Genomic DNA, 55,413 nt, shown 5'->3' with positions numbered 1-55,413 from the left:
AAGAGTGTCGATAAAAAAGCGATACCTTGATAAAAAGCGACTTGTAAGACGTGGAGCGAGGGCGGATGATCTAAGTATAAAAATCTTTGCGATGCCAAAGGCGATAACCCCTTTTATGCTCGAGACTCACGCAAGACCAAAGGCAGGAGACTATGGCATACCAAAAGGCAAGCATTTTTATGTTAGAGGGCTTACCAGCACAAGACAGAACAAAGGCAATACAAGCGGCTTTTTAACTGGGCAAGCAGTAGCAAAAGATGGCCGCCGGTTTTTTTATCTGCGTAAGCTATCCGATCTTGACACAGAGGCGCTAAAAATAAGCGATGCCATACTAACAAAGGCGGAGTATATCTTTTCTCAGGAGTTAAAAAAATGAAAATTTATATTGCAAAAGATGATGAGAGTTTGGATATGATATGTTTTAAATTTTACGGCTCTTTGGATCAAAGCGTATATAGCGAGTTTTTAAGGGAAAACGAGCATTTACTGAGCAAAACAAAGCTAAAAAATGGCGATGAGGTTAATTTGCCTCAAATCGAGATAAAAACAAAGACAAAGGCAAAATATCTATGGGAGTAGCAGGATTTAGAGCGCCACAAATCAAAATTTTATATAACGGCGTTGATAAAACGGATTTGATACCTTGGATCGATATAAGCATAGACGACTACGAAAGCGACGAAAGCGACGTTTTAAATGTGCTTATGCACTGGAGCGCACCACTGCCACGCGAAGAAGACGAGATTAAAATTTACATAGACGGCGCTTTTTTGGGCGATTTTACGATCGCCACGATCAAATATAATTATAAACAAAGCTACGAGATTGAGGCAATATCGGCGAATTTTTTTAAAGCCTTTAGGGAGAAAAAGAACCGAACTTTTAAGCAACAAAGCTACGAGCAAATTTTAAGATCGATCGCAAAAGAAAATGGCTATAATATCAAGATCGACTTTGCGAGAATGGACGAAGTAGGCGACATCGAGCAATATGATCTAAGCGACTGCGCATTTTGTAAAAAGATCGCCGATGATCTTGAAATAACCTTTTGCGTGAAAAATAAAACACTCATTTTCATAGATAAAGACCACGACCACGACCGAGTAGAATACACGATCATAGAGGACGAGATCATCGACTTAAACTACCAAATCAATCATACGAAAAAATATAACGCTTGCGAGATAAAATGGTTTGATAGCGAGCAAAACAAATCAAGAGTTAGCAAGGTTGGAGTAGGCACGCCAGTTTTAAAATTTAGCGACTTTGCACGTGATGAAGCGGAGGCACTATCAAAAGCTCAAGCAAAGCTTAAAAGGCAGCAAAATAGTGTATTAGCTGGCACAGTCTCAATACATGGCCGCCCATTTTTTGCAGGCGGTTATATCAATATCAAGCTAAACGACGAGCCAAAGACACTAAGAGCAATAATCTCAAAAATATCGCATAAAATAAGCAATAACTGGCTTAGCACAATCGAATTTTTTTAAGCAAAATGTTACGATAGGAAACGAACCGAAAAAATAAAATTGCTTTACGGAGCAGTTACGGAGTTAAGCAAAGCTTAAAGTGTTAAGTGCTAAACTTTCGGCGTTTTTATGCAGTTTTGCGGTCTCTACACGGGGCACCATTTTCGGCCCATTCGTCTAGTGGTTAGGACACCAGCCTCTCACGTTGGTAACACGAGTTCGAGTCTCGTATGGGTCACCATTTTAATTTATAAAATATCAATCTCAATAATCTATATCAGCAAAAAATCGTTCGAAATTTTATATACTCCAGAGCAATCAAATCTTATGAAGCGATACTATCGTCGTCGTTTTGATGTTCGTATCTATGTCAGGCGATCCTAGAGTGAGTAAAATTCGCGAAGGGCCTTTTTAGGTGTTTAAGATAGAGTCAAATTTTATATTTAATAGGCTCTGTTTTAATAAATCATTGACACTCGCTTCGCAAACCTTGCTCGCTCCAGGAGCGACCTAGCACGGACGCGAACAGCGTTTGTGCGGGAGCGAGTAGCCGAACATATAGCACGATTTTTTCTGCTTCGTTGCACTCGCAACTGCGAGCAGACCGCGTTTAGCCTGTGGCTTCTCTGGAAATCGGCGGTGATAGCGTCGCTTCACAAGGTTTTTACTCGAATGCTGTTCGCATTCTCCTGCTTTGAAAGCTAAAAATCAATGAAATATTGTAGCAAAGCCATTTAATAATATAGTGATCAATGAAAGTAGATAGAGGGCAAAGTCGCCCTCGATGATTATTTTAGAGTTTGGATATACTCGGCTACTGCCTGAGCGTCCGCATCGTTTAGTGGAGTCGCGATAGGCTTCATCATAGCTCCCATGCCGTAGGAGTTTTTGCCTGTTTTATACTCTTTTAGAGCGGCAACGATAGTGGCTGTATCAAGAGATGAGAGCGCAGGGACTTTGTTGTTGAACATTTTCTCGGCTTTTTGCCCGTGACAGGCGATACATTTTTTGTATATAGTCGCGCCATCAGCCGCGAACATCGAGCTTGCGAGCATAGCTGCAATACCAGAAACGATCAGAATTTTTTTCATTTTTCATCCTTTTTAAAAAAATAGTTCAAATTATATTATAAAAACATAAATTTAAACTTGATTGCGAAGTTTATATCGGTAATAGTTTAAATAATTTTAGCTATAATCACGAGATGAGTAAAATTTTAGGCAATAAAGCGCTATTTCTAGATCGAGACGGCGTCATAAATGAAGATACCGGGTATGTTTGCGATATCGCAGATTTTAAATTTCGCGAGGGAATTTTCGATGTTTTGCGTAAATTTTGCGAGCTTGGTTACAAGCTCATCGTCGTGACGAACCAATCAGGCATAGGACGAGGCTACTACACGCAAAAGCAATTTGAAATTTTAAACGATCATATGCTGGGCGAGTTTAAAAAGCGCGGTGTAAATATCACAAAGGTATATTTTTGCCCGCATGCTCCCGAGGCTTCGTGCGAATGTCGCAAGCCAAAACCAAAAATGATCCTGGACGCCGCTTTGGAATTTGGCATAGACCTTGAGGGATCCGTCATGATAGGCGATAAGCCAAGCGATGTATTGGCCGGTCAAAATGCCGGCGTAGGGCAAAATTTCTTACTTGACGGGCAAAATTTCAAGAGTGTGAACGATGTTTATGAATATATGAAAAAGGAAAAATTATTATGAATTTAGACGGTAAAAACATAGTCGTAACTGGAGGCGCAGGCTTCATCGGCTCGGCCTTGGCGCATTATCTCGACGAAAATTTCAAAGACGCGCGCGTTTTGGTCGTGGATAAATTTAGAAGCAATGAGACCTTTAGTAACGGGAATTTAAAGAGCTTCGGGCATTTTAAAAATTTACTGGGCTTTAAAGGCGAAATTTTTGCAGGCGATATAAACTGCAAAGACACCTTGCAAAAGATAGCGGATTTTAGGCCGGACGTGATCTTTCACGAGGCGGCGATCTCGGATACTACGGTTCGCGAACAAGACGAGCTTGTAAAAACTAACGTAAACGCCTTTGTAAATTTGCTAGACATCTGCGAAAGCGGTGGTACAAAAATGGTTTATGCGAGCTCCGGCGCTACATACGGCAACGCAAAAAGCCCGCAAAAAGTCGGCGAATGCGAAGCCCCAAACAACGTATACGGCTTTAGCAAGCTCGCGATGGATAATATCGGCAAAATCTACGCCAAGCGCGGTGTAAGTGTAGTCGGACTGCGATATTTCAATGTTTACGGCAAGGGCGAGTTTTTCAAAAACAAGACCGCATCGATGATCTTGCAGTTTGGGCTTCAAATTTTAGCTGGCAAAGCGCCGCGATTATTTGAGGGAAGCGACAAGATAAAAAGAGATTTTGTATATATAAAAGATATCATAAATGCGAATTTAAAGGCCCTTGACGCGCCAAGCGGCGTTTATAACGCAGCGACGGGAAGGGCCAGAAGCTTTCAGGATATCGCCGATATATTGCAGCGTGAGATCGGCGTAAATTTGGGGAACGAATACATCAAAAACCCATACCTAGGCTCTTATCAGTTTCACACCCAAGCTGACATCGAGCCGACCAAAAAAGCCCTGGGATACGAAAGCCAGTGGAGTCTCGAAGAGGGCATAAAAGACTATTTGCCGGAGATAAAGAGGATCTTTAAGGAAGAGATAAATGACTAAGAAGGTTGAAATTTTAGTCGTCGGCGATCTTATGCTCGATCATTATATCTGGGGTAGCTGCGATCGTATCTCGCCAGAAGCTCCCGTGCAGGTCGTCAAGATAGCAAAGGAGACGCATCGCCTAGGCGGAGCGGGCAATGTCGTGCAAAATTTGCTCGCTCTTGGAGCGAAGGTCAGTGTCGCAAGTGTCGTCGGAGACGATGAAGTGGGGCTTCGCATAAAAAATATGCTTAGCGAGCTTGGTGCTGGTGGTGGGCTGATACTTAGCGAGAAGGGTCGCGAAAGCTCAATAAAAAGCCGCGTGATGGCTTCTCATCAGCAAGTCGTGAGGATAGATAAAGAAAGTGCCGTCAAAATAAATTTAGAGTCCGAGCTCGTGCAAAAAGTGACTGAAAATTTAAAGAATTTCAGCGTCGTTTTGCTTAGTGACTACGGCAAAGGCGTCCTTAGCGACAAGGTCTGTCAAGACATCATAAACGAGTGCGTGCGGCTTGGTATCCCGGTGCTGATAGACCCTAAAGGCAACGACTATTCAAAATACAAAAACGCAACGCTACTTACTCCAAATCGCAAAGAGGCGAGCGAGGCGACCGGCATCGCTATAAAAAATACCAGCGATCTAAGAGCCGCCATAATGAAGCTCAAAAACGAGCTTAACCTAAAATACTCCATCGTCACGCTCTCGGAGGAGGGCATCGCGCTTTTTGATAAGGAGCTTGAGATCTTCCCTGCCGAGGCTAAAGAGGTCTTTGACGTCACTGGTGCCGGAGATACGGTGCTCGCGACGCTTGGGTTTATGCTGGCTAGTAAAAAAGATATCAAAGAAGCTATCAAAATGGCAAATTTAGCCGCCGCCGTGGTAGTCGCAAAGATAGGAAGCGCGACGGCAAATTTTGGCGAGATAGAGGAGCTTTTACGAAGTAGGGCGAACGCGGAATTCGAGCATAAGATAAAAAGCGCTGAGCAGGTGGCTGAAATTTTATCTCAAAGAGGCGAGAAAAAGGCCGTTTTCACGAACGGCTGCTTTGATATCTTGCACGCAGGGCATACGAGGTATCTTGCTAAAGCGCGCGATTTTGGTGATATTTTGATCGTAGGGCTAAATTCCGACGCATCGGTGCGCAGGCTAAAAGGCGAAAGCCGCCCGATAAATTCGCAGCTTGATAGAGCTTGCGTGCTTAGCGGGCTTGGATTTGTCGATTATGTCGTGATATTTGACGAGGATACGCCCCTAGAGCTCATCAAAAAGCTAAGGCCGGACATCCTCGTAAAGGGTGCGGACTACGAGGGCAAAGAGATCGTTGGAAGCGATATCGTAAAAGACGTTAGGCTCGTTGAATTCGTAGATGGCAAGAGTACTAGCGCGATAGTAAAAAGGATAAAAGATGCTGATAAATGAGATGATAAAAAATGAATTTAATGCGCATTTGCAGACTTTAAACGAGACTGTAAAGATGAGCGAGCAGCTACAAAAAGCTTGCGAAATGGTCGTTCGCGCCCTAAAGAACGGCGGTAAAATTTTGATATGCGGAAACGGCGGGAGCGCGGCTGACGCGCAGCATTTTGCCGCCGAGCTTACGGGTAGATACAAAACCGAGCGCAAGCCACTTGCCGGCATCGCCCTCACTACGGATACTTCGGCGCTTACGGCTATCGGGAACGACTACGGATACGACACGGTGTTTTCTAGACAGCTTGAAGCGCTTGCGCGTGAGGGCGACTTGCTCGTGGCGATCTCGACTAGTGGAAATAGCAAAAACGTGCTAAACGCGCTTGAGGTCGCTAAACGCCTTGGCGTGGCTACGCTTGGCTTTAGCGGCAAAGGCGGCGGAGCTATGAACGAAAAATGCGATCTAAATTTGGTCGTCCCAGCCAGCGATACCGCGCGAATTCAAGAGATGCATATCTTTTTCGTGCATACGATCTGCCAAGCCGTAGATATGGCGTATTGATGCAGCGCGCGGTTGGTTTTACTCCGCACACTTTCCAAATTTACAAGCTCGCTTGAAAAGCGCTTTTGCCTTGGCTTCGTCATTGCTTAGCTTTGCTAGCAGGTAGCAAGCCTGTGCGTATTCGAGTTCGCAGCTTTTAGCGAGTAGAGAGAGGCTTTTTGCCGCGCTTTTATCCTTGTCGGTTTTGTTCGCGCTTGAGCCATATACTGCCAAAGCCTCGTTATAGCAGCCTACGCCGTCGCCATTTTGGCAGGCTAATTTATATAATTCAAGCGCCTTTTTAAGATCGATCTTCTCATCGACTAGCCCTTGCTCGTAAATTTGACCGAGATTTGAGCATGCAGTCGCTAATCCGTTGTCGCAGGCCTTTTCGTAAAATTTCTTAGCCTCGCTAAAATTTTTAAGCGTGCTGAAATTTACAGCCAGGTTGTTGCAAGATATCCCGTCGCCGCTTTCGCATTTTGCGCTCAAGGCCTCTTGCTCGGAGGCGGCTTTTTGCCGGGCGACCTCCTCGTCGCTTTGCCAAAAGCCAAAGCTCACGATCTTTTGCCATGACCAGCAGCCGCTAAAGCCAAACGCGACCGCCAGTACGATGGCGAAATTTAAAATTTTAGTTTTCACTGATCTGACCTAGCTTGACCCCGAGCCGTTTCATCTGCGGGCAAGCCTTATTTAGGCCGCGAAAGCACGCGACTTTGTAAATTTTATATGCGCGCATCTCGTCTTTGTTCACGCCAAGTCCGAGCTCATACATCGCGCCTATGTTTGCGCACGAAGGGATGTCGCCGGACTCGCAAGCGTTGGTATAAGCGCGCATAGCCAGGTAATAATCCTGCGCGACGATCTCGCCCTTACGATATGCGTTGCCTAGGTGGTAGCAAGACTGCATGCCGCCGTTGTTGCAGCTGGTTTTGTAAATTTCGATCGCACGTTTAGGATCTTTTTTCGTTCCCAGACCTTGCTCGTAAAGAAGCCCCAGGTTCGAGCAGCCAAGCTCTACGCCCTTATCGCAAGATTTTTTATAGTTTTCAAAAGCCTTGTCGTACTCTTTTAAAAACTCGTAGTTTGCGCCCAGATCGTTGCATGCGCCAGCATCGCCGTTAGCACATTGTGGCGTCAAAACGACGATAGCGTTTTGTGAAATTTGCTGTTTGTTTTGCAGCGTCGTTTGATTGTCGTTTTTTTGCCATTCGTCGGTGCTAGGCTGACCGACTTTGGCCGTTTGCAAACATCCCGTGAAAAAAAGTGCTATCAAAAACACTAAAATTGCTCTCATGATCGTCCTTTAAAACTGCCCAAACAAGTCGTTCAGAGCTTCGCTGATGCTTGGGTGTGTGAAGATTTGATTTTTAAAAAAGCCTGCGTTCGCCTTAAAATTCATCGCTATGGCGACCTCGTTGATGATCTCGTGCGCGTAGATGCAGTGAAACGCCGCTCCCAAAATTTCGCCGCTTTTGTTATCGACTATCGCTTTTAGCATGCCGATATCGTGATTTACGACCTTTGCGCCGGGGACTGCGCTCATGCTAAGCTTTAAAATTTTGATATCTTTGCCAAGTGCGGTCGCCTCCTTTTGGCTAAGACCGACTTTAGCCAGGGGCGTTTGCGTAAATAGCGTATTTGCGTGTATGGCGCGGTTTTTGGTGCTTCGCTCGCCTTTACCGAAAATTTTGTCAAACACTATGCGAAAGTCATCTAGGCTCGTGTATGTAAAGAGCTCGCCGCCTCGCACATCGCCCACGGCGTAGATGTTTGGCGTATCGGTTTGTAGAAATTCATTTACGACGATATTGCCTTTTTCGTCTATCTTGACACCGACTTTGTCTAAATTTAGCCCCTCGGTCACGGCTTTGCGTCCCATAGCGAGCAAAAATGCGTCGGCGATTATGCTTTTTGACATGCCGCCTTGACTGAAATTTAGGCCTCTGCCCATTAGGCTCGAGATGTTGCAATCCTCTAAAATTTCGATGCCCTGTGCGACTAGCGCCTCTTTTACGCTATTAGCGACGTCATCGTCCTCGTTTTTCATAAATTTGCCACGTCCTACGATCGTGACCTTCGAGCCAAAGCCTGCAAACATCGAGGCAAACTCCAGCCCGATAAAGCCGTTTCCTACGATTACCAGGTGCTTTGGCAGGGTTTTTAGATTTAAAATTTCAGAGCTTGTATAGGCGATATCCGACTTCACCTCAAACGGCGCGTCGGCCTCTTTGGAGCCCGTGTTTATGACGATGGTGTCACCGTCGATCAAGCATTTGCTGCCGTCTGCGGTCAAAATTTCGACTGAATTTTTATCGAGGAAATAGCCCACTCCATCGATGACGTCGATGTTCGGGTTATCTTTTAGCATGCCTAAATTTTTAGCTCTGAGCGCGGTTATGAGTTTATCTTTCGTCTGGATAGAAAGCGTGTAATAATCACCCTCGACGTTATTGTTTACAAATTGCGCCTCTTTTGCCGCGGTGACTAGACGCTTTGTGGGTATGCAGCCTATGTTGATGCACGTTCCGCCGTACATTTGCGGCGATCTTTCTATGAGGGCGACCTTTTTCCCTAGCGCTCCGGCCTTTGCGGCTAGCGTCTTGCCGGCCTTACCAAATCCTATGACTATGATATCGTATTTCATATTTTTCCTTAAAATTTACCTAGTATGTAGTATGTCGTATCGTTTATTTTTTTTAGTTTCATTTTATATTTTTTGGACCAATTGTCGATGATCTCGTCCACGCGCTGCTTGATCTCGCCAATGGTCGCGATATTTTTTATCTTTAGCCTATCCTCGCTGCCGCTCATCGCCACGAAGCAAAGATGCGGCTTTAGATGATCGTTTAAAACGACGACGCTTTGAGGCTCGAGCCCGTCGGTGTTGTTTAAAATCCTGCGCATCTGCTCACCCGTAGCGCTATCGACATTATAGCCCAGCTGCGTTAAAAGTGCGTTATGATCCATTTATCCGTCCTTTAAAAATGTAAAATTTTTATTAGGATTATAAGATTTTTTAGGATAAAATTGGCTAAATTTTGGGGGAGCGACGTGAGAAAATTTATATTGAGCGTTTTGGCGGTTTTGCTTTTTGTCGGGTGTGCGAGTGAGCAAGTAGATGAAATTTTAGGCCTTTCAAAGCCTAAGGACGATCCTGAAGTCGTCCAGATGATGGACGCGATATATCTTCACAATCAAAAAGAATATAAAAAGGCGTTTCGTCGCTTCGAGCGCTATGCAAAAGAGGGTAACGTGCTTGCGATGTATCAAGTGGGCTTGTGCTATCGCGACGGCCTTGGCGTGAGTAAAGATATGCTGCGAGCGTTGTTTTGGTTCAAGACTGCCGGCAGATACGGACACAAAGATGCACTGCGAAATGCAGGATACATCTACGAATACGGCCTTGGCGTGAACAAAAACGTCAAAAAGGCTATGGCGTATTATTATGAAGCGGTAAATTTAGGCTCAAACGAGGCTGCTTTCGAGCTTGGCTCGCTATATCTTTTGCAAAACGAATTCAAAGACGCGAGATATTTTTTAAACCTCTCTTGTGGCGGTGGCGTCAAAGAGGCCTGCGATAAGCTGGCAACGATGAAATTTTAAATTTGCCAAATTGTAAGCATTTTGCTTGCAAAATTTCGTTATCTAGCTTTGATCCGTGCTTTTTTGACTGATCAGCACGCCTTCGATCATCTTTTTTATATCGCCGTCAAGTATCGCATCGGTCTGGCTAAACGCCTGCCCGCTGCGGTTATCTTTGATTTGCTGATAAGGGAAAAGCACGTATGAGCGGATCTGATGACCCCAGCCGATCTCGCTTTTTTCCACGCTGTTGCTTGCCTCTTGTTGTTTCATGAGCTCCAGCTCGTAAAGGCGCGATTTTAGCATTTTCATCGCTGTGGCGCGATTTTTGTGCTGGCTACGATCGTTTTGACACTGCACGACGATGCCTGTTGGCATGTGAGTGATGCGGATGGCGGACTCGGTTTTATTTACGTGCTGGCCGCCTGCGCCGCTAGCACGGTAGGTGTCGATCTTTAGGTCTTTCTCCTCGATCTCTATCTCGATGTCATCGTCTATCTCGGGGCTCACCATAACGCTTGAAAAGCTCGTATGGCGGCGTCCGGCGCTATCAAACGGGCTCGTGCGTACGAGGCGGTGGATGCCGTTTTCCGCCTTTAGATAGCCGTATGCGTTCTCGCCTTTAACGATGAAGCTCACGTCTTTTAGTCCCGCTTCGTCGCCCTCTTGAAAGTCCAGCGTCTCGACCTTAAAGCCCTCTCGCTCGCAAAAGCGCAGATACATACGATATAGCATGCTCGCCCAGTCGTTGCTCTCGGTGCCGCCGGCTCCCGGGTGGATCGAGATGATCGCATTTTTATTATCATCCTCGCCGCTAAGCAGCATCGAAATTTCAAGTGCGGTTATCTTATTTTCAAGCTCAGTAGCGTCATCAAATAGCGAATTTAACGTCTCTTCGTCGCTTTCAGAATTTGCCAGCTCGTAAAGCTCCTTTGCGTCATCGACGGCAGCCTTGGCGTTTGTAAATTTTGCGAGCATATTTGAAATTTTAGTCTTTTCTTTGTTCAATGCGCCCGCCTTTGCGATATCTTGCCAAAAATCAGGCTCATGCTCCAGCCTTTCTATCTCCTGTAGGCGCTCTTTTATGCTTTGTGGCTTGATGATCGAGCCGATGTTTTCGACCTTGGTGTTTAGTCTCTTTAAAAGCTCGGTGTATTCGTAGTTATCCAAAATTTTCTCCATTAAATTTTTAGCGCATTCTAGCCAAATTAAGCTTACATTTTAAATTTAATCCTTAGTTCAATCCTTTTTTGTTAAAATGACCGCTTAAATTTTATTAAAAGAAGTAAAAATGTTGATACTAAAAACAGTAAAACAGCTACAAGAATTTGTAGCTTCGGCTGGCGACGAGATCGGCTTTGTGCCGACTATGGGTGCACTACATGACGGGCATATGAGCCTTATCAAAAAATGCGTGAGCGAAAATGCTGTGAGCATCGTCTCGACCTTTGTAAATCCTACTCAGTTTTTGCCGGGTGAGGATCTGGAAAAATATCCTAAAAAAGAGGAGAGCGATATCAAAATTTGCGAGCTTTGCGGCGTTAGCGCGATGTTTATCCCGGACGCTAAGGAGATGTATTTTGACGATGAGCCTTGTATAATCGCGCCTAAAAAATACTCGAGCATTTTGGAGGGCAAGAGCCGGCCGGGGCATTTTGACGGAGTTTTGCGCGTATTGGTAAAGCTTTTTAACCTTACTCGCGCAAAGAGAGTTTATATGGGCAAAAAGGACGCCCAGCAGCTAGTCATTGTACAAAATATGGTAAAAACGCTATTTTTAAATTTGCAGGTCGTGCCTTGTGAGATCGTGCGCGAGAGCGACGGACTGGCGCTTTCTAGCAGGAACGCCTATCTTAGCGAGGAGGATAAATGCAACGCTCTTCGTTTGTCGCGCGCACTCATCAACGCTTCAAATTTGATCAAAGGCGGCGAGCTTGACACCTCCGAGATCAAGACGGGCATGCTAAAGACGCTTGAGCCGCTTACGGTCGATTACGTCGCGATAGTGGATAGGGATTTTAACCAAATTTCAAAAGTCGAGCTTGGCAATACGATAATCCTGGTCGCCGCAAACGTCGGCAAGACGCGCCTCATCGATAACATCTGGGTATAAAATGTCTGCAGCAAATTCAGCAAAAAGCGGCGGTAAGCTTCATCTCGTATCGCTTGGGTGCAACAAAAATTTAGTCGATAGCGAGATAATGCTGGGGCGTCTTAGCAACTACGAGCTTACAAACGAGACCCGCGAAGCAGACGTTATCATCGTAAATACCTGTGGCTTCATCGCCTCTGCCAAAGAGGAGAGCGTGCGGGTGATACTTGAGATGGCGGATGCCAAAAAACAAGGTGCGACGCTCGTAGTAACGGGCTGTCTCATGCAGCGCTACCGTGAGGAGCTCATGCGCGAGCTTCCGGAGGTAGATTTATTCACTGGCGTGGGGGATTATGACAAGATCGATGAAATTTTACTGAAAAAGCAAAATTTATTTAGCCCCGGCACTTATCTGCAAAGCAGTGAGGATCGCGTGATAACGGGCTCAAACTACCACGCGTATATCAAAATTTCAGAAGGTTGCAACCAAAGATGCAGCTTTTGCGCGATCCCAAATTTTAAAGGCAGGCTAAAGTCTCGCTCGCTTGAAAATATCGTGAACGAGGTAAAAAATTTAGTCAAAAAAGGTTTTTATGACTTTAGCTTCCTCTCGCAAGACAGTAGCTCTTATATGCGCGATCAAGGCGTGAAAGACGGGCTCATAGAGCTCATAGACGTAGTCGAAAAGATAGATGGCGTAAAGAGCGCGCGCATACTTTATCTCTATCCTAGCACCGCTTCAGACGCACTCATCGAGCGTATCATCGCCTCGCCAGTGTTTCACAACTATTTTGATATGCCTATCCAGCACATCAGCGAAAAGATGCTTCGTTTGATGAAGCGAGGAAGTGGCAAAGATCGCATAATGCAGCTTTTAAAGATGATGAGAGCGGCTCCTGGTTCGTTTTTGAGAACGGGCGTGATAGTGGGCCATCCGCTTGAGAGCGATGATGACTTTAACGAGCTTTGCGCACTGTTTGACGAGATAAAATTTGACCGCGTGAGCGCGTTTGCGTATTCGCGCGAGGAGGATACGGCCGCTTTTGATATGGCGCAAGTGCCTACAAAAACGATCTCAAAGCGGCTAAGTATGATCGAAAAGATAATCAAAAGTGAGATAGACGCGAGCTTTAAGGCTCAGCTTGGTAAGCGCGTAGTAGCGAGCCTGGAGGGGCAAAGCAGCGAGGGCGAGATGTTTTTTGGCGCCAAGATGGACATCTGGGATAAAGATATAGACGGTGAAATTTTGATAAACGAGAGCGAGCTGGAGGAGCTTGAAGTGGGCGGAAGGTATCTTTGCGAGATAACGGACATCGCACCTGAAAAGCTGATAGCTCGTGTGCTAAAGCGAGCCTAGGACAGCGGCCATGAGCGAGTGGATAGAGGCGCACCTGCTTGAAAAGCTAAAGGGCGTGAAAAATCTGCTTGCTTTCTCTCACGGTGTCGATAGCACCGCGCTTTTTTATATTTTAAACGACGCTGGCGTAGGCTTTGATATCGCGATAGTAGATTACAACGAGCGCGCCCAAAGTAAGGACGAGGTCGCGTCAGCCAGGGCTTTAGCGGCTAAATTTGATAAAAAATGTTTTACTAAAAGCGTGAATCTTAGCCGATCGAATTTTGAATGCACCGCAAGAAAGGCGAGATATGAGTTTTTCGCTGAAATTTGCGCCAAAAATGGCTATAAAAATTTGATCTTGGCACATCAGCTGGATGATAGATTCGAGTGGTTTTTGATGCAGCTTGCCAAGGGCGCCGGGCTAAACGAACTGCTTGGAATGAGCGATTTTGAGAGGCGAAAGGACTACGATATACTTAGGCCGCTGCTTAAATTTAAAAAGTCTCAGCTCGAAGCTTTTTTAAAAGAGCGAGGGCTGAACTACTTCATCGACGAGACGAATTTCAGCCATAAATTTAAACGAAATTTCATGCGTCAAAATTTTAGCGAGCCGTTTTTGACGCGATTTTCAAATGGCGTGATAAAAAGCTTCGAGCTTTTACAAGGCGACGCACAGACGTTACGCTCTAGCTTTACCTCGGTCACAGATAAAATTTATCTCGTTAAAAAGGACGAGAGCGCTATGCGCGGTGTGGATAAGGTCTGTAAAATTTTAGGCGTTTTGATGAGTGAGGCTCAAAGAAAAGAGTGCGAAAGATGCCTCGAAAAAGGTTGCGTCATATCGGGCAAGGTCGCGGTCGGAGCTAATGAAAATTTCATCCTCGTAACGCCGTTTGTAAGTGCGAGCATGGATAAAAATTTTAAGGAGAGATGCCGCGTTTTAAGAGTGCCGCCGATCAATCGCGGCTATCTTTACAGCGTAAATTTTGACGTCGGGATTTTAAGGCAAAATCTTATCTAAGCCCATAAACTCGTATATTAAAGGTCGTATGGATCTTGTCGTTCTCGCCCTTCATCGTTATAGGAAATTCCGCTTTTATGATGCTTTCGTATTTACCCAGTGCGTCAAGGAAATCGTAAAATTTCTGCGGAGTTCTGAGCGAACTCGTGACATTTAGCTGATATCTGAAAAATTTCTCGGTGCTGTTTGCGTCTAAATTTTCATCGCCAAGCTCGCTGAGACTGACCTCGCTAAAATATGTCGAGGCGAAATTTATGAATTTGTCCTTATCGAATTTTTTATCATAAGAGCCGATTATGAATTTATCCTTTTCTTTCATTGCCTCAAGAGTCGCAAATTTTGTATCGTAGCTTTGCTTGACTTTGGCGTAAGAGGCCATTTGAGAGCGGTTCTCGTGGTTTAAATTTTTATATTCTTTGATGTTTGGGACGATAAAACCAAAGATCATCACGAGGCAAACTATAATGAAAATAAAAATATACAGCAAGAGCTTGACCATGTCGATCTTTTCTAAGCTCGTGTCTTTTTTACTCATTGTAGCCCTCGGAGTTGTCTATTTTATTTGTGCTTATAAAGCCGTACCAGCCGTTTTTGGTCTGATAAAAGCTTGTATTTGATGTCGTGAATATCGATCTTAGCGGCGAGGCCAAGAGCTGGTTGAAGACGTCTTTAGTCGGCGTTATGCCTCGTATGATGAGTGAATTTTTATCCATAAAAACCTCTTCAAGCGTTATGCTGTCAGGCACTAAGTCAAAGAGGTTGTGAAGGCTTTGCTTGAGGATAGAATTTGACGTATAGATGTCCATCGCAGCGTCTATTTGTGTAGATAGTTTTGCCGTAAGCTCATCGGTCTGGATACTTCTTTGATTTAGATGCTCCTGCTCGATCGCCAGTTTTTGGGTGTTTTGCGAGATCGAGTAGTTTTTATAAACGATGAAAAAATTTATCACTAAAAGCATCGCGAAAACAAAGCTGATAAGTAGCATCCACAGCTTGCTGAATATGCTTAATAGCGGCCTTGGCTCGGGTGTAACGAAACTAAAAGTCATAGCGGTATCTCTTTTTGCATGAGCTCGTTCATTATATGTAGCGTATTTATCGGATAGACGGAGGTTTCGACGAAGAGCTCCGCTTGCAAGTATTGCACGAAAGTCGCGCTCGTTTTGGTATTTTCAAATATCACTACTTGCTCTATGAAATCGCCATCGTATATTGGATTTTGATAAAATTCCTTCATCGCTGCGGTGATATAGCTAAACATACTCATATCTCGGCCAAAGATCGCGACCGATTTTTCGACGTTTGTGGACGCAGGCATATTAAGTTCGTAGTTTAGGTCTTCAAAATCCTTTAGTTTATCGCCGTTTAGCATCTCGTCTAGGCTCTTGAAATCATCTAAAGATCCCGCGTCCTCTTCTTCTTTGATGATGAGGTTGTCGATATCCGTTATGTCCTCTTCTTTGAACATTTGATCGTCTGAAGGAGCGCTTTGACTATCCTCTATCCTAAAAAATGTCGATAGCTTCATTTGCTTGTTTTTAAAGATAGAAAGCGCGAAAGAGTCCGCGTGTATATAAAGATAAAGTGTGGTCTTGGGCGAAATTCCGCGTTTTAAGAGCTCAAAAAACATCAAAGATATAGGCGAGTAGATGAGATCCACGCTACCATCGCCAAAGGTATCTCTGACCTTTTTAATAGCCAAAAGATCGGCGTAAATGCTCCAATCATCTTGCATTTTCAGGCTTGTTAGGCCATATGAGCTTATGTTGAATTTTTTGTATTCTTCCTCGTGGACGGTCGGCACCGCTCCTTGCGAATCCTCATTGAAAAATAGCGAGACATATACGCCAAAATAGCTCTTTTCTTGAAGCTTTATGTAGTCGATGACCTTTTGATCGACATTTTGCGGGTCTATATCGGTAAATTTAGCGTTTATCGTTTTTATCACCTTGCCATTTCTAAAAACGCGTCCGTAAAATAGGCATTCCGTTCCTTCTATGACGGCGCTTAAAAATAAATTTGAAAAGAGGCGGCGGATAGAAAACGACATGATGCTCCTAAAATTTAATGCGTGATTTCATAATATTACCCAAAAAACGCATTAAAAAAAATTAAAAGAGTTCATTTTTTAATTTGACGAAATTTTCTCTCATATTTTTCGCCTCATTTTTTAGATCGCTGTCAAGTAGCGGGCTGTCTTGCAGCTGCGAGTAGCCCTCTATCATGATGTCGCACATCAGCTTTATGCGCTCACGGTCAGCGTTGCTTACTTCATTTTGGCTCATTTGTTTTATATTTCGCAGATATTTTTTGCCCTCGTTTATGTAGGCTGTAAATTTCAGCGCGATCTTACTTTGATTTACGAGAGTGCTCGCCATTTTGTTGTAATGATCAAGCTCTAATGCTCTTTGACTGAGCTTGAAAGCCTCGTCGAAATTTCCTATCTCGTAGTAAAATTTTGCTTTGAAAGAGAGCTGATATGAGCCGTTCGTCTCGAAAAACAGCCAGCCTGCTATGATGATGAATATCGACAAAAATACAGCTGCCAGCTTCGCTCTCATTTTGCTTCTTTTTCTAAAATTTCTCTTAGTTCATTGCTGATTTGAGGATTTTTGCTCTCGTTTTTCGCCCACCAAATTTTTAAATTTTGGATAAAGTCGTGTTTGTGGCTTTGCACGCTTTTGCCACCGTCTTTTTGCGATGCCGTCCAAAGCTCGTTTTGTATCCGCTCTTTTGCTGCTTCGATGCTAAGGGCATTTACGTCAAATGGGCGCGAGAGGCTGAAATTTATCTTGCAAAAGGGCTTTGGCAGTATCATCTTGTCCCAGCTTTTAAACTCCCAAAATGAGCTTGCCTCGTAGTTTAGCACGTAAATTTCGCTATTTGTTTTCTGCGCGATGATGACGGCTCCGTCTGCGACGCTATGCCTTGGCCCGCGCGGGCCATCAGGTGTAATGATGACATCTGTGCCGCTTTTTATGTCTTGCAGTGCCGTTATCAGCGCCTTTGCACCGCCTTTTGAGCTGCTGCCCCTTATAGCGCCTATGTCAAAAAGCTTCATTACGCGAGTGATGAGCTCGCCGTCTTTGTGATCGCTGATTATCACTTTTGCCGGTTTTTTGATCGGTTGCCACCATTTTTTGTAGGCGTAGCTCATAAAGGCCAGTCTGCCGTGCCAAAAGACGACTACGCAGCCTTTTTGAGGCACTTTTACGCCGTTATCCCGGTAGCTTTTTTTGCAGGTTAAAAAGATGAGTCGCATGAGCGCATAGATGAGATAAACGCTTATGCTTATTTTGAAATTTTGCCATTTGCTAGTTTGCGAGCTCGCCATAAAGCACCATTCGCTTTGGATCTGTTATCTTTACTTTTAGCGTCCTGCCCAGTAGCTCCTCGCTGCCATTTACTTGAACGAGAAAGTTATTGAAGCTGCGTCCGGCAACGCCGCCATTTGCGCGAAGCTCTTCGAAATATACATCTAAAATTTTGCCCTCTTGCGCCGCGACGATCTCGTCTAAAATTTCGTTGTGGCGGCTTTGCAGGCGTGTTAAGCGTGCAGACGCGGTGGCTTCGTCGATTTGATTGGTAAATTCCGCCGCCTTTGTCATCGGGCGTGGCGAATACTTAAAGCTAAAAATTTGCTCGAATTTTACCCTTTCAAGCACGTCCATCGTGTCCTCAAACTCCGCGTCGCTCTCGCCAGGAAATGCGACGATGATGTCAGTCGAGATGCTCACGTCCGGGCACATTTCGCGCAGTTTTGCGGCTCGGTCTAAAAACCACTCTTTCGTGTAGCCGCGCTTCATCTCGCGTAGGACTTTGGTGTTGCCGCTTTGAAGTGGCATATGCATGGACTTGCAAATTTTAGGATTTTGCGAGAAAATTTCAAGAAATTTATCGTCCATGTGAAGCGGATGAGGGCTGGTGAAGCGGATGCGCTCGACGCCTGCGACTTCGCTGATACGCACGAGCAGGTCGCTAAAATCGATCTTTTCGTGCGCGCCAGAAAAACGTTTGCCGTAGTTATTTACGTTTTGCCCGAGCAAAAATATCTCTTTTGCTCCGTTTGTGGCGGCCTTTTCGACCTCACGCAGGATCAAATTTGCAGGGATGGAGATCTCGTCGCCGCGTGTGTGTGGGACGATGCAGTAGGTGCATTTTTTATCGCAGCCTATCGAGATATTGATATGGCTTTTGTAGGGCGAGCCGCGAAATTCGCCGAATGCATACTCGCTCTCGTCGTGGTTGATGTCGGTGCTGATAAATTTAGGTGTCTTGACGGCGGTTGAAATTTTACTGACGTTTCTTGCGCCAAGCACGAAATCAACGTAAGGAGCGCGTTTAAAAATTTCGTCCCCGAGGTGGCTTGCAGTGCAGCCGCAAACGCCGATTTTTGCGCCGTTTTTTTTGGCTTTTTCAAAAGCTCCGACCTCGCTAAAAAGCTTATGCACGGGCTTTTCGCGCACCGAGCAGGTGTTGATTAAAATGAGGTCGGCTTCTTCTAAATTTTGCGTGAGCGTGTAGTCCTCTTTTTGCGAGAGCTCGGCGATGATGTGCTCGCTGTCTCGCACATTCATCGCGCAGCCTAAGGTCTGTATGAAAAGCTTTTTACTCATTAAAGTATGTGGACTTCATACATATAGTCATTGTCGTCAAGCCCGTATCTAACGGTCCTGTGATAGACGCTTAGCCCTTTTTCTTCGAAAAATTCGACCAGGGCGATCAGCTGTTTGTGGCTGTTTTCTTTATCGAAATAAAAAATTTTCTGCCCCTCTTTGCTAACTGCGGCCTCGATCTTATCAAGCGAGATAGTTTTTGGTTTTGCGTCTATCTCGGTTCTAGCAAGTTTTAGCTCCATTTTTCATCCTTATTTTAGCTTTTTTGAATTCGTGAGTATATCAAAAAGGTAATAAAACTCTCATTAAAGTTTTTATTAGTATCAAAATTGTATAATTGCCAAACTTCACGATTAAAAATCCCCAAAATTTTATCGTCATAACGGAGGAATAATGGAAAGAATTTCAGATATTATCGAGTCCATAGCAAACGAAAAAGGCTTGCAGATAGACGATGTCAAAGAGCGCGTCATAAGAGCGCTCATAAACACCGCAAAACGCGTTTATAGCGAGAACTACGAATATGACGTTACAATCGATGCAAATAAAAATTTAAAGCTTTATCAAAAAATTTTAATAGTCGCAAACGATGATGAGCGCCTAAATGAGGATAATGAGCATTTTATCAGTCTAAAAGAGGCCAAAAAGATCGATAGTGGCGTTGAAGTGGGCGATGAGCTCACATACGAGTTAAGCCTTGATAACCTCGGCAGGACCGCAGCTCAGACGCTTCACAAAGAGCTTGAATACCACATCCAGCGCCTAGTCGAGGAGAAAATTTTTCAAAAATACGACGAAATGGTCGGACAGATGGTCTTTGGCTCGGTCGTACGCGTAGACAACGACGAAAATACATATATCGAGATCGACGAGCTTCGGGCGATCTTGCCTCGTAAAAACCGCATAAAAGGGGAGAAATTTAAAATAGGAGACGTCGTAAAAGCGGTTATCCGCAAGGTATTTACGGATAAAAATTTAGGCATCAGAGTCGAGCTGTCTCGCACATCGCCTAAATTTTTAGAAGCTCTGCTAAAAGCCGAAGTACCGGAGATCAAAGACGGTGGCATCATCATACAAAATAGCGCCAGGATACCGGGCGAGCGGGCTAAGGTCGCGCTCATCTCGACTACTCCAAACATCGATCCCGTGGGAGCTACCGTCGGCACGAAAGGCGTGAGGATAAACGCCGTCAGCAAAGAGCTTCATGATGAAAACATCGATGCGATCGAGTATGCGAGCGAGCCGGCGATATTTATCTCTCGTGCGATGGCACCTGCGATCATCAGCTCTGTCAAGATAGACGGCAACAAGGCCATCGTTAGCCTAGTAGGCGAGCAAAAGAGCAAAGCCATCGGCAAAAACGGCATAAATATCCGCCTAGCCAGTATGCTGACAGGATTTGAGATCGAGCTAAATGAGCTTGGAGCTAGAAATGCCGCCGATAGCGAAAACAAAGAGCCTGTCAAGGACCTAAAAGCGCTTTTTGGCGACTGATCGGATTTAGCGCACCTAAGCTCAAAATTTCAATATCGAGCAAATTTTAAACCCTCCGTAAAATTTACAAAAATATGCTCTTAAATTTAATGGTTCTGTTTTAAAAAAGCGTTATTGCTCTTACACGAACGCTTTACAAATCTTATACGCTTCCAGGAGCGACCTAGCACAGACGCGAACAAGGTTTGAAAGTTAAAATAAAATAGAGCCAATTTAATAGCCTTTTTAGCTTACCCCTAAATTTGCTCGTCTTTTGCCATTTTTATAAATTCAAGTGCGAGTTTGGGTAGTTTTTTGTCTTGTTTGTGAGCTAGTATCAGCGTTTGCTTAAGTAGCGGCTCGTCTATGTCAAAAAGCATCACACGCTCTTTGGCCTCGCCTTTTATAAACTGTGGCGGCACAAAGCAAGCGCCTATCCCGGAGGCTACTATCGATACCGTGATGTCGGCGGTCTCGGACTCGCAAAATATATTTGGCGCAAAGCCGGCTTTTTTAAAAATTTTATCAAATTCAAAACGCTCTCTTTGATAGGCGTTTGGCAATATGAATTTTTCATTTTTCAGCTCTTTGAACTCGATCTTTGGGTATCGATCGTCGTCGTTTTTATATTTTTTGACAAGCTCGTGTGTGACTGGCAGTACGAGGTATAGCTTATCTTCTTTTATGATCTGATATTCTAGCCCTTGCGTATCCATCGGATATACCAGCATCGCTAGATCCAGCTCGTCTTTCATCAGTCTATCTCTCACGTTTATGGCGGAAAATGCCTGAACGATCTTGATATCGGCTTTTGGGAATTTTTTACAAAATTTAGGTAAGATGTTTGGCATTAGGTTGTAGCCGGTTTGTGAAAATCCTATCCTTACTTTGCCTGTCATGATGCCATTAAGCTCTTTGATCTGATCGTTTAGCTCCTGAAAGGTTTCAAGCATGATTTTTGCCTTTGCTGCGTAAATTTCACCGGCTTTTGTAAGAGTAAGCGGTGTAGTTCGCTCAAAAAGCGAAATTTTAAGCTCGTTTTCAAGCGATATTATACTTTTTGAAAGCAGTGGCTGACTCATTTTCAGCTTCTTCGCAGCTTTTGTGAAGCTTCTAGTCTCTGCCAATGTCACTATAAATTCCATATATCTTAAATTCATATTTTTCCTTTAAATTTTCTACATATTATAATGTAATAGTTATATGATTATACATAAAATATCATTTGACATATAATAAAATTTCATTTATAATCCGGTAACTTAAATTTATATTAGTTTATAAATTTAAAAATAATATTTAAAAAGGAGCGAGTATGCAAAATATATCAAGGCGCGAAATGCTAAAAATGGGTATGGCAGGAGCCGGTATTTTGGCGCTTAGCACAATGAGTGCGGCTGCAGATGAGGCAAAAGATATCAAATTTGACGAGCAATACGATGCCGTCATCATAGGCTCTGGCATCTCCGGACTAGTAGCCGCACTTAAGGCGTCAAAGCGCGGATTAAAAGTGCTGGTGATCGAGAAAATGGGTCGCATCGGTGGAAATTCCGTCATAAACGGCGGCACGATGGCAGTGCCGAACAACCCTATCCAAAAAGCACAAGGTATCAAAGATAGCAAGGAAATTTTCATCGCTGATTGTATGAAAGACGGGCTAAATTTAAACCACGCCGACCTTTTGGACGTTATTTATGATAGAGCCAACGATGTGTATAGCTTTTTTAAAGAGGCAGGGGTCGAGATCCTAGAAAAGGTGCTTCCAGTCGCCGGCCACTCGGTAGCTAGGGCTATCCAGTCAGTAAATGCCTCAGGAGCCGACTTTATCTTGCCTTTGCAAAAATTAGCCGAAGCGGACGCAAATATCACCATCAAAAAACGCACTAAATTCGATGAATTCATACAAGATGAAAGCGGACATGTCGTAGGTATAAAATGCCGCGAAAACTATAAATTTGACAGTAAATTTGCAAGCGACGATAAAGAAAATCTAGGCGGCGATGTAAAATTCATAAAGGCGAACAAAGGCGTAGTTTTGGCCGCTGGCGGATACAGCTCGGATAAATGGTTCAGGGTGCAACAAGTGCCGTTTTTAAAGGAAAATATCGAAGCTGTCAGTCAGCCAGGCTCGACAGCGGGGCCATAGCCATCGGGGCAAATCCTTTGCAGCTAAGCTGGATACAGCTAAATCCAAACACCAACCCGCACGAAAAGGGTTTTGGCACCTCGACGATGTTTGTTAATGACTGTTGCAACAGCTACGGACTAAGTGTCGATCCGAAAACCGGTAAACGCTTTGTAGATGAACATGCAGGCCGTAAGGTGAAATGCGACGCTATATTTAAGATAATGGCCGAAAGTGCGGGCAACGACAACTATCCGGTGCATATCTGCGATCAGCAAGCTGTGGATATAAATAATCCAAAACATACCGCAAAGGGGCTTGAAATGGGCTCTATCAAGAAATTTAACACTCTTGAAGAGCTCGCAAAAGCATACAATATCCCGCTCGAACCATTTTTAAAGACGATAAGCGACTTTAACGGATATGTTAAAAATGAGAAAGACCCTGACTTTGGCAAGCCGCTAACCAAAGCCGACGTCAAGGGCATAGATGTATCAAAGCCGCCGTTTTACGCTAGCCAGAGCGTGCCTAAAATTTTATACTGCATGGGTGGAGTCGAGATAAACCAAAAAGCGCAGGTCATAAGCATGAAAACTATGGAGCCTATACCCGGGCTTTACGCCGCAGGGGAAGTCACCGGAGGCGTCCAGGGCGCGAGTAGGCTTGGCACTATGGGGATGGCTGATGCGGCGGTCTTTGGCATGATAGCGGGCGAGAATATCTAAAATTTCGATCTATCTCAGGCGACCAGTCTGGGATAGATCCTTACTTAAAGCTCAGATTTATCTTTGCGCTTTGTCGCCTCTTTTTTGCGTTTTTCTAGCTCGTATGCGTCGTTTAGGGCGTCCTCGTCGTCAAATTTCGCTCCGTCTAAAAATTTTAGGTAGTCCTCAAATTGATTGTTCTTTATGCCCCAAATAAGCCCCACAAGCCCAAAAGCCCCCATCAAAACGGATATCAGCAGTATCAAAGCAAGCGTCGTATTACTCATCGTTTTCCTTAAATTTCGCCCTTATCGTGAGAGAATTCAGCACCACCGCAATCGAGCTAAAAGACATCGAAAGCGCCGCAAACAGTGGCATCACGTATCCCATCGTCGCAAGCGGGACAGTCAAAAGATTATAGCAAAGGCTAAAGGCTAAATTTTGCTTTATCTTGCCAAGCGTGAAGCGCGCTATTTTAACGGCGTTTAGCAGGCTTTTTAGACTGTCATCAAGCAGCACGACATCGCTTTTTGCTAGGCTGGCGTCGGCTCCGCTACCCATGCAAACGGCGATTTGTGCCAGGCTAAGTGCGAGCGTATCGTTTATGCCGTCTCCTACCATCACGATCTTAGCGCCGTTTTGCTGTAAATTTTTGATAAATCGCGCCTTTTCATCGGGCAGGCAAGAGGCCTTGAAATCCGTTATGCCAAGCGCGTCCGTGACCTCTTTTGCGACGTTTTGATTATCTCCTGTGAGCATATAGGTTTTAAGCCCCATCGCTTTTAGCTCCTTTACGCAGCTTTTCGCGTCGTTTTTGAGCTCGTCGCTTAGCTCGAATTTTGCTGCCAGCACGCCCTCAAACGCTACGTAATAGCTCGTCTTGTCGCTTTTAGAGTGTGATATATCAACGCCAAGCTCACGCATGAAATTTTTGCTGCCGGCGGCTAAAATTTTGCCTTTAAATTTAGCGCTCACGCCCTTTGCGGCGATCTCTTTTACGTCGCTAAGCTCTAAAGCTTTTGCGCCATTGCCAGCTAGGAATTTCGCCACGCCTACGCTTACGGGGTGTTTTGACGCACCGGCTAGCGAGAAGATCACGTTTGTATCGATGTCGCTAAATTTTATGAATTTACTCACGCAAAGCTTGCCAGTGCTGAGCGTGCCGGTCTTGTCAAAGACCACCGTATCGCAGTTTGCGAGGGTTTCTATCATCGCGGCCTCTTTAAATATCACGGCCTTTTTCAGCCCAACGCCAAGCGCTACTAGCGTGCCCACCGGTGTCGCTAGAGCCAGAGCGCACGGGCAGGCGATCACGATGACCGAGATAGCCAAGATGAGCGCGTTTTCAAAGCCGCCCTTAATATACCAAAACGTAAACGTCACGAGCGCTACGCAGATGATACCAAGCGAAAATTTAGACGAAATTTTATTTGCCAGCTGCTCGATACGAGGCTTTTTTAGGCTTGCATTTTGTAAGAGGGCGACGATCTTGCTCAAAAATGAATTTTCAAAATTTGCGCTGGCCTCGTAGATCACGCGTCCGTCAAGGCAAATGAGCCCGCTTTTTACCTCATCTCCCACGCCAAGCCAGACAGGTGCGCTCTCGCCGCTTATGGACGAGGCGTCAAAGCTGGCTTCGCCCCGGACTATGAAGCCGTCTATAAGCGCCCTTTGTCCCGCTCTTAGCACGATCTTGTCCTTTATACTGACGGCTTGCGGATTGATCTGCAAAATTTCGCCGTCCTTTAGCACGCTGACGTCGCCAAGGAGCATGTGATTTAGCCCGTCGATACTGTCGGCAGCGCGCTTTTTGCTCAAAATTTCAAGGAATTTACCGATAAAAACGAAGGTGATGATCATCGCGACCGAGTCGAAATACACCTCTCCGCTACGCGAAAACATCGCATATACCGAGTAAATGTAGGCCAGGCTGGCTCCTGTGGCGACTAGCAGATCCATATTTGGCGTGCGGCCTTTTAGCGCGGTAAGCGCCCCGGCAAAAAACGCGCCGCCCGTGTAAAACAGCACAGGGGTGGCTAGCACGAACTCGGCGAAATTCAAGATCGCTTTCACATCGGCTCTGATACCGCTAAAATAGCCGGAGTATTGCGCTACGGCGATCCACATAATATTCATCGTGCAAAAAATGCCGACTAAGAGCTTGGCGTAAAATTCCCGCCTTTTAGCGCTCAGTCTCGCCTCCTCGCCCTCAGCGTCGTAAGGATGCGCCTTGTAGCCCACACTGTTTAGCCTGCGTAAAATTTCATTCAAGCCTACTTGCGACTCGTCCCAGACGATGAGAGCCTTGTTGTTTGTAGCGTTCACGCCCGCTTCTAAGACGCCATTTGTGCCAAAGAGCACCTTTTCTACGAGCCAAATGCACGCAAAGCAGTGGATGTCCTCGATGACGAGCGAAATTTTGCTAAATTCTCCATCTTTTTTGATGAAATCTCGGTATATATCTCGCGCCGAGTCGTCGAAATTTTCACTCTCTTTTGCGGGCGAGAGCGTGTTTTTGCCGAGCCTTTCGTAAAATTCCTCAAGCCCGTTCGAGCGTAAAATTTCATAGACGTTCTTGCAACCAGAGCAGCAAAATTTATTACCATCAGGAGCTGATATCATCGAGCTTTCGTCAAATTCCAGCTGACAATGCGAGCATTTACATTTTTTCATTTTCGTTACATTTTGCTTTCAAATTTATTCGCAAGATTATACGACACTTCGTCTTAAAATTTTTATCGTTTAGAGTAGTAGCGTTTTTAAAAAGACATTATTAAATCAAAATTTTAAGGTAAAATACAACTCATAAAACGACGAAATTTTAAAGGAAAAACATGAAATTTTACCAAACCGAGGCGTCAAAAAAGAAAAAGGCGCACTATGTCCCTGCAATGGAGCACGCAGGGATACTGTATGTTTCTGGACAGCTTAGCATCGATCTGCGGGCGATGAAGCTGCCTGAGGGCGGAGCTAGGGCGCATGCGAGGCAGGCTCTGGCAAATTTAGACGAGGTCTTAAGGCTCGCCGGTGCAAAGAGGCAAGACGTGCTGATGTGCCGCGTTTATACGCCCGATGTCGCGTTTTGGGACGAGATAGACGATGAATACGCGAAATTCTTTGGCGAGCATAAGCCGGCTCGCGTCGTAGTACCCACGTCGGGGCTTCACTTTGGCTGCCTGGTAGAGATAGAAGCGACCGTGGCGATGTCGCAAAGGACAGACGATGAAATTTAAATGCAGTAAATGCGGTGCCAAAGCACCGCTTGAGAGCACGAAATATCGCTGCGAGTGTGGCGGGCTTTACGATCTTGACTTCACACCGCCTAAATTTTCGACGGATCTTATAGATAAGAGCGAATTTAGCCTCTTTAGGTACCGAAATTTTATGCCTTTAGAAAATGAAATTTGGCGCGAGATCACGCTGGGCGAGGGCATGACGGCGACGGTGAGATTTGATGAAAAGCTATTTTTCAAGCTTGACTACGCGATGCCCACGCTTTCTTTCAAAGACCGCGGGGCGGCTGTTTTGATATGGCTTTGCAAAACTATCGGCGTGAAAAAGGTCTTGCAAGATAGCAGCGGCAACGCCGGCAACTCGGTAGCGGCATACTGCGCCAGAGCGGGCATCGAGTGTGAAATTTACGTACCGAAGGGCACATCGCAAAAGAAGATCGATATGATAAGGGCGTTTGGCGCTACTGCGACGGTCTTTGATGGCTCGCGCGACGAGACCGCCGACGCATGCCGTAAAAAGGCGCTAGATGAGGACGTCTACTACGCAAACCACGTCTACAACCCGATGTTTTATCAAGGCACGAAGACATACGTTTATGAGATTTTCGAGCAGCTTGGCCGTGTGCCTGAAAATTTCTTTTTGCCGGTTGGCAACGGCACGCTTCTAATCGACTGCGAGCTCGCCCTTAGTGAGCTTCTTAGAGCCGGAGCGATCGCTAAAGCACCTAAAATTTTCATCGTGCAAAGTGAGAACTGCGCTCCGCTTTTTGGCGCGACAAACAAGCCTCGCGATATCGTGCCAAAGCCGACCCAGGCCGAGGGCATAGCCATAGGAAAACCGATGCGAGGCGAGCAAATTTTAGCCGGCTCTTATGAGGGCGAGCGCGAGGTCATCACGATCCCGGAGGCCGACATCGTGCCTACCAGACAGCGTCTAGCGCGAGGCGGATTTTACGTGGAGCACACGACAGCCGCGATCTACGCCGCGTATCTAAACTATATAAAAACGCACGAGCTAAAAGGAGAGAGCATCATATCGCTTTGCGGAGCGGGGCTAAAGAGCGAGCATTGAGCGGCGGATTTAAAAGAGCGAGGCAGATCGACTCGCCCCGCTCAAAGCGTAAATTTAAAGCTAAATTTAGCCGATATTCTCGCCCGCGATCATACCAAACGTGAGGCAGTCTAAGATCGCGCAGCTGCCAAGCCTGCTCGCTCCATGTGTGCCTCCCGTGATCTCGCCCGCCGCGTAAAATCCCGGTATTGGCTCGTCGTTGATGTCTAGAACCTGCGCTTTAGTATTGATCTTCACGCCGCCCATCGTGTGGTGCAGCTTTGGAGCGCCGCGCATCGCGTAAAATGGCGCAGTGGCGACCGTGATGCCATCAGTCAGCTTCATCGGCTTGCCAAAGTCCTCGTCGACCCCACTTTTGACAAAGCCGTTGTAGCGCTCGGCAGTCTTTTTTAGCTTCTCAGCAGGGATCTTATACTCTTTTGCGAGCTCGTCAAGAGTGTCAAATTTTTTGATCACGCCGCTTTTCATCGGGTTTTCAAGATCGCTTTGCACGAGCTTTGCCGCGGCGACGGAGTCGCATAGATTGATCGGATAGCTGTTTGCCTTGGCGTCGATTATTTTAAACATCGCGTCGGCTCTGATTTTCCTGTCGGCAAGCTCGTTCATATAACGTTTGCCGGTCTTTGGATCGACCGAAAAGCCGTAGCGAAAGCTCGCCTGCGCCGCAAATTTGCTCGTTATGCCGTTGCCTTTTTCGTCCGGGCATTTATACGGGATGTATTGTATCCAGCCGATCTGCACCGGTAGTGCGCCTACTTTGAAGGCTGAAATGAGCGCACCTGCGGTCGCTCCAGGGTGGTTGGTGGTGTCAAATTCCGGCACTGCGCGAGGGTCTTGTAGCTTTCTAAAAAATTTATCGCTGCAAAAGCCGCCGCTTGCCAGCAGCCAGCCCCGCAAACCCCGAGCCTATGATGACGACGTCAAAATCCTCGTCCCATTTGACGTCTTTTCCTTCATGACCGCCGCGTCGGCATTCATACCAAGCGCCATCATACCGGCACCAACAGCACTCATTTTGACGAAATTTCTTCTTGAAAGATCCTTCATCGTACTCTCCTTTGGTATAAAATAAGGTTTTATTAAATAAATTATATATGAAAGCAGATAAGTTTAAGATAAAAATTTAATTTTTTTACTTTATATAAATTTTATTTTATAAGAATATTAGCTAAATTCCCTATCGATGACGATGAAAATTTTATATCCCGGAAATCTCTCGCGCACGATGTCTTCGATATTTGCTCGAAGCTGGCTTAAATTTCGCTCTTTAAAATCCACAACAACGTCAAATCTCACGCTCTTTTTAGCATCATCGATAAAAAATGCATGCAAATTTAAGATACTTTTAAACTCCGCAAGCGCGCTTTTGATGCACTCTTTTGCCTGCGTTTGCCCCAAATTTACGCTATAAACGCCAAAAACGAAGTAGGTGCGATACTTTTTGTAAATTTCGATTTGCAGTTCGTTTAAGGTCTGTGAAATTTCGCGAATAGGCAAGTGTTCATCGATTTCGACATTTACCGAGCCCACAAACCGCTCCACGCCGTAGTTGTGTAGGATCAGGTCATACGAGCCGCGCACGATCTCGCAGCGATTTACGGCAGCGTAAATTTCATCTACGACCTCCTTTTCTACGCGTCCGCCGATGATTTTGTCAAAGGTTTCTTTTATCAAAAGCACACCGTTGATGATAATAAAAAGCGACGCCAAAGCCCCCGCGTAGCCGTCGATCTGCACGCCCCAAAAATATGAAAGCGCGGCTGAAAAAAGTATTACGCAAGAGATGATCGCATCGCCCAAAGCCTCCGTGCCGACGGCTTTTAGCGAGATGGATTTTGTGTTTTTGCCCACTTTGCGGTAGTGCGCGCCCAAAGCAAATTTAACAAAGATCGCGATAAATAAAATCAGCAAAAGTGGCGCGGTAAATTTAGTCTGCACGGGTGAAATGATGTTGCAGATAGAGGTTTTTAGAAAGTCAAAGCCAAGCATCAGCACAACGATCGAGACCACCAGACCGCCGATGTATTCGACTCTACCGTAGCCGTAGGGGTGATCTTCATCAGGCATTTTAGCGGCAAGTTTTGAGCCAAATATCGTTATCACGCACGAGCTCGCGTCGCTTAGATTGTTTATCGCGTCGGTAATGATCGCGACAGAGCCGGAGACCAGTGCGATGCAAATTTTAGTCGCGGCGAGGCAGACATTTGTGATGATGCCGATGAGAGCGGTCTTTATGATGAGTCGCTCGCGTGCGCCGTCTTTAAAATCCATCATTTTGATCATCCTGTTTTGATTTTGCTTTTCAAAAATGGCGCAATTATAGCATTAAATTTGCTCTATTTGAAAAAGCGTTAATTTCTTGATTTGTAAAATTTGCAAAGTAAAATTTTAATAAAATTTATTAAGGGGCAGAAGGGGCTCTACTTGCGGGAGAACGTGACCAGCGTTCGAGTAGCCCTTTCCGCCCTTGCCACTACTCGCTCGCACCGCAAACGCTACTTGCACGCTGTCCGCGTACTCCTGTCTGCTAACGCGCTCGTTCCCCCACACTACACGCCTAAGGTTGCTGCCACTGCGTGGCAGATTTTGAACTCGTAATATTTTAAAACAGTGCCTATATTTTCGCCCCTGCTTGACATCAAAGCCAAATTTATATAAAATGTGGGCTTCAAAAACTTCTTTTTGAAACTTATTTTTAAATCTACAAATCATTCCGTAATTTTAAAGAGGATACATGGAAAATACCCCAAATCAAGCCATTGTGGCTGAAAATCAAAAAACGACTAAAAAATACCCGAGCACTCGCACGCATATCCCAGTCGACGGACACAAGATCGAGGAGCTTCGCACCCTAAGCCTAGAAGATCTCATCGCTATCGCAAACGAGGTCGGTGTCGAAAATCCGCGCGAATTTCGCCGTCAAGACCTCATTTTTGAAATTTTAAAAGCCCAGACCAAACAAGGCGGCTTCATACTTTTTACCGGCATTTTGGAGATCACGAACGAAGGATATGGCTTCTTGCGCTCGGTCGATGCAAATCTAAGCGACAGCTCAAATGACGCCTACGTCTCAAACTCTCAAATCCGTAAATTTGCCCTGCGCGTGGGCGACATCGTCACGGGACAGGTTCGCGAGCCAAAAGATCAGGAAAAATACTACGCTTTGCTAAAAATCGAAGCGTTAAACTATATGCCCCTCATTGAGGCAAAAGAGCGACCGCTTTTTGACAACCTGACGCCGCTTTTCCCGACTGAAAAGCTGCACCTCGAATACGATCCGATGAAGCTCACCGGACGCGTACTCGATCTTTTCACACCGCTTGGCAAGGGTCAGCGCGGGCTCATCGTTGCCCCGCCAAGGAGCGGTAAAACCGAGCTCATGAAGGAGCTGGCTCACGGCATCGCTAGAAACCACCCCGAGGCGCATCTGATGGTACTTCTAGTCGATGAGCGTCCCGAGGAGGTTACCGACATGCAGCGCTGCGTCAAGGGCGAGGTGTTTAGCTCGACGTTTGATCTGCCAGCACTTAATCACGTGCGCGTCGCCGAGCTCGTCATCGAAAAGGCAAAGCGACTTGTGGAGATGGGCAAGGACGTCATCATCTTGCTTGATAGCATCACGCGTCTAGCACGCGCTTACAACACCGTGACCCCGCCAAGCGGCAAGGTGCTAACTGGCGGCGTGGATGCAAATGCGCTGCATAAGCCAAAACGCTTTTTTGGAGCGGCGAGAAATATCGAATTTGGCGGTAGCCTGACCATAATCGCGACCGCGCTCATCGACACCGGCTCGCGTATGGACGAGGTTATTTTTGAGGAATTTAAAGGCACGGGCAACAGTGAGATCGTGCTGGATCGAAACATCTCCGACCGCCGAATTTACCCCGCTATCAACGTCCTAAAATCCGGCACCAGAAAAGAAGAGCTGTTGCAAAAGCCTGACGAGCTGCAAAAAATTTGGGCTATCCGCTCGGCGATCGCGACGATGGATGATGTGGAAGCGCTTAAATTCTTATACGCGAAGATGCTTAAAACAAAAGACAATAAAGAGCTTCTGTCTATACTAAACGAGTAAAATTTACGTTAGCCGTGCAGGAGATCACGGCTCGGCTTTTACTATCGTAGGCTCGCCAAAGAGCTTATTTGCCTCCCTTATGACGGCTTCTTGCTTTATTTTTTCCATCTCTTGCGGGGACTTTGAGCTGTTGAAATTTATCGCAGCGATCATCTCTTGCGGTTCGGTCGGTTTTGGCTTTGGCGCGATGCTAGCTTGGGCTGGCTTTGATTTTAAAAGCTCCTCGTCGAGATTAAGATCGTTTCGCATTGCAGGCGTGGCGTCTGCCTTGGGGCTTAAATTTTTATCCTTTTGCACTTGCTTTGGTGCGTTTGCCTCTAAATTCGGCCTTGCTTCATCTTTTTTGGCGTTGATTATCTTCGCCTCTTTTCCAAAAAGCAAATGCAAAATTTCATTTACTATCTTCCAGTTTTTGCGGAAAAATACCATCTTTTCATCATTTGCATTTACGATCAGGCTTAGCTCGTTGTTTTTAAAATCTACAAACTCGACATGCTCTTTGAAAAACTCGCCAAGCGAATAATCCCTATCATAAATCTTAGCTACGAAGCTCTCATACGGGCTTTGCGTTTTAGGGCGCGCGATCTGCTGCGGTGCACTAGGCGTGGCAGCCTGGCTTGGACGTACCTGCTCTGCGTGCTGAGCGGACTCTATGACCTCGTCTATGCTCTTTAAATTTAGCGCCTCGACCATCATGAAAAGCATGATGCTAAGCACGAAGCCGTTGTCACTAGAGACGTTTAGCATGCTTTTTGCCTGGGCTAAGATCCTAAAAAATCTCTCGTAGATAAGCAGTGAAAATTTCGGATCGTTGTCAATGAATTTTTGCTTTAAATTTGCGATGAGTTCGTCGATTATCATCTCAGGCTCGTAGATCTCAAGCTCCGCGACGAGCTCTCTAAGCCCCTCTTTGTCGCTTAACATGACGAGGCTTAAGATCTGCTCTATCCTGCTTGGGTCAAGTAGTCCTAACATCGATGCGACCGAGCTTTGAGTGATATTGTTCGCGCCGTAGATTATGGCTTGATCAAGCAGCGTCAAAGTATCGCGTAGTGATCCGCGTCCGCTGCGAGCCAGGATCTCCAGCGCCTCTCTCTCGTAGCTTATGCCCTCTTTGCTAAGGATAAATTCAAGATGTTTTATGATGCTGTTTTTGCCGATTTGTTTGAAGCGAAAGTGCTGTGTGCGCGATAGCACCGTGGCAGGAAGCTTTAACGGGTCTGTCGTCGCGAGGATAAATTTCACATAACTTGGCGGCTCTTCAAGCGTCTTTAAAAGCGCATTGAACGCCTCTTTAGTCAGCATATGTACTTCGTCGATTATGAAAATTTTGTAGCGCGCCATTGCGGGTTTGTATTTGGTCTGCTCGATGAGCTCTCTTATGTCGTCGATCTTTCGGTGGCTGGCTGCGTCCATCTCGATGATGTCCATATGGCGTGATTCGTTTGCCATTATGCACTGAGGGCAGGTCTCGCAAGGCCTTGATGTCGGACCTTTTTCGCATACGAGGGCTTTTGAAAATATCCTAGCGCTTGAGGTCTTGCCGCTTCCTCTAAGTCCCGAAAACAGATATGCGTGGCTTATGCGCCCCTCATCTAGTGCGTGCGTGAGGCTTTTGCTGACGGCTTCTTGACCTATCAGTTCGTCGAAATTTTTAGGTCTATACTTGAGTGCGAGTGCTTGCAAGGCGTTTTCCTTTTACAGATTAGATTTGCAGATTTTACAAAAAAATGGATAAATTTTTGATATAATGCGCGAAAATTTTAAAGGAAAAAATGTATGAAAAGCTTGGTATTAGCCGCTTTGATCGCTCTAGCGGCAGTCTGCTTTAGCGGCTGTGAGCGAAACGACTATCAACATCCGCTTCACCGCTCTACAAAATCAAAATAAATCTACCATGAATTTTGAGGGATACGCCCTCAAAATTTAGCAAGAAAAACAAGTCTTGAACTCATAAGCCGTAGGACGCGCCTCGTATGGCCAAACCTGCGTTTCAAATTTAAAATGCTGATATGTATCGATCATAAATTCGCTCATCGCCGGTCTTAGGTATTCGTTGTCGCGGATGAGCGCCTCAAGACTGCCGCGAAGCGTGTGCGGAAGCTGCTCGATGCCCTTTTCTCTGATCTCATCAAGCGTTAGGACAAATAAATTTTCATCCATTGGGCCTACCGGCTCGTATTTGTTTTTCACCCCGTCAAGCCCGGCCATCAGCATCGCCGAAAAGGCTAGATAAGGGTTTGCCGTGCTATCTGGAAACCTCATCTCCGCACGGACGGAATTCTCGCCCGCACCGTAAGGTATGCGGATACTAGCCGAGCGGTTTTGGCTGGAGTAGGTGAGTATGGACGGCGCTTCAAAGCCCGGTATCAGGCGTTTATAGCTGTTCGTGCTAGGGTTTGTAAAGGCAGCTACGCTTCTGGCGTGTTTTAATATCCCGCCGATGTAATGCCTCGCAAAGTCGCTTAAATTCGCGTAATTCCCCTCTTTGTAAAATAAATTTTTACCGTCTTTCCAGACTGATTGATGCACGTGCATACCGCTTCCATTATCGCCGTAAAGAGGCTTTGGCATAAACGTCGCCGTCTTGCCGTTTAGATGAGCGACCATTTTGACGACGTATTTGTAAATCTGCACGTTGTCGGCAGCCTCGACTAGGGTGCTAAATTTCACTCCGATCTCGCCTTGACCCTGGGCGACCTCGTGATGTCCTAAAAAGACCTCTAGGCCCACTTGCTCGAGTACTTGCATCATCTCGGCCCTTAGATCGACCATGCTATCGATCGGCTGTGTCATCAGATAGCCGCCTTTCCTACGCGGTCGATGGCCCGTGTTGTAGCTGTCTTTAAATTCTCTATCGTCGTTCCATTCGCCCTCTTCGGTATCTACCTCATACATCGCGCAGTTTGGACGATCGACGATTTTGACGTTGTCGAATATAAAAAATTCGTTCTCCGGCCCAAAATACGCTACATCGCCAAGCCCGCTCTCTTTTACGTAAGCCATCGCTTTTTTGGCGATCGAGCGTGGGCATTTCTCATAAATTTGACCTTTGTAAATATCGTAAATATCGCAAAAAACGACCGCGGTGACATCTGCGGTAAATGGGTCTAAAAATGCGCTCGTGGCTTCCGGCTTCATCAGCATATCGCTTTTATCTATCGGCTGCCAGCCGCCAAGAGAGCTGCCGTCCATCGGTATGCCGTGCGTGAAATTTTCTTTCGTGACGGCTTTGAGGTTGTAGCTTATGCTGTGCCAGCCGCCGTTTAAGTCGGTAAATCTAAAATCTACGAATTTGACCTCGTTTTCTTTACAAAATTCAAAAAAATGATCGATGCTCGTTACGAATTTTCCCATCATATCTCCTTTGGTTTGGTTTTAATTTTCGTATTGTATCATAAAATTTAATATTTAAGATTAGCTTTATATTAAATTTTTACTCATTCTAAAATTTTACAAAATACCTATCCCTTTTCTCGAAACAAACGCATTTGTCATAGCCTATCTCATGGGCTAAATTCTCACAAATTTCGCCGTTTGCGCCGACATCTTTTGGCGAGTGAGCGTCCGAGCCGAAGCTGATCGGGATGTCCATCTCGTAAGCTAGGTTTAAAATCTCGCGGCTTGGATACTGCTCGCCGATAGGTTTTCTAAAGCCTGCAGCGTTTATCTCGATCGCTAAATTTGCCTTTTTTATCGCTTTTAAGGCGTCTTGGATCAAAATTTTGATGTCCGTCTTTGGGAGGAATTTAAAGATTTTTAAAAGATCGATATGCCCTACGATGTCAAATTTACCGCACTCTGCAAGAGCTTTGATGCACTCAAAATAATCGCGCCAAATTTTATCTATGTCTTTGTTCTTGTATTCGCCTATGAATTCGGGATTGTCAAAGCCCCAACTGCCGATAAAATGCACCGAGCCGATCAGATAATCGACCTGCCTGGCAAAAACTCGCTCGTCCATGAATCCCGGTAAAAAATCTACCTCGTAAGCCAGTAAAATTTTGATCCTATCGGCGAAAATTTCGCGCGCTTCAAGCACCATTTTTTCGTATTCGTCCATCTGCTCGAAGCTCATCCTATAAGCCTCGTCGAAATTCATGGGATTATGATCGCTAAAGCCGAAAACCTCGGTGCCACATTTGATCGCAGCCTCGATATATTCGCTGACGCTGCCCTCGGCGTGGTTGCATAGGTATGTGTGATTGTGCAGATCTATTTTCATTTAAAGCCTTGCAAATTTTTGCGATTTTAACAAAAATGCAATTAAATTTTAATCAACCGACTATAAAATTTAAAGTTAGCTTTTAGCGGAGTGGTTGTATAATCCTTACATTTCATTTTCAGGAGCTTTTATGACCCAAGAGGAACTTGACGCCCTTATGGCGGGCGGACTCGATGATATGGACGACACCGGCGAGACCGAGCCTAAGACAGAAGAGACAAAAACGCAAGAGATAAAAGAAGAACCGACTCCGGCTAAACAAGCCAAAGATGATGGCGTGATGACGATAGATCCTAGCACTTACCGCGTCAGTGCGGAGGCTGCGTGGCCACCGCCACCACCGACCGAGGATCATAAAATGGTGCATCAGCTCGACGATGTCACGCGCGACAGCGAGGCTAAGGCCACCGAAATGCTCGATAAACTAGAGACCATAAATAACTTTTTTATGGATGCAGAGAGCGGTTGCGGGGCTATAAACGACGGGATCTCGGCAAATATCGAGCTTTTTGGCACGCTTAAAGAGAAATTTCCTAATGTCGCGGCTTTTAGCGAGGCTTTCGAGCGAAACGACGCCCTAAAATCAAGCGTCGATGAGATAATCGGAAATCTGCAAATGGGTCAAGACGAGATAATGATGGCTATGGATATGATGCAGTATCAAGACATCCATCGTCAAAAGATAGAGCGCGTCATCAACGTCATGCGGGCGCTTAGCAAATACATGAACACCTTGTTTGAGGGCAAGATAGATGACGATAAACGCGTCGGCTCGGCGGTGCATATCGCAGGCGACACTACGACTGAAAATTTAGTCAGCAACGACGATATAGAAGCGCTTATCGAAAGCTTGGGCAAGAAGTGATAAAGCCCGAGCTACTCTGTCCCGCGGGAAATTTCACTAAGCTTAAAATCGCTCTAAACTACGGCGCGGACGCGGTTTACGGCTCGGTGGCCAGTTTCTCGCTACGCACCCGCTCGGCACGCGAATTCAACCTCGAAAGCTTTGAAGAGGCCATAAAATACACGCACGCTAAAGGCAAGAAATTTTATGCGACGGTAAATGCTTTCCCGTTCAACGGGCAGATCGAGCCGCTAAAACGCCACCTGGAAACGATAAGCGAATTTAGGCCGGACGCTTTCATCATCGCAACGCCCGGAGTGATGAGCCTGGCAAAGCAGATCGCACCCGATATAGACATACACCTTAGCACGCAAGCAAACGTCATGAACTGGCTCGATGCTAAAATTTACCACGAAATGGGCGCGACTCGCATCGTCGTAGCCCGTGAGATGAACCTAAAAGACGTCATAAAGATAAAAGAAATTTTACCCCGGCTCGAGATCGAGATTTTCGTTCACGGTTCGATGTGCTTTGCGTATTCCGGGCGCTGTTTGGTGAGCTCGGTGCAAAGTGGCAGGATGTCAAATCGCGGCAGCTGCGCGAACGACTGCCGTTTCAAATACGAACTTTACGCTAAAAACCCTGAAAGCGGCACTCTTTTTCGCCTCGAGGAGGACGAGGAGGGCGGCACTCACGTGATGAACTCGAAGGATCTAAATTTAAGCGCTCATATCGAGGAGATAATGAAAAGCGGGGCGGTAGATAGCTTCAAGATAGAAGGACGCACAAAGAGCGAATACTACGCCGCATGCACCGCTAGGGCTTACAGGATGGCGATAGATGACGCCGCGGAGGGTAAATTTGACGCTGAAATTTACGCAGCTGAGCTTAATACGCTCAAAAATCGCGGTTTTACAGACGGCTATCTCGTTCATCGCCCTTACGAGCGCACCGATACGCAAAATCACATCTCCAGCCTCGAGGAGGGCACGCATCAGGTACATGCCATAAGCGAGGACGGAGAATTTTTAAAGTGTAAATTTAAGCTCGTGGCGGACGAGGAGTATGAGATAGTAGCTCCGCTTGGCGCGAGTATCTGCGAGTGCGATAACGAAATAGGTGAAATTTTCGCACACGATGGTAAAAATTTTGTGAAATTTCACCGACTAGTGACCAAAAAAGGTAAGATGATGAGCGAGATTCACAGCGGAAACGAAAACGAGATAAGATTGCCGGCAAAACTGCCTGAATTTAGCTTTTTGAGAAAGGAATTTAAATGAAATTCGTATCGATCATAATGGGAAGCAAGAGCGATTATGACGTCGTGATAAACGCGGCGCACGAGCTTGAAAAATTTGGCGTCAAATACGAGCTCATCATCAGCTCCGCGCATAGAAGCCCGCAGCGAACGGCTGAATATGTAAAAGAGGCCGAGGCCAAGGGCGCGCAGGTGTTCATAGCAGCTGCCGGGATGGCGGCTCATTTAGCGGGCGCGATCGCTGCAAATACGACTCGTCCGGTCATCGGCATACCGATGAGCGGCGGTGCGTTAAACGGGGTCGATGCGCTTTACTCGACCGTGCAAATGCCAGCCGGCATGCCCGTAGCGACCCTGGCTATCGGCAAGGCAGGGGCGATAAATTCCGCATATTTGGCGATGCAAATTTTAGCGCTTAGCGACAGTGAGCTGGCTCAAAAGCTAAAAGCCGACAGGACAGCCAAAGCGCAAGGCGTAGCTAGCGACTCGGCTAGCGTGGAAGTCATACTTTAAGGAGGCTTTATGCAGACTTTTTTAAAGATAGATGAATTTTGCCAGCTCGTGCATTTGCAGCGCGAAGTTATCGAGGGCATGATAGAGCGCGGCGTGCTGAACACCAGGACTGATGACGGAGAAATTTACATCGAGGCCAGTCAGGGTATGATGAGCGTCGTACCGGCTGCAAATACGAATTTAACAGCGAGCCCGAATGCACTAAATGGCGAGAGCTTCGTAGAAAAGACGATAGGCACGATATTAAATTTACACGAGAAGGTGCTTGACGCGAAGGACGAGACGCTTGAAGTGCTGCGAAATGAGAATAAATTTTTAAAAGAGGCGCTTTTTTCGATGCAAGAGCTTTACGACGAGGACAGAAAGACGATCGAGACGCTCACGCAGCAGCTAAAGCTCGCACAAGACGAGGTCGAGTTTTTGAAGCGAAAATACAAGCTGATGTGGAACAAAGCGGTCGAAAATTTTAAGGAAAACTAAAATTTATGCGGATCGTTGAGGTAAAAAGCGGCTTTGAAATTTGCGGGCTAAAGACGCGAACGAGCAATGCTCTTGAGATGAGCGGACGCGGCAAGATCGCGGCGCTTTGGGATGAATTTTTAAAATTTAGCTACGATGAAACGGGCGAGATCTTCGTGCCGCAGAGTGAAATTTACGCCGTGTATTATGACTATGAGAGCGATTTTAACGGCAAATACTCGCTTCTTATCGGTGTAAAAGCAGATACTTTAAAGCCGGGTGCGAATTTAGAAAAGATTTATGTGCGTGCGGGGCGATATGCCGTTTTTGGCACCGAGGATCTAAGTGATGAAAATTTAGGCGCTAAGGGGGCGGATCTAACCATCGCACTTTGGAAAGCGGTCTGGGCAAATTTTGAAAATTCAAGCTTAAAGCGAGCGTATGACACGGACTTTGAGCTATATTTGGGCGATGAGACTAAAATTTATATATCGATAAAATAAAAATAAAGGCAAAAAATGACATTTTCAGAGATTATTTTAACACTTCAAAGCTACTGGAGGGAGCAAGGCTGCGTGATACTTCAGCCATACGATATGCCGGCTGGTGCGGGCACCTATCATCAAGCGACCTTTTTACGAAGTCTTGGACCAAAACCTTGGGCGACAGCCTATGTAGCGCCTTCACGCCGCCCGACTGACGGCAGATACGGCGAAAATCCAAACCGCCTCGGAGCCTACTATCAGTTTCAAGTGCTTATCAAGCCAAGCCCTGAAAATATCCAAGAGCTTTATCTAAAGAGCCTCGAGCGACTCGGCCTTGATCTGAAAAAACACGACATACGCTTCGTAGAGGACAACTGGGAAAGCCCGACGCTGGGTGCTTGGGGGCTTGGCTGGGAGGTCTGGCTAGATGGTATGGAAGTGACGCAGTTTACTTACTTTCAGCAAGTAGGCGGCATCGCATGCGAGCTGATCAGTGGAGAGATCACCTACGGGCTTGAGCGCCTGGCTATGTATCTGCAAGATATCGATAATGTCTATGACATCGTTTGGGACGATAAAAACGGTGTCGTGACCTATGGCGACGTGCATAAGCAAGGCGAATACGAGTGGAGCAAATATAACTTCGAGATCGCCGACACCGCGATGCTTTTTAATCAATTTGAAAACGCATTCAAGGAGTGCAAGCGCTGCCTTGAAGCCAAAATTTCGCTGCCTGCGTATGATTATTGTATGCTGGCGGCGCACACTTTTAATGTCCTTGATGCGCGCGGAGCGATCTCGGTAACGCAAAGGCAGGAGCATATCCTCAAAATTCGCGAACTAGCCAAAGAGTGTGCGCTCACATATAAAGCTAGCCTTGAGGAAAAAGGTGAGTAAAATTTTATGAAAATCATTGAAATTTATAAAATTTTAGATGCCATAGCTCCATTTGATATCCAAGAGAGCTGGGACAATAGCGGTCTGCTCGTTGGCTCGCTAGAGAGTGAATTCGAGCGGATTTATCTAAGTCTAGATCTAAGCCGTGAAATTTTGGAAAACGCCTTGCCAAATTCCCTTTTCATCACTCATCACCCACTGATATTTAAAGGGCTAAAAAGCCTAAATTTCAGCTACTACCCGAGCAATCTGATCCGAAAAATGATAGAGAAAAACATCAGCCTCATCTCTATGCATACAAATGCTGACTTAGCGTTTTTAAACGAGCATTTCACGCGTGAAATTTTGGGCTTTGAGCCAAGCGAAAAAGATGGATTTTTGATGTATTGCGAGGTAAAATTCAGCTTTGATGAGCTCGCTTGTTTTTTAAAAGAAAAGCTCAGGGTCGAGACTATAAGAGCGGTTCATGCAAAAGATGAAATTTCAAGGATCTGCGTTTGCACCGGTAGTGGAGCCGATCTTATCGGCGAGGTCAGAGCGGATGCCTTTTTGACCGGAGATCTAAAATATCACCAAGCTCTCGAGGCAAAAGAGAACGGGATAAATTTATTTGACATCGGACATTTTGAGAGTGAGCGCTATTTTGGGGCTGCTTTGGCAAAATATTTGCAAAATCTTGAAATTGAGGTTATAATAGCGGACTTTAAAAACCCATTTACGCATTGCTAATAAAAGGACACACATGAATAAATACCTAGAACAATTGGTCGAGCTTTCAAAATTTGATAAACAAATCGACGAATTCACGCCTCGCATAGAAAACGTAGAAAAAGCCTACAAGGCTATACAAGACGAGTGCAACGAGCTTGCGCAAAAGATAGGCGAACTAGAAGACGAGATGAACGAGCTAAAATCTCAAAAATCCGGCACGAACGCGCATATAGCGGAATTTTCAGCCAAGATAAAAGAGGTCGCCAAAAAAAGCGGATCGGCAAAAAGTGAAAAAGAGGTAAAAGCCCTCTCTCTTGAAGAAGATATCGCAAAAGAGCAGCTTGAGGCCGCAAACGAGGAGATCGCGAGACTTGAAAAGTTGATCGATAACAAAAATTCTCAAAAAGATGAGCTTGGCACTAAAAAATCCGAACTCGAAACAAATCTGAGCAAGATCGAGAGTGAAATTTCATCTCAGCTAGAAGCCATCGAAAAAGAGCGCGCCGAAGTCTATGCTAAAAAAGAGAAGTTAGTCGGACAGATGAATCAAAAAATCCTTACGTTTTACGAGAAGATCCGCAAATGGGCGCACAACACCGCTGTCGTTCCAGTCAAAAAACAAGCTTGCTACGGCTGTTTCATGCAGATAAACGACAAAACGTTCTCGGCCGTCGTTCGCGGCGAGGACATCATCACTTGCCCGCACTGCGGAAGAATTTTATTTAAAGAAAACGTAGAGGCATAAGCCTTTTTGTGGTTGCGATCTATTACGTTTTAGCCCTGATGGTTTGGCTTTTCGGGGCTGTTTTCCTACTTTTTTTAAGCCTTAAAACAAAATATCGTCGTTCGATCCCGGCTAGATTTTTTTTATATAAAAATGCGAAATTCGCCCCATCAAAGGTGCATTTTCACGCCTGCTCGTTTGGCGAGATCCAAGCCCTTAAGCCTATTTTAGAGCTTTTTAACGACAAGGCTATCAGCGTCGTAACGAATACCGGCTATGAAGCGGCTAAAAAAATAACACGGAATTCACGTTTTTTACCGTTTGAAATTTTCATACCTTTTTGGCTGCAAAAGAGTAAAATTTTAGTCGTTTTTGAGGCTGAGCTTTGGCTGATGCTCGTTTTTTGGGCGAAATTCCAAGGCTCTCGCGTGATACTCATAAACGCCAGGATCTCAGACAGAAGCTATGAAAGATACCTGAAATTCGCCTTTTTTTACCGCGTCATATTTAAGTATATCGACCGCGTCTATGCGCAAAGTCAGATCGATAAAGAGCGTTTGAGCACGCTTGGGGCGAGGGAAATTTTGGTTTGCGGCAATATAAAATCAGCCTTTTTGCCAAAGCCAAGTAAAATTTATGAAAAGCCAAAAGAGCGGGTCATAGTGCTAGCCAGCACGCACGAAGGCGAGGAAGCGGCCTTGCTAAATGGGCTGAATTTAGGCGTTAATGATAAGCTCATCATCGCTCCGCGCCATCCAGAGAGATTTGGTGAAGTCGCAAATTTAGCGGCCAAGTTTGCCACTAAAGGCGGCCTTAGCTTTGCGAAATTTAGCCAAAGCCAAAATTTGGGTGCACAAGTAAATCTCATAGATAGCCTAGGCGAGCTCGTAAATATCTACGCGATCAGCGATGTAGTAGTGCTTGGCGGTAGTTTCATGCCGGGTATCGGAGGGCACAATCCCATCGAGGCTGCGCAGTTTGAGCCGGTACTGATAAGTGGAAAGCACATTTTTAATCAAAAGGCGCTTTTCTCGCTGGTCAGCGATGTGAAATTTGCAAGCGCGGACGAGGTGGAAAAGCTCATAAATAGCGAGTTAAAAAGGTGTAAGATCATGCAAAAAGGCGACGTGTCGCAAATAATCGAGGACATCAGGAGCGCTTATGAATGAGGAAAAAGCATATAAAATTTTAGCCATGCAGCTAAATATATCAAACAACGAAGCTAAGGACTTGATAGACAGCGGGCTTGTTTTTGCAAAGGGGCAAAAGGTCGCTATCGCAAGGGCTTTGATGAACGTAAATACGAAATTTAGCGTGCAAGAAACATCAAAACCAAGCGTCATCTTTGAGGATGAAAATCTACTCGCCATAAATAAACCCGCTTTCATCACGAGTGAAAAGATCTCTCAAATGTATAAATTTCCTCTCTTACACCGACTCGACAAGGAGACTAGCGGCGTTTTGTTGCTCGTAAAAAACGAGGAATTCGCTAAGCGTGCGATAGAGGAATTTAAGCATATGCGCGTGGAGAAAATTTATATTGCTGCAGTGCGCGGGATTTTAAGCGAAGAGACGAGGGTGAGCGAGCCCATTTTGACGATAAAAAGCAAAGGCGCAGCGATCTCTAAGATATCAAAAGACGGCAAAGAGGCCGTCAGCGATGTCACGCCGCTCATGGTAGTGGGTAAAAAGACGCTCGTGAAAGTAGCGATAAAAACGGGCAGGACTCATCAGATCAGGCTTCATCTAGCAAGCATAAATGCGCCTATTATAGGCGATGAAAAATACGGTAAAAATCGTGCGAAAAGAATGTATCTGCACGCTTATTTCATAGCTCTTTTGGGGTATAAATTTAAGGCTGATGTCCCAAAAGATTTTAACGAGCTCGGGTTTGAGATATCAAATAAGTTTGATATTTAAAGAGCAATAAAGAAAAAATTTAGTAAAATACGCCCTTTAATGAGAAATTTAGAAAGGTAGAGTCGTGTTTGAACAAATCAGCGAGTCGTTTCGTTTAGCCGTCAGCAAGATACGTTTCGTCGATGACGAAAAGGCTTTGAAAAACGCTCTTGACGTGCTAAAAAAAGCTCTTTTAAAAGCTGATGTTCACCATAAAGTCACCAAAGACCTCCTCGCCGCGATAGAAAACGATATAAAAAAGACAGGTGTGGGTCAAAAGAATTTCCTAGATGCGATAAAGTCGAATTTGACAAACATCCTGACTGCACCGGGCAATCAAGGCTTTGTATACTCAAGCTCAGCTCCTACGATCGTTTTGATGGCCGGTTTGCAAGGATCTGGTAAAACTACCACGACGATAAAACTGGCGAACTATCTAAAGCTCAGAAAAAAGAAAGTCCTAGTCGCGGCGTGCGATCTACAAAGACTCGCTGCAGTCGAGCAGCTCAGGCAGCTTTGTGAGGCAAACGAGATTGATCTGTTTTTCATAGAAGGTGAAAACGACCCGATAAAAGTGGCAAGGGCTGCTTTACAAAAAGCCAAAAGTGGGCTCTATGACGTTCTTTTGGTCGATACTGCGGGACGCCTTGCGATAGATGAAACTTTAATGAATGAGATAAAGCTTGTGAAAGAAGCGATAAAGCCGCATGAAATTTTTTATGTAGCGGATGCGATGAGCGGGCAAGACGGTGTCAAGTCAGCAGCTAGTTTCAACGAAGCGCTAAATATCACCGGTGTCATTCTTTCTAAATTTGACTCCGATTCAAAAGGCGGAGTAGCTATAAGCATCGCAAAGCAGCTTGAAATTCCGCTTAGATTTGTCGGTATCGGCGAAAAAGCGAGCGATCTTGAGAGCTTTATACCAGAGCGCATAGTAAGCCGCATAATGGGTGAGGGCGACCTTGCTACTCTTGTAGAAAAAACAAGCATGGTGATCGATGAGAAAGAGGCCAAGCGATTAAATCAAAAGATAAAAAAAGGTCAGTTTAACTTCAACGACTTTTTAGAGCAGATGGAAAGCGTAAAAAAGCTTGGAAGTATGAAGTCGCTAATAGGCATGATACCCGGGCTTTCAAATATGGCAAATCAGATAAAAGATATAGATCTTGACAATTCAAAAGAAATTTTACATATCAAAGCGATGATAAATTCCATGACTCAAAAAGAGCGTGAAAATCCCGAGCTTTTAAATAATAGTCGCAAGCGTCGTTTGGCAGCTGGGGCAGGGCTGAATCAAATAGAGGTCAATCGCTTTTTAAAGCAGTTTGAAAATGCCTCGAAACTAGCAAAGAGATTTTCAGGAAAGGACGGAGCGAAGGGGCTGGCGAATATGCTGGCACAAACAAACGTAAAGCATCCTATGTAAAATGGGTTTAAATTTAGACAGCTTTTGTGTCTAAATTTAAACCTTATTTAAAAATATAAAAGGAGAAATCAATATGGCAACAGTAGTGAGACTAACAAGAATGGGACGTAAGAAAAGACCATTTTATCGTATAGTTGTAACAGATAGTAGAAAAAGACGCGATAGCGGCTGGATAGAGAATATCGGCTATTATAACCCTATGGCAGAGCCTGAAGTCGTTAAATTTGACGCTGAGAGACTTTCTTACTGGAAAAGCGTAGGTGCGAAACTTAGCGACAGAGTAGCTCAAATAACAAGCAAATAATAAAATGGTTGAAGATTTTTTATACGAATACGCCAAACTGATAGCGGACTATCCTGAAAAGATCAAGATCGAACGAGAAGAGCTTGGCGAAAATTTTGCCGAGATCATCATAAGCGCCGATAAGGTCGATACCGGGAAGCTTATCGGAAAAGACGGCAAGATGATAAATGCCATAAAAACCGTCATCATAGGCTGCAAGGCAAAAGATCCGACTAGTTATAGAGTAACGGTAAAAGCGCTTGAACAGTGAATTTGTAGAAGTTGCGATAATAGGCAGATGTGTTGGACTAAAAGGATGTGTCAAGCTTCATAATAAGGGCGACTTTCCCGAACAATTTAAAAAAAATGCAGTCTTTTTTGATAAAGACGGTAACGAATTTATCATCAAAAGCTACGACGTATCAAAAGAAACGGCTTTGTTCGAGGGATACGAGGATATCGACTCGGCAAAAAGCCTTGTAAATAAAATTTTATATACTACAAAAGAGCTTACTCGTAAAAATTGCAAACTTAAAGAGGGTGAGTTTTTTTATTTTGACGTGCTTGGCTTAAATATAGTCGAAAATGGCGAAATTTTAGGCGTAGTAAAAGATATAGAAGACAATCTAAATAATGCCTTACTATATGTAAAGACAAGTGACGATCTCGTCTCTATCGGCTTTGCAAAAAACTTTTACGTCCCATATATAGATCGCTTTGTTATAAGCGTGAGTTTGGAAAATAAAGAGATTTTAACAAAAGACGCTAAAAGCATACTTGAAAATTCATGAAATTTACTTTTGTCACGCTTTTTGAAAATTTAGTAAAACCTTATTTTAATGACTCGATCCTTGCAAGAGCGGTCGAAAATAACAAAATCGATGTAAATTTCATAAACCCTCGTGATCATACCACACAAAAACATTTCAAGGTCGATGAATATATGATAGGCGGTGGAGCGGGGCTATTGATGATGCCTCAACCGCTAAACGACACTCTAAAAAAGATCAAAGAAAACGATCCTGATGTGCATATAGTATTTTTAACGCCTGCGGCCAAAAAATTTAACCAAAAAGACGCGAAAAGACTAGCCGGTAAAAAGCATATTTGTTTTGTATGCGGCAGATATGAGGGGATCGATGAGAGGATCGTTGAGCTTTGGGCTGATGAGGTGTTTTGCGTAGGGGATTTTATCTTGACCGGTGGAGAGCTCGGAGCCCTTTGTCTAGCTGATGCTATCGCTCGCAATATAGAGGGGGTGTTGGGAAATAGTCAAAGCCTTGCGATAGAGAGCTTTGAAGATGGTTTGCTTGAGGCGCCGTCCTTTACTAAGCCCGATGTATTTGACGGGAATTTTGTAGTTTCAGAGTTTTTAAAGGGAAACCATGCTAAAATCCGTCTTTTAAAAAACAAGATGGCGCATTGTAAAACAAGGTTTTTTCGCCCTGATTTATACCAAAAGCTCAAGCCACAAATTAAGGAAAAACATGAGAAATAAATATATCCAAGCATTTGAAGACGCTCAAATTGCTAGCAAAAGCGTGCCTGATTTTCGTGCAGGAGATACACTTCGCGTAGCTATACGTATCCACGAAGGCGATAAAACTAGAGTTCAAAATTTTGAAGGTATCTGCATAGCTAGGCGCGGAAGCGGTGTCGGCGAGACCTTTATCATAAGAAAAATCGGCGCAAATAGCGTTGGCGTAGAGAGAATTTTCCCTATTTATAGTGACAGCATAGAAGAGATAGTGGTTCTTAGAAAAGGTCGTGTCAGAAGAGCTAAGCTATTTTATCTACGCGATCTACGCGGTAAAGCTGCTAAGATACGCGAGCTTAGAAAATAATACATTAATCCAAAAGAGAAATTTCTCTTTTGGATTTCCTTCTTTAAACATCTGCTCTTATTAAATATAACTTAATCAGTATCAACGATATCACTCTAAAATAATACTATAATCCTTGATAAATTTAAATCAAAGGATAAAAAATGGAAAAAATAGTATGGAAAAATGATATATTCAATGGCGTCACCGTGACCAAGCTTCATGAGATGGGTGGCATGAAAGAGATACGCATAAATTTGCAAAAAGGCTCTGAGATGAAAGAGCATCAAGCCCCAGGAGAGATAATGGTCCAAGTTCTTAGTGGTAAGATAGAATTTAGTGTAAAAGAGGATAGTGCCACTTTAAATGCTCTTGATATGGTCAGTCTAAAGGCCAATGTCCCGCACTCTTTGCTCGCACTTCAGGATAGTATCGTCCGTCTTAGTCTTAGTAAAAATGACGATGTGAGCCGTGTGTTTAAAGTATTGCAAAAATAAAATAAATTCAATAAAGTTGATATCGTGAGCTAAAGGTCTATATAAAATTTGGCTCTATTTCAGAAAAGCGTTGAATGCTAAAATTTTAGGCTCTGTTATAATGGATCATTGACACTTGCTTCGCAAACCCTGTTCGCTCCAGGAGCGACCTAGCACAGACGCGAACAGCGTTTGTGCGGGAGCGAGTAGCCGTTTTTGAGCTTGCGAGAGTAGCGAGCGAAGCTAAGCCTTAGCACGATTTTTTCTGCTTCGCGTTGCTACTCAGATACTGCTCGTATCTTCCCTTTTCAAGACGCTTCGTTGCACTCGCAACTGCAAGCAGAACGTTACAGTGCATAGCACGAAAGTAAAAATCAGCGGCGATAGCGTCGCTTCACAAGGTTTTTACAGGGATGCTGCTCGCATTCTCCTACTCTTGAAGGCTAAAACGATACTTTGTTAGAACAGAGCCAAATTTTATGATACTCTAGCCAAGTCAAAATTTATGAAGCAAAAAATCGTGCTGCAAACTTTCACATCCTCCTACCTTCTCAGGCTCAAGAACAGTGTTTTGTGGAGCGAGTAGGTTTGCGCGCCCCTTTTAGATATCAGTTGTCTTGCTAACTAAGTAGAGCCTTAATGAAGTCAAATTTGACACGGCTATCGAAATTTTGCCTACGGTGGTTTAAAGCAAAAGCATTCATAATGGCGCTAGCGTCTTATCAAATAGCTTAAATTCGTTCTATTTTTTAGCTTTTGGTTTTGCTGGCTTTCTGGCTTTCGTTACGGAAATTTTATCTTTTATCTTCTGAACTTGCGAAAAATTTACACCCTTTACTTTTGTTAGCTCGTCCGTGCTTTTAAAAGGGTGCGCCTTTCTATACTTTATGATGTTCATGGCTTGGCTTTTGTTAAAGCCTAGCTCGATGAGCTCTTTTTTATCAGCCTTATTGATATCTACGCTAGCAAGTGTGAAATTTATACCACATGCTAGAGCCAGTAAAATTCTGAAAAATTTCATTTTTGTCCTTTAGAAAATCAAACCTTCGTTCTCCTGATCTTGAATGATCTCGTTTAGAGGTGTCATCTGAGGCAAAGGCGAGTCGTTGGTGTAAAACTCGTCGCCACCATCGTAGTAGCCCTTATAAACGCCCTCGGGTTGCTCAAATACCCGTCTGAGCGTCGGATATTGCTTTATATACTCTTCCATAAATTTCTTAAATACCGGCGCCGCCGTCCTGCCGCCGCCCTCGATCTTTTTCATCGGTGAGTTATCGTCGTTCCCGTACCAGATGATGGCCTCGATGTCCGGAGTGTATCCGCAAAACCACGCGTCTATGTTGTTATTTGTGGTACCGGTTTTGCCTGCTATTTGTATGCCTTGTATCTTTGCGTTTCGTCCGGTGCCGTTATTTACGACGTTTTGAAGCAGAGTAGTCATCAAAAATGCCTGCTCGGGCTTAAGCACTTGCTTTTTTTGCCCTTCGTAGTCCATCGCCGCTCCAAAGCTGTTTTCGATGTGTTTTATCAAAGTAGGCTCGACTATCTCGCCTTCATTTGGGAACATCGAGTAAAATTTCGCAAACTCAAGCGGCGAGATCCCAAAGCTTCCAAGTGCGATGGATAAATTTTCAGGGATATTTTCAAAGCCCATTTCGACCAGCTTCTTACGAACCGAGCTGAGGCCAAGGTCGTTTAGTAAATTTATGGTTGCCAGGTTGCGCGACTGAGTGATGGCGGACTTGATCGTGATGTAGCCCTGAAAGCCTCCACTATAGTTCTTAGGCGTCCACTCCTTGCCATTTCCCATATCAAAAGTGCGTGCGACGTCGGCTACTTGAGAGACGACCGAGTAGCCGCTGTTAAGGGCTATTTGATATATGAAAGGCTTGAAGCTCGATCCTGGCTGGCGCTGGCTTTGAGTTGCGCGGTTGTAGCTGCTTTTTGCGTAGTCTATCCCGCCGATGAGTGCTAAAATATGCCCGCTTTGAGGCTGGGTCACGACGATGGCGCCGTTTAGCATTTCAGGGTTTGCCTTTTTGTCGCGCTTTAAAATTTCATTGTATCCATATACTAGCGCGTCTTGCGCCATTTTTTGCACGCCAAGATCGATGGTGCTTTGTATGCGGTATCCGCCAGTTTTTATGTCGTCAAATTTTTTAGAGGCCTCTTTGATGATCTCGTCGACTACGTAAGGGGCTTTGTTTCTAGTGAGCGTATCGTCAAACACCGCAGGCTCTTCCAGCACGCCTTTTCGGTATTCGTCCTCGTTTATCCAGCCGATGTTATACATACGCTCGAGCACGCGGTTCGCGCGGCTTAGCGAGAGGTCAAGGTGTTTTGTAGGATCGTATGTGCTAGGTGCTTTTGGCAGGCCGACTAAAATGGCGATCTCTTTTATGCTAAGCTCGTTCAGCTCTTTTCTGAAATATCCCTCGGCAGCCGTCTTTATACCGTAGTAGCCATGTCCGAAATAGACGTGATTTAGGTATCTTTCTATGATATCTTCTTTAGAAAGCTCGTTTTCAAGCTTGATAGCGAGGACTATCTCTTTGATCTTTCTTGTAAATTTCTTCTCGCGAGTAAGGACTAAATTTTTGACCAGCTGCTGCGTCAAAGTAGATGCGCCCTCTACCAGCTTTTGGGCCTTGATGTCTTTTACGACGGCTCTTGCTATGGCTTCGTAGTTCGCTCCGCCATGCTCAAAATAGCTCGTATCCTCGATCGCTACTAGCGCCTCGATGACTCGCGCGGGGATGTCGTTATATCTTACATAAATTCTGTTTTCTTCAAATATATTTGCGATCAATTCGTTGTTTCTGTCAAAAATTTGCGTCGTTAGCTTCGGTTTGTAGTCGATTATGCTGTAAGCCTCGAACCTCACCTGCGCGTAAAAATATAAAAAAGCACCGCAAAAAGCGATAGCCACGGCAAAACAAAAAGCCAAGATATATTTCATAAAAATGCCTTTAAAATTTTCACATTGAGCCCCATCGCAGTACTAGTTTCGCCCTGTTGGCTAATGATATATTTTTTATTAAAATTTTCGATCGTCATCGCCCCCGCTTTACCCCGCCACTCGCCGCTTTCTAGATAGCTCTGCACGTCATCTCGGCTGAATTTATCAAATTCATATGCCGTTTCGCTGACGTTTAGTAGCTCAAAATTTTCACCCGTAAATATCATCGCGCTAAAGACGCTGCAAACTTTGCCGCTTTGAAGCCAGAGCATATCCGAGGCTTCGTTTTCATCTGCCGCTTTGCCTAAAATTTTACCCTCGCAAGCGACGCAGCTGTCGGCAAACAGCACATTTTTAGCGTGTAGATAGGTTTTGAAAAACTGCTCTTTTTTGGCTTTTACCACCATTTGGACGTAGATATGCGGCGCACGATCTTTTGAAATTTTGCTTTCGTCGAATTCAAACGAAATTTGCTCGAAATTTATCCCATTTTCGGTCAAAATTTTAGCGCGTGTTGGGGAGCTCGAGGCTAAGATTATCATCAAAATTCCTTATATGCGATGCCAAGATAAACGGCGATGAAAGAGACGACGAGGTTTAGCGGGATGAAATAATATATCACGACGACCAGGCTCTCTTGCATTTCGAGTATCTCGTGTGCCTTGAAGGCTTTGAACGCCTTTTTGTAATGATAAAACATGTAGCCTAAATTTAGCGCTAAAAATATCTCTAGCGCCCATTTCGTCGCCAGTATCGCCTTTGCCATCGGATTTGCCGACTTCATTAGTCCTCCGCTGTGACCGACCGTCATGCTTGTGAGCGCGATGATGACTAAAAGGATCACGATGCAGATACCAAAACGTCTTAAAATGTGCATCAGCAGCGGATATTTCAATGCGTCCTTAAGCTTGCTTTTCATAAAATAAGTCGCCACCAGCCAAAGGCCGGCTTGAAGCCCGATAAAAAGCGTGACCATCGACACATGAAAGAACGGCATCAGCTGATCAAGGCGCGCAAAGGCGATGTTGTATTCAGGCATTTAGTAGCTTCTCTTTCGCAAATTCAAACGCTTCTTTGACGGCGGTCTCTATCATCGGCACGTTTTTACCACCTGCCGTGGCGAAGTCATCGCGTCCGCCGCCGTTTCCGTCTAAAATTTTAGCCGCCATTTTGACCCACTCGCCGGCTTTTATCGGAGCGTTTTTCACGCCCGCAGCGATCGCGATCTTGTCGTCATTTACCTGTAATAGCAAAATAGCAAGGCTGGCAAATTCGTTTTTGTAATTATCTATCATCGTTTTGATGTCGCCGCTTTTGACGACGGCAACGCCCATTTTCGTATCATTTATGCTCGTAAATGCGATGGCATGGGAGTCGCCGATGTTTTTGAGCTTATCTTTTAGCTCGCGCACCTCGCCTTTTAGCTTTTTAATGGCGACCATCGGCTCGTTTGTTTTTAGCTCGTTTGAAATCTCGGCCAGCTCGCTTCTAAAACCGCGAGCCAAATTTAGCGCAGCACGCGAACAGACCGCCTCGATACGGCGCACGCCCGCACTCACGCCACTTTCTTTGGTGATGAAAAACGCTCCTATCTCGCTCACGTTTTTTACGTGCGTTCCGCCGCAAAGCTCTTTGCTCACATTGCCAAGGCTTAGCACGCGCACATTTTCGGCGTATTTCTCGCCAAAAAGCGCGATCGCACCGCTATTTTTGGCAGCTTCGATATCCATTATTTCAGTCTTTGCCGCCGCGCTGCTTGCCACGGCGTCATTTACAAATTTTTCTATCATTTCTAGCTCCTCGCTCGTTAGCGCCTTTGGATGCGAGAAGTCAAATCTAAGCCTGTCTGCTTCGACGTTCGAGCCAGCTTGCGCCACATGCGTGCCTAAAATTTTACGCAGCGCAGCGTGCAGCAAATGCGTTGCCGAGTGGTGGCGCGCTATCTCAGCCCTTGCGTCGCTGACCTTTAAATTTAGCACATCGCCCGTTTTTATCTGCTTGCCTACCTCGACTTGGGATAAATTTAGCCCGTGAAATTTTTGCGTATCCAGCACTTTACCTACGCCCGTGATCTCGCCCGTATCGCCCGTCTGACCGCCACTTTGCGCGTAAAACGGCGTCACGTCAAACATCACCCAGCCGCTCTCGCCTGCGCGTAAATTTTGCACTCGTTTAAAATCATTATCAAGCAGGGCTAAAATTTTGCTTTGTCTTTCTAGCTCGTCGTAGCCGCTAAATTTATTTTCGCCAAACTCTTCAAGAAGCTGTTTAAAATCGCCCTTTGAGCTCTTGTCACCGCTGCCTTTCCATGCAGCTTTCGCTCGCGCTTTTTGCTCGCTCATGAGCTCGTCAAATTTAGCTTCATCGACTTTTAGTCCCTTTTCGCGCAGCATATCGGCGGTGAGATCGAGCGGAAAGCCGTAGGTGTCGTAAAGCTTAAACGCCGTTTCGCCGCTAAAAATTTCTTTGGTTTTGGCTAGCTCCTCGTTAAATAGCTCAAGCCCTGAGGCGATCGTCGCTAGAAATCTCTCCTCTTCCAGGCGCACTTGTTCCTTGACCGCCGCCTTTTTCTCGTTTAGATAGGTGTAGTGTCCGCCCATCATCTCGCAGACCTTATCCACGAGCTTATACATAAAGGGCTCCTTGATACCTAGTAGATAGCCATGGCGGATCGCACGGCGCAAGATGCGGCGAAGCACGTATCCGCGGCCTTCTTTATCAAACGTTGTGCCTTGAGCGAGCAGGAACGTGACCGAGCGGATGTGATCGCTGATGACGCGGTAGCTAGCCCCGCTATCGTAGCTGTAAGGCTTGCCGCAAAGCTTCGCGACCTCGTCGATGAGCGGCATGAAAAGCGAGCTGTCGTAGTTGCTAAATTTGCCCTCCATTATCGCCGTGACGCGCTCTAGGCCCATGCCCGTGTCGATGCTTGGCTTTGGTAGCGGGCTTAGTTTGCCGTCCGCCGAGCGTTCGTATTGCATAAAGACTAAATTCCAAATTTCAAGGAAACGATCGCCGTCTCCGCCCATGTAGTCCTCGGGCGTATTAAAATGCTCGCCGCCTTGATCGTAAAATATTTCACTACATGGTCCGCAAGGCCCAGTGTCGCCCATTTGCCAGAAGTTATCGTGGTCGCCAAAGCGGTAAATTCTGTCTCTTGCGATGTGCCGCGCCCAAAGCTCGAATGCTTCGTCATCGCTTTCATGAACGGTCACGTAAAGGCGATCAACTGGCAGTTTTAATACTTGCGTTACAAATTCCCACGCGTAGGCGATCGCGTCTTTTTTGAAGTATTCGCCGAAGCTAAAATTGCCCAGCATTTCAAAAAACGTGTGGTGGCGCGCAGTGTAGCCGACGTTGTCAAGGTCGTTGTGCTTGCCGCCGGCGCGTATGCAGGTCTGACAGCTGGTGCGGATCGGTGGGGTAGGGCGCGGTACTTCGCCTGTGAAAATGCTCTTAAACGGCACCATGCCGGCGTTTGTGAAAAGTAGCGTCGCGTCGTTTGGCACGAGCGGCGCGGAGGGGATGATCTCATGTCCTTTTGATTTAAAAAAATTCAGATAAGCTTCTCTTACGTCTAAATTTTGCATATTTTTTCCTATAAATTTTAAAATTTCGTTTGATTTTACCTAAAAATCGTTTTGAAATTTATAAAAAATCTAAAATTTCACCAGGTTTGGGCGCTCTTTAAATTTATCTGTTTAAAAGTGAGATGTAAATATAATTGGTTCTGTTATATTAAAGTATTGATACCTACTTCGCAAACCTTGCTCGCTTCGCAAAGCGCCGAACGTATAGCACGATTTACGCGGTCAGCTACCGCTTCCCTGTAAATCGGCGGCGATAGCGTCGCTTCACAAGGTTTGACTTCGCTATTGAGAGTTAAAAATCAATACTTTGTCAGAATAGAGCCATATAATTATTAAAAATTTCTAAAATTTTAAAGGGCGCAAATGAAGCTAAAGATCGGTATCGTTGGCTATTCGGATGTTGGCAAAAGGCACTATGCAGAGCTTAGGCGTTCTGATAAATTCGAAGTTTGCGGCGTCTTTGACAGACAAAATACCGATACCTTTTGCAGGGCTGAATTTTTTACCGATTTCAAGCGCTTCATAGAAGTAGCCAAGCCCCAAGCCATCGTGCTTTGTCTGCCGCATCAAGAGACGATGGATGCGTTTTGTCAGAGCGTGAAATACTGTCAAAACATCCTGATCTCTCGCCCGATCTTTAAAAACGCTAGTGAGCTTAAAGAGATAAAATACGCTGCTGGCGTGAATAAAGCGCGAGTTTGCACGGGAGTCGATGAGAGGTTTAACCCCACGGTCGTATCGCTGAAAAGAGCGCTTGCTAGAGAAGAGGAAGTATATAGCGTAAATATCGCTCATTTTAAGCCCTCGCACGAGGGAAACATCATAAATGAGCTCTCTTTGTGCGACATCGATCTGGCAAAGACCCTGCTGGAGAGTGAAATTTGCGAATTTTCCTGCATGCAGACAAATAAAACCAACACCAGATCCTCCGACAACGCCATCATAAATTTTAAAAGCAAAAATCAAATTTTAGTAAGTATCACCGACTCTTTTTGCGGATCGTTCGAGCGCTTTGGCATCGAAGTGAATGCAAAAAGCGGCGTGTATTTCGGCGATCTTATACATTACAGGCTTCATCAACTCACCGAGGACGGGCAGATAAATTTAAAGATAGACGCGCAGATGAACGAGCTAAGAGCGCAATACGACGCCTTTTACGATCTTTGTCAAAGCGGCGATAGCGACGAGCTCTCAAGCGTGGATGACGCTATAAAGATCAAAGAGCTTTTTGCATGAAAAAACTTATATTGCTCCTAAATATGGGCGGCCCTAGCAAGCCCGAAGAGATCGAGATCTTTTTAAAAAATATGTTCAACGACCCCTGTATCCTGGGGATAAAAAACAAAATTTTGCGAAAATTCGTAGCGATGATGATAACCAAAGGACGACTCAAGACCGCG

The 55,413-nt window shown here is 45.2% G+C and carries 60 protein-coding genes, 1 tRNA gene and 3 pseudogenes (2 of these 64 cut by a window edge); 36 read left to right on the top strand and 28 right to left on the bottom strand.

Annotated elements, in window-relative coordinates; genetic code table 11:
• The 4 genes from HMPREF1139_RS10645 to HMPREF1139_RS10630 form a co-directional block, all read left to right on the top strand.
• Positions 1–376, top strand: partial view of a hypothetical protein gene (locus HMPREF1139_RS10645; protein ID WP_156795036.1) — the 3' portion only. The gene continues 53 nt to the left of window position 1, outside the view; the window shows 376 of its 429 coding nt (coding positions 54–429); the start codon falls outside the window, past its left edge; it ends in the stop codon at positions 374–376.
• Positions 373–579, top strand: coding sequence for a tail protein X (locus HMPREF1139_RS10640; RefSeq protein WP_009651210.1), 207 nt, complete (start codon positions 373–375; stop codon positions 577–579). The genes HMPREF1139_RS10645 and HMPREF1139_RS10640 overlap by 4 nt, the downstream gene beginning before the upstream one ends.
• On the top strand, positions 570–1,490 hold the full coding sequence (locus HMPREF1139_RS10635; protein WP_009651114.1) for a phage late control D family protein: 921 nt from the start codon (positions 570–572) through the stop codon (positions 1,488–1,490). Before HMPREF1139_RS10640 ends, HMPREF1139_RS10635 begins: the two co-directional genes overlap by 10 nt.
• Positions 1,491–1,635: 145 nt before the next feature.
• Positions 1,636–1,710 (top strand) — tRNA-Glu (locus tag HMPREF1139_RS10630).
• Between the two features lie 547 nt (positions 1,711–2,257).
• On the opposite strand, the gene HMPREF1139_RS10625 is transcribed toward HMPREF1139_RS10630, so the two are convergent.
• Positions 2,258–2,560, bottom strand: a complete 303-nt coding sequence (locus HMPREF1139_RS10625) for a c-type cytochrome (RefSeq protein WP_009651367.1) — start codon at positions 2,558–2,560, stop codon at positions 2,258–2,260.
• A 113-nt stretch (positions 2,561–2,673) separates the two neighbouring features.
• On the opposite strand from HMPREF1139_RS10625, the gene gmhB reads away from it, so the two are divergent.
• From gmhB to gmhA, 4 genes are read left to right on the top strand one after another with little or no spacing between them, the layout of a single operon-like run.
• Entirely contained in the window at positions 2,674–3,189 is a 516-nt protein-coding gene (gmhB, locus tag HMPREF1139_RS10620) for a D-glycero-beta-D-manno-heptose 1,7-bisphosphate 7-phosphatase (RefSeq protein WP_009651255.1), read from the top strand.
• Complete coding sequence (gene rfaD, locus HMPREF1139_RS10615; RefSeq protein WP_009651147.1) at positions 3,186–4,175, top strand: ADP-glyceromanno-heptose 6-epimerase; 990 nt, start codon at positions 3,186–3,188, stop codon at positions 4,173–4,175. The genes gmhB and rfaD overlap by 4 nt, the downstream gene beginning before the upstream one ends.
• Positions 4,168–5,574 carry a D-glycero-beta-D-manno-heptose-7-phosphate kinase gene (rfaE1, locus tag HMPREF1139_RS10610; RefSeq protein WP_009651429.1) on the top strand — a complete coding sequence of 469 codons (1,407 nt, stop codon included), beginning with the start codon at positions 4,168–4,170 and terminating at the stop codon, positions 5,572–5,574. Before rfaD ends, rfaE1 begins: the two co-directional genes overlap by 8 nt.
• Positions 5,561–6,127, top strand: a complete 567-nt coding sequence (gmhA, locus tag HMPREF1139_RS10605; protein WP_009651458.1) for a D-sedoheptulose 7-phosphate isomerase — start codon at positions 5,561–5,563, stop codon at positions 6,125–6,127. Before rfaE1 ends, gmhA begins: the two co-directional genes overlap by 14 nt.
• Before the next feature lie 18 nt (positions 6,128–6,145).
• On the opposite strand, the gene HMPREF1139_RS10600 is transcribed toward gmhA, so the two are convergent.
• From HMPREF1139_RS10600 to HMPREF1139_RS10585, 4 genes are read right to left on the bottom strand one after another with little or no spacing between them, the layout of a single operon-like run.
• On the bottom strand, positions 6,146–6,748 hold the full coding sequence (locus HMPREF1139_RS10600; RefSeq protein ID WP_009651191.1) for a tetratricopeptide repeat protein: 603 nt from the start codon (positions 6,746–6,748) through the stop codon (positions 6,146–6,148).
• Positions 6,738–7,403 (bottom strand): tetratricopeptide repeat protein, encoded by a 666-nt coding sequence (locus tag HMPREF1139_RS10595; RefSeq protein ID WP_009651285.1) that lies wholly within the window; start codon positions 7,401–7,403, stop codon positions 6,738–6,740. The genes HMPREF1139_RS10600 and HMPREF1139_RS10595 overlap by 11 nt, the downstream gene beginning before the upstream one ends.
• A gap of 9 nt (positions 7,404–7,412) precedes the next feature.
• Positions 7,413–8,753: a dihydrolipoyl dehydrogenase family protein gene (locus HMPREF1139_RS10590; RefSeq protein ID WP_009651378.1), complete on the bottom strand. Its 1,341-nt coding sequence runs from the start codon at positions 8,751–8,753 to the stop codon at positions 7,413–7,415.
• A gap of 8 nt (positions 8,754–8,761) precedes the next feature.
• Positions 8,762–9,076: a hypothetical protein gene (locus HMPREF1139_RS10585; protein ID WP_009651490.1), complete on the bottom strand. Its 315-nt coding sequence runs from the start codon at positions 9,074–9,076 to the stop codon at positions 8,762–8,764.
• Positions 9,077–9,136: 60 nt separating this feature from the next.
• Here HMPREF1139_RS10585 and HMPREF1139_RS10580 point away from each other — a divergent pair, with 60 nt between their 5' ends.
• Entirely contained in the window at positions 9,137–9,712 is a 576-nt protein-coding gene (locus tag HMPREF1139_RS10580) for a tetratricopeptide repeat protein (RefSeq protein ID WP_009651187.1), read from the top strand.
• Positions 9,713–9,754: 42 nt separating this feature from the next.
• On the opposite strand, the gene prfB is transcribed toward HMPREF1139_RS10580, so the two are convergent.
• Positions 9,755–10,861 (bottom strand): peptide chain release factor 2, encoded by a 1,107-nt coding sequence (gene prfB, locus HMPREF1139_RS10575; protein WP_034966510.1) that lies wholly within the window; start codon positions 10,859–10,861, stop codon positions 9,755–9,757.
• Positions 10,862–10,982: 121 nt separating this feature from the next.
• Here prfB and panC point away from each other — a divergent pair, with 121 nt between their 5' ends.
• From panC to tilS, 3 genes are read left to right on the top strand one after another with little or no spacing between them, the layout of a single operon-like run.
• Positions 10,983–11,804, top strand: coding sequence for a pantoate--beta-alanine ligase (gene panC, locus HMPREF1139_RS10570; protein WP_009651303.1), 822 nt, complete (start codon positions 10,983–10,985; stop codon positions 11,802–11,804).
• Between the two features lies 1 nt (position 11,805).
• Positions 11,806–13,140, top strand: a complete 1,335-nt coding sequence (locus HMPREF1139_RS10565) for a MiaB/RimO family radical SAM methylthiotransferase (protein WP_009651204.1) — start codon at positions 11,806–11,808, stop codon at positions 13,138–13,140.
• A gap of 10 nt (positions 13,141–13,150) precedes the next feature.
• Positions 13,151–14,143: a tRNA lysidine(34) synthetase TilS gene (tilS, locus tag HMPREF1139_RS10560; protein WP_009651415.1), complete on the top strand. Its 993-nt coding sequence runs from the start codon at positions 13,151–13,153 to the stop codon at positions 14,141–14,143.
• Here the strand turns inward: tilS and HMPREF1139_RS10555 are convergent.
• From HMPREF1139_RS10555 to HMPREF1139_RS10525, 7 genes and pseudogenes are all read right to left on the bottom strand, one after another.
• Positions 14,136–14,678: a hypothetical protein gene (locus tag HMPREF1139_RS10555; protein WP_009651300.1), complete on the bottom strand. Its 543-nt coding sequence runs from the start codon at positions 14,676–14,678 to the stop codon at positions 14,136–14,138. The genes tilS and HMPREF1139_RS10555 overlap by 8 nt on opposite strands.
• Positions 14,671–15,192: a membrane protein gene (locus HMPREF1139_RS10550; protein WP_009651360.1), complete on the bottom strand. Its 522-nt coding sequence runs from the start codon at positions 15,190–15,192 to the stop codon at positions 14,671–14,673. Before HMPREF1139_RS10550 ends, HMPREF1139_RS10555 begins: the two co-directional genes overlap by 8 nt.
• Positions 15,189–16,193 (bottom strand): hypothetical protein, encoded by a 1,005-nt coding sequence (locus tag HMPREF1139_RS10545; protein WP_009651296.1) that lies wholly within the window; start codon positions 16,191–16,193, stop codon positions 15,189–15,191. The genes HMPREF1139_RS10550 and HMPREF1139_RS10545 overlap by 4 nt, the downstream gene beginning before the upstream one ends.
• A gap of 61 nt (positions 16,194–16,254) precedes the next feature.
• Positions 16,255–16,704, bottom strand: coding sequence for a hypothetical protein (locus HMPREF1139_RS10540; RefSeq protein ID WP_009651180.1), 450 nt, complete (start codon positions 16,702–16,704; stop codon positions 16,255–16,257).
• A 149-nt stretch (positions 16,705–16,853) separates the two neighbouring features.
• A pseudogene (locus tag HMPREF1139_RS10535) lies at positions 16,854–17,498 on the bottom strand (lysophospholipid acyltransferase family protein); the annotation flags it as partial.
• Positions 17,458–18,759 (bottom strand): tRNA (N6-isopentenyl adenosine(37)-C2)-methylthiotransferase MiaB, encoded by a 1,302-nt coding sequence (gene miaB / locus HMPREF1139_RS10530; RefSeq protein WP_034966507.1) that lies wholly within the window; start codon positions 18,757–18,759, stop codon positions 17,458–17,460. The gene miaB and the pseudogene HMPREF1139_RS10535, both read right to left, overlap by 41 nt.
• Positions 18,759–19,001, bottom strand: a complete 243-nt coding sequence (locus HMPREF1139_RS10525; RefSeq protein WP_009651142.1) for an HP0268 family nuclease — start codon at positions 18,999–19,001, stop codon at positions 18,759–18,761. The genes miaB and HMPREF1139_RS10525 overlap by 1 nt, the downstream gene beginning before the upstream one ends.
• Before the next feature lie 151 nt (positions 19,002–19,152).
• Between HMPREF1139_RS10525 and nusA the strand changes: the two genes are divergently transcribed.
• Positions 19,153–20,253 carry a transcription termination factor NusA gene (gene nusA / locus HMPREF1139_RS10520; protein WP_009651177.1) on the top strand — a complete coding sequence of 367 codons (1,101 nt, stop codon included), beginning with the start codon at positions 19,153–19,155 and terminating at the stop codon, positions 20,251–20,253.
• A gap of 236 nt (positions 20,254–20,489) precedes the next feature.
• Here the strand turns inward: nusA and HMPREF1139_RS10515 are convergent, their stop codons facing one another.
• Positions 20,490–21,392, bottom strand: a complete 903-nt coding sequence (locus HMPREF1139_RS10515; RefSeq protein WP_009651363.1) for a LysR family transcriptional regulator — start codon at positions 21,390–21,392, stop codon at positions 20,490–20,492.
• A 155-nt stretch (positions 21,393–21,547) separates the two neighbouring features.
• Between HMPREF1139_RS10515 and HMPREF1139_RS10510 the strand changes: the two are divergent.
• Positions 21,548–23,082 (top strand): annotated as a pseudogene (locus tag HMPREF1139_RS10510) (flavocytochrome c).
• Positions 23,083–23,126: 44 nt separating this feature from the next.
• On the opposite strand, the gene ccoS reads toward HMPREF1139_RS10510, so the two are convergent.
• Together ccoS and HMPREF1139_RS10500 are read right to left on the bottom strand one after the other, a co-directional pair.
• Positions 23,127–23,348, bottom strand: coding sequence for a cbb3-type cytochrome oxidase assembly protein CcoS (ccoS, locus tag HMPREF1139_RS10505; RefSeq protein ID WP_009651475.1), 222 nt, complete (start codon positions 23,346–23,348; stop codon positions 23,127–23,129).
• Complete coding sequence (locus HMPREF1139_RS10500) at positions 23,341–25,734, bottom strand: heavy metal translocating P-type ATPase (RefSeq protein WP_009651352.1); 2,394 nt, start codon at positions 25,732–25,734, stop codon at positions 23,341–23,343. Before HMPREF1139_RS10500 ends, ccoS begins: the two co-directional genes overlap by 8 nt.
• Before the next feature lie 161 nt (positions 25,735–25,895).
• On the opposite strand from HMPREF1139_RS10500, the gene HMPREF1139_RS10495 reads away from it, so the two are divergent.
• Positions 25,896–26,294, top strand: a complete 399-nt coding sequence (locus HMPREF1139_RS10495; RefSeq protein WP_009651103.1) for a RidA family protein — start codon at positions 25,896–25,898, stop codon at positions 26,292–26,294.
• Positions 26,284–27,366 (top strand): pyridoxal-phosphate dependent enzyme, encoded by a 1,083-nt coding sequence (locus HMPREF1139_RS10490; RefSeq protein WP_009651441.1) that lies wholly within the window; start codon positions 26,284–26,286, stop codon positions 27,364–27,366. The genes HMPREF1139_RS10495 and HMPREF1139_RS10490 overlap by 11 nt, the downstream gene beginning before the upstream one ends.
• Before the next feature lie 66 nt (positions 27,367–27,432).
• Here HMPREF1139_RS10490 and HMPREF1139_RS10485 read toward each other — a convergent pair.
• The 4 genes and pseudogenes from HMPREF1139_RS10485 to HMPREF1139_RS11600 form a co-directional block, all read right to left on the bottom strand.
• Positions 27,433–28,260, bottom strand: a pseudogene (locus HMPREF1139_RS10485) (FAD-binding protein); the annotation flags it as partial.
• Between the two features lie 12 nt (positions 28,261–28,272).
• On the bottom strand, positions 28,273–28,413 hold the full coding sequence (locus tag HMPREF1139_RS10480) for a twin-arginine translocation signal domain-containing protein (protein WP_009651411.1): 141 nt from the start codon (positions 28,411–28,413) through the stop codon (positions 28,273–28,275).
• A 117-nt stretch (positions 28,414–28,530) separates the two neighbouring features.
• Entirely contained in the window at positions 28,531–29,640 is a 1,110-nt protein-coding gene (locus HMPREF1139_RS10475) for a cation diffusion facilitator family transporter (protein ID WP_232209623.1), read from the bottom strand.
• A 114-nt stretch (positions 29,641–29,754) separates the two neighbouring features.
• Positions 29,755–29,916 carry a hypothetical protein gene (locus tag HMPREF1139_RS11600; protein WP_009651382.1) on the bottom strand — a complete coding sequence of 54 codons (162 nt, stop codon included), beginning with the start codon at positions 29,914–29,916 and terminating at the stop codon, positions 29,755–29,757.
• A gap of 184 nt (positions 29,917–30,100) precedes the next feature.
• On the opposite strand from HMPREF1139_RS11600, the gene rho reads away from it, so the two are divergent.
• Positions 30,101–31,441 carry a transcription termination factor Rho gene (gene rho, locus HMPREF1139_RS10470; protein ID WP_009651463.1) on the top strand — a complete coding sequence of 447 codons (1,341 nt, stop codon included), beginning with the start codon at positions 30,101–30,103 and terminating at the stop codon, positions 31,439–31,441.
• Positions 31,442–31,465: 24 nt separating this feature from the next.
• On the opposite strand, the gene HMPREF1139_RS10465 is transcribed toward rho, so the two are convergent.
• The 3 genes from HMPREF1139_RS10465 to HMPREF1139_RS10455 all read right to left on the bottom strand — a co-directional run bounded on the left by HMPREF1139_RS10465 (position 31,466) and on the right by HMPREF1139_RS10455 (position 35,666).
• Positions 31,466–33,127, bottom strand: a complete 1,662-nt coding sequence (locus tag HMPREF1139_RS10465; RefSeq protein WP_009651332.1) for a DNA polymerase III subunit gamma/tau — start codon at positions 33,125–33,127, stop codon at positions 31,466–31,468.
• 240 nt (positions 33,128–33,367) lie between these two features.
• Complete coding sequence (gene glnA, locus HMPREF1139_RS10460) at positions 33,368–34,798, bottom strand: type I glutamate--ammonia ligase (protein WP_009651256.1); 1,431 nt, start codon at positions 34,796–34,798, stop codon at positions 33,368–33,370.
• 88 nt (positions 34,799–34,886) lie between these two features.
• The gene (locus HMPREF1139_RS10455; RefSeq protein ID WP_009651112.1) at positions 34,887–35,666 is read right to left on the bottom strand and encodes a histidinol-phosphatase; all 780 of its coding nucleotides are present in this window, start codon (positions 35,664–35,666) and stop codon (positions 34,887–34,889) included.
• Between the two features lie 130 nt (positions 35,667–35,796).
• Between HMPREF1139_RS10455 and HMPREF1139_RS10450 the strand changes: the two genes are divergently transcribed.
• The 17 genes from HMPREF1139_RS10450 (at position 35,797) to HMPREF1139_RS10370 (ending at position 47,485) form a co-directional block, all read left to right on the top strand.
• Positions 35,797–36,531, top strand: a complete 735-nt coding sequence (locus HMPREF1139_RS10450) for a chemotaxis protein (protein WP_009651383.1) — start codon at positions 35,797–35,799, stop codon at positions 36,529–36,531.
• The gene (locus tag HMPREF1139_RS10445) at positions 36,528–37,790 is read left to right on the top strand and encodes a peptidase U32 family protein (protein WP_009651353.1); all 1,263 of its coding nucleotides are present in this window, start codon (positions 36,528–36,530) and stop codon (positions 37,788–37,790) included. The genes HMPREF1139_RS10450 and HMPREF1139_RS10445 overlap by 4 nt, the downstream gene beginning before the upstream one ends.
• Positions 37,787–38,281 carry a 5-(carboxyamino)imidazole ribonucleotide mutase gene (purE, locus tag HMPREF1139_RS10440; RefSeq protein ID WP_009651246.1) on the top strand — a complete coding sequence of 165 codons (495 nt, stop codon included), beginning with the start codon at positions 37,787–37,789 and terminating at the stop codon, positions 38,279–38,281. Before HMPREF1139_RS10445 ends, purE begins: the two co-directional genes overlap by 4 nt.
• A gap of 9 nt (positions 38,282–38,290) precedes the next feature.
• Positions 38,291–38,761: a DUF3972 domain-containing protein gene (locus HMPREF1139_RS10435; RefSeq protein WP_009651198.1), complete on the top strand. Its 471-nt coding sequence runs from the start codon at positions 38,291–38,293 to the stop codon at positions 38,759–38,761.
• A gap of 5 nt (positions 38,762–38,766) precedes the next feature.
• Positions 38,767–39,243, top strand: coding sequence for a GyrI-like domain-containing protein (locus HMPREF1139_RS10430; RefSeq protein ID WP_009651503.1), 477 nt, complete (start codon positions 38,767–38,769; stop codon positions 39,241–39,243).
• A 15-nt stretch (positions 39,244–39,258) separates the two neighbouring features.
• Positions 39,259–40,122 (top strand): glycine--tRNA ligase subunit alpha, encoded by an 864-nt coding sequence (gene glyQ / locus HMPREF1139_RS10425; RefSeq protein WP_009651194.1) that lies wholly within the window; start codon positions 39,259–39,261, stop codon positions 40,120–40,122.
• A 6-nt stretch (positions 40,123–40,128) separates the two neighbouring features.
• On the top strand, positions 40,129–40,851 hold the full coding sequence (locus tag HMPREF1139_RS10420) for a Nif3-like dinuclear metal center hexameric protein (RefSeq protein ID WP_009651273.1): 723 nt from the start codon (positions 40,129–40,131) through the stop codon (positions 40,849–40,851).
• A gap of 13 nt (positions 40,852–40,864) precedes the next feature.
• A complete protein-coding gene (locus HMPREF1139_RS10415) occupies positions 40,865–41,578 on the top strand; it encodes a zinc ribbon domain-containing protein (protein ID WP_009651422.1) in 714 nt (237 codons plus the stop codon).
• 8 nt (positions 41,579–41,586) lie between these two features.
• Positions 41,587–42,726 carry a lipid IV(A) 3-deoxy-D-manno-octulosonic acid transferase gene (waaA, locus tag HMPREF1139_RS10410; RefSeq protein WP_009651402.1) on the top strand — a complete coding sequence of 380 codons (1,140 nt, stop codon included), beginning with the start codon at positions 41,587–41,589 and terminating at the stop codon, positions 42,724–42,726.
• Positions 42,719–43,477, top strand: coding sequence for an RluA family pseudouridine synthase (locus HMPREF1139_RS10405; protein ID WP_009651368.1), 759 nt, complete (start codon positions 42,719–42,721; stop codon positions 43,475–43,477). Before waaA ends, HMPREF1139_RS10405 begins: the two co-directional genes overlap by 8 nt.
• 64 nt (positions 43,478–43,541) lie before the next feature.
• Positions 43,542–44,882 (top strand): signal recognition particle protein, encoded by a 1,341-nt coding sequence (gene ffh, locus HMPREF1139_RS10400; RefSeq protein WP_009651401.1) that lies wholly within the window; start codon positions 43,542–43,544, stop codon positions 44,880–44,882.
• A gap of 73 nt (positions 44,883–44,955) precedes the next feature.
• Entirely contained in the window at positions 44,956–45,186 is a 231-nt protein-coding gene (gene rpsP / locus HMPREF1139_RS10395) for a 30S ribosomal protein S16 (RefSeq protein WP_009651305.1), read from the top strand.
• 4 nt (positions 45,187–45,190) lie between these two features.
• Entirely contained in the window at positions 45,191–45,436 is a 246-nt protein-coding gene (locus tag HMPREF1139_RS10390; protein WP_009651150.1) for a KH domain-containing protein, read from the top strand.
• Entirely contained in the window at positions 45,426–45,956 is a 531-nt protein-coding gene (gene rimM / locus HMPREF1139_RS10385) for a ribosome maturation factor RimM (protein WP_009651497.1), read from the top strand. Before HMPREF1139_RS10390 ends, rimM begins: the two co-directional genes overlap by 11 nt.
• Positions 45,953–46,663, top strand: a complete 711-nt coding sequence (gene trmD / locus HMPREF1139_RS10380; protein WP_009651371.1) for a tRNA (guanosine(37)-N1)-methyltransferase TrmD — start codon at positions 45,953–45,955, stop codon at positions 46,661–46,663. Before rimM ends, trmD begins: the two co-directional genes overlap by 4 nt.
• The gene (gene rplS / locus HMPREF1139_RS10375) at positions 46,653–47,009 is read left to right on the top strand and encodes a 50S ribosomal protein L19 (protein ID WP_009651267.1); all 357 of its coding nucleotides are present in this window, start codon (positions 46,653–46,655) and stop codon (positions 47,007–47,009) included. Before trmD ends, rplS begins: the two co-directional genes overlap by 11 nt.
• 143 nt (positions 47,010–47,152) lie before the next feature.
• Positions 47,153–47,485 carry a cupin domain-containing protein gene (locus HMPREF1139_RS10370; RefSeq protein WP_009651389.1) on the top strand — a complete coding sequence of 111 codons (333 nt, stop codon included), beginning with the start codon at positions 47,153–47,155 and terminating at the stop codon, positions 47,483–47,485.
• Between the two features lie 721 nt (positions 47,486–48,206).
• Here the strand turns inward: HMPREF1139_RS10370 and HMPREF1139_RS10365 are convergent.
• The 5 genes from HMPREF1139_RS10365 to alaS are packed head-to-tail and all read right to left on the bottom strand — an operon-like array spanning position 48,207 to position 54,013.
• Positions 48,207–48,485: a ComEA family DNA-binding protein gene (locus tag HMPREF1139_RS10365; RefSeq protein ID WP_009651127.1), complete on the bottom strand. Its 279-nt coding sequence runs from the start codon at positions 48,483–48,485 to the stop codon at positions 48,207–48,209.
• A gap of 9 nt (positions 48,486–48,494) precedes the next feature.
• Positions 48,495–50,423 carry a transglycosylase domain-containing protein gene (locus HMPREF1139_RS10360; protein WP_009651413.1) on the bottom strand — a complete coding sequence of 643 codons (1,929 nt, stop codon included), beginning with the start codon at positions 50,421–50,423 and terminating at the stop codon, positions 48,495–48,497.
• Positions 50,420–50,965, bottom strand: coding sequence for a septum formation inhibitor Maf (gene maf / locus HMPREF1139_RS10355; protein WP_009651486.1), 546 nt, complete (start codon positions 50,963–50,965; stop codon positions 50,420–50,422). Before maf ends, HMPREF1139_RS10360 begins: the two co-directional genes overlap by 4 nt.
• Positions 50,965–51,462, bottom strand: a complete 498-nt coding sequence (locus HMPREF1139_RS10350) for a hypothetical protein (RefSeq protein WP_009651430.1) — start codon at positions 51,460–51,462, stop codon at positions 50,965–50,967. Before HMPREF1139_RS10350 ends, maf begins: the two co-directional genes overlap by 1 nt.
• Positions 51,455–54,013, bottom strand: a complete 2,559-nt coding sequence (gene alaS / locus HMPREF1139_RS10345) for an alanine--tRNA ligase (RefSeq protein WP_009651122.1) — start codon at positions 54,011–54,013, stop codon at positions 51,455–51,457. The genes HMPREF1139_RS10350 and alaS overlap by 8 nt, the downstream gene beginning before the upstream one ends.
• A 363-nt stretch (positions 54,014–54,376) precedes the next feature.
• Between alaS and HMPREF1139_RS10340 the strand changes: the two genes are divergently transcribed.
• Entirely contained in the window at positions 54,377–55,249 is an 873-nt protein-coding gene (locus HMPREF1139_RS10340) for a Gfo/Idh/MocA family protein (protein ID WP_009651243.1), read from the top strand.
• On the top strand, positions 55,246–55,413 hold the beginning of the coding sequence (gene hemH, locus HMPREF1139_RS10335) for a ferrochelatase (protein ID WP_009651309.1). It continues 765 nt past the right edge of the window; the window shows 168 of its 933 coding nt (coding positions 1–168); the start codon lies at positions 55,246–55,248; its stop codon lies off the right edge, out of view. The genes HMPREF1139_RS10340 and hemH overlap by 4 nt, the downstream gene beginning before the upstream one ends.

The organism is Campylobacter sp. FOBRC14 (assembly GCF_000287855.1).
GTDB classification, from domain to species: domain Bacteria; phylum Campylobacterota; class Campylobacteria; order Campylobacterales; family Campylobacteraceae; genus Campylobacter_A; species Campylobacter_A curvus.
Note: the sequence above shows the minus strand (reverse complement) of the source record. Positions and strands in the feature narration are given on the sequence as shown.

Bases quoted from the DNA above. Each gene is read 5' to 3' on its own strand.
- tilS (WP_009651415.1), top strand. From the start codon at position 13,151: ATGAGCGAGTGGATAGAGGCGCACCTGCTTGAAAAGCTAAAGGGCGTG.
- panC (WP_009651303.1), top strand. From the start codon at position 10,983: ATGTTGATACTAAAAACAGTAAAACAGCTACAAGAATTTGTAGCTTCG.
- HMPREF1139_RS10590 (WP_009651378.1), bottom strand. From the start codon at position 8,753: ATGAAATACGATATCATAGTCATAGGATTTGGTAAGGCCGGCAAGACG.
- HMPREF1139_RS10420 (WP_009651273.1), top strand. From the start codon at position 40,129: ATGAAAATCATTGAAATTTATAAAATTTTAGATGCCATAGCTCCATTT.
- HMPREF1139_RS10635 (WP_009651114.1), top strand. From the start codon at position 570: ATGGGAGTAGCAGGATTTAGAGCGCCACAAATCAAAATTTTATATAAC.
- HMPREF1139_RS10405 (WP_009651368.1), top strand. From the start codon at position 42,719: ATGAATGAGGAAAAAGCATATAAAATTTTAGCCATGCAGCTAAATATA.
- HMPREF1139_RS10640 (WP_009651210.1), top strand. From the start codon at position 373: ATGAAAATTTATATTGCAAAAGATGATGAGAGTTTGGATATGATATGT.
- HMPREF1139_RS10625 (WP_009651367.1), bottom strand. From the start codon at position 2,560: ATGAAAAAAATTCTGATCGTTTCTGGTATTGCAGCTATGCTCGCAAGC.
- HMPREF1139_RS10455 (WP_009651112.1), bottom strand. From the start codon at position 35,666: ATGAAAATAGATCTGCACAATCACACATACCTATGCAACCACGCCGAG.
- trmD (WP_009651371.1), top strand. From the start codon at position 45,953: ATGAAATTTACTTTTGTCACGCTTTTTGAAAATTTAGTAAAACCTTAT.
- miaB (WP_034966507.1), bottom strand. From the start codon at position 18,759: ATGAGTAAAAAGCTTTTCATACAGACCTTAGGCTGCGCGATGAATGTG.
- HMPREF1139_RS10490 (WP_009651441.1), top strand. From the start codon at position 26,284: ATGAAATTTAAATGCAGTAAATGCGGTGCCAAAGCACCGCTTGAGAGC.
- HMPREF1139_RS10475 (WP_232209623.1), bottom strand. From the start codon at position 29,640: ATGATGGATTTTAAAGACGGCGCACGCGAGCGACTCATCATAAAGACC.
- gmhA (WP_009651458.1), top strand. From the start codon at position 5,561: ATGCTGATAAATGAGATGATAAAAAATGAATTTAATGCGCATTTGCAG.
- HMPREF1139_RS10585 (WP_009651490.1), bottom strand. From the start codon at position 9,076: ATGGATCATAACGCACTTTTAACGCAGCTGGGCTATAATGTCGATAGC.
- HMPREF1139_RS10480 (WP_009651411.1), bottom strand. From the start codon at position 28,413: ATGAAGGATCTTTCAAGAAGAAATTTCGTCAAAATGAGTGCTGTTGGT.
- HMPREF1139_RS10495 (WP_009651103.1), top strand. From the start codon at position 25,896: ATGAAATTTTACCAAACCGAGGCGTCAAAAAAGAAAAAGGCGCACTAT.
- HMPREF1139_RS10595 (WP_009651285.1), bottom strand. From the start codon at position 7,403: ATGAGAGCAATTTTAGTGTTTTTGATAGCACTTTTTTTCACGGGATGT.
- HMPREF1139_RS10555 (WP_009651300.1), bottom strand. From the start codon at position 14,678: ATGAGTAAAAAAGACACGAGCTTAGAAAAGATCGACATGGTCAAGCTC.
- HMPREF1139_RS10390 (WP_009651150.1), top strand. From the start codon at position 45,191: ATGGTTGAAGATTTTTTATACGAATACGCCAAACTGATAGCGGACTAT.
- alaS (WP_009651122.1), bottom strand. From the start codon at position 54,013: ATGCAAAATTTAGACGTAAGAGAAGCTTATCTGAATTTTTTTAAATCA.
- HMPREF1139_RS10565 (WP_009651204.1), top strand. From the start codon at position 11,806: ATGTCTGCAGCAAATTCAGCAAAAAGCGGCGGTAAGCTTCATCTCGTA.
- rfaE1 (WP_009651429.1), top strand. From the start codon at position 4,168: ATGACTAAGAAGGTTGAAATTTTAGTCGTCGGCGATCTTATGCTCGAT.
- rfaD (WP_009651147.1), top strand. From the start codon at position 3,186: ATGAATTTAGACGGTAAAAACATAGTCGTAACTGGAGGCGCAGGCTTC.
- HMPREF1139_RS10545 (WP_009651296.1), bottom strand. From the start codon at position 16,193: ATGTCGTTTTCTATCCGCCGCCTCTTTTCAAATTTATTTTTAAGCGCC.
- HMPREF1139_RS10360 (WP_009651413.1), bottom strand. From the start codon at position 50,423: ATGAAATATATCTTGGCTTTTTGTTTTGCCGTGGCTATCGCTTTTTGC.
- HMPREF1139_RS10515 (WP_009651363.1), bottom strand. From the start codon at position 21,392: ATGAATTTAAGATATATGGAATTTATAGTGACATTGGCAGAGACTAGA.
- HMPREF1139_RS10450 (WP_009651383.1), top strand. From the start codon at position 35,797: ATGACCCAAGAGGAACTTGACGCCCTTATGGCGGGCGGACTCGATGAT.
- HMPREF1139_RS10370 (WP_009651389.1), top strand. From the start codon at position 47,153: ATGGAAAAAATAGTATGGAAAAATGATATATTCAATGGCGTCACCGTG.
- glnA (WP_009651256.1), bottom strand. From the start codon at position 34,798: ATGGGAAAATTCGTAACGAGCATCGATCATTTTTTTGAATTTTGTAAA.
- rho (WP_009651463.1), top strand. From the start codon at position 30,101: ATGGAAAATACCCCAAATCAAGCCATTGTGGCTGAAAATCAAAAAACG.
- HMPREF1139_RS10500 (WP_009651352.1), bottom strand. From the start codon at position 25,734: ATGAAAAAATGTAAATGCTCGCATTGTCAGCTGGAATTTGACGAAAGC.
- gmhB (WP_009651255.1), top strand. From the start codon at position 2,674: ATGAGTAAAATTTTAGGCAATAAAGCGCTATTTCTAGATCGAGACGGC.
- rpsP (WP_009651305.1), top strand. From the start codon at position 44,956: ATGGCAACAGTAGTGAGACTAACAAGAATGGGACGTAAGAAAAGACCA.
- HMPREF1139_RS10340 (WP_009651243.1), top strand. From the start codon at position 54,377: ATGAAGCTAAAGATCGGTATCGTTGGCTATTCGGATGTTGGCAAAAGG.
- HMPREF1139_RS10365 (WP_009651127.1), bottom strand. From the start codon at position 48,485: ATGAAATTTTTCAGAATTTTACTGGCTCTAGCATGTGGTATAAATTTC.
- rplS (WP_009651267.1), top strand. From the start codon at position 46,653: ATGAGAAATAAATATATCCAAGCATTTGAAGACGCTCAAATTGCTAGC.
- HMPREF1139_RS10435 (WP_009651198.1), top strand. From the start codon at position 38,291: ATGCAGACTTTTTTAAAGATAGATGAATTTTGCCAGCTCGTGCATTTG.
- glyQ (WP_009651194.1), top strand. From the start codon at position 39,259: ATGACATTTTCAGAGATTATTTTAACACTTCAAAGCTACTGGAGGGAG.
- HMPREF1139_RS10525 (WP_009651142.1), bottom strand. From the start codon at position 19,001: ATGGAGCTAAAACTTGCTAGAACCGAGATAGACGCAAAACCAAAAACT.
- nusA (WP_009651177.1), top strand. From the start codon at position 19,153: ATGGAAAGAATTTCAGATATTATCGAGTCCATAGCAAACGAAAAAGGC.
- HMPREF1139_RS10550 (WP_009651360.1), bottom strand. From the start codon at position 15,192: ATGACTTTTAGTTTCGTTACACCCGAGCCAAGGCCGCTATTAAGCATA.
- ccoS (WP_009651475.1), bottom strand. From the start codon at position 23,348: ATGAGTAATACGACGCTTGCTTTGATACTGCTGATATCCGTTTTGATG.
- HMPREF1139_RS10350 (WP_009651430.1), bottom strand. From the start codon at position 51,462: ATGCCTGAATACAACATCGCCTTTGCGCGCCTTGATCAGCTGATGCCG.
- HMPREF1139_RS10415 (WP_009651422.1), top strand. From the start codon at position 40,865: ATGAATAAATACCTAGAACAATTGGTCGAGCTTTCAAAATTTGATAAA.
- HMPREF1139_RS10540 (WP_009651180.1), bottom strand. From the start codon at position 16,704: ATGAGAGCGAAGCTGGCAGCTGTATTTTTGTCGATATTCATCATCATA.
- purE (WP_009651246.1), top strand. From the start codon at position 37,787: ATGAAATTCGTATCGATCATAATGGGAAGCAAGAGCGATTATGACGTC.
- maf (WP_009651486.1), bottom strand. From the start codon at position 50,965: ATGATAATCTTAGCCTCGAGCTCCCCAACACGCGCTAAAATTTTGACC.
- HMPREF1139_RS10430 (WP_009651503.1), top strand. From the start codon at position 38,767: ATGCGGATCGTTGAGGTAAAAAGCGGCTTTGAAATTTGCGGGCTAAAG.